Source organism: Nostoc sp. NMS7 (genome assembly GCF_017115085.1).
Classification (GTDB): Bacteria; Cyanobacteriota; Cyanobacteriia; order Cyanobacteriales; family Nostocaceae; genus Nostoc.
This window is the reverse complement of the sequence record NZ_JABXKJ010000231.1, coordinates 115,343-172,577: the sequence shown is the minus strand read 5'-3', so window position 1 is coordinate 172,577 and position 57,235 is coordinate 115,343. Positions and strand designations below refer to the sequence as shown.

Sequence of the window (57,235 nt, the reverse complement as noted above, 5' to 3'; positions counted from 1 at the left end):
TAGAAATGAGGAAGAAGCGTTTCGGGCTGCATTGCAAGTTTTGATGAATCGTTGTGACTCCGCTACACAACACCCTTATCCTTTCGATCTTGACAATCCTGAGAGCGAGGTAGAAGCTCTTTTAAAAGAAAAACTCAATCGAACTGAGTGATTGCCTATCGTCTATAGTTTAGATTGAGTCTTAGATGAATAGGCTAGGTGAAACATTGAAGTAATCACCAAGGATTTTGGCTTGTGCCTTGCTAATTGAACGTTTACCATTGACAACCTCAGACACCACACCACTCGATCCAATAACCCCTACCAAGTCAGCTTGACGAGTTCCACTTGCTTCCATGATGTGTTGAAGTATCTCATAAGGCGCAGATAGATCCATCGGGTAGTTTTGTGCCTCATATACTTCAATTAACTTCACCAGCAACTTGTGTAAAACTCGCTCCTCCTGAGTGCGATTCTTCGCAAAGGTTAAACGCTCTGCCACTACCAGCAGACGTTCGTACTCCTCTTCCGTCTCAATTACCTTGGGAGCAACTTCAGCTAGCAGATTGCTATAAGCAGTTTTGTCAAAAGTAAAAGTCATTTTTCCATTTGCCTTTATCGTATTCAGTATGTGTAAGAAAGTATTTGTAGTAAACTACCTGGTCTTCATAATCAATACCGACAATTAGGCGATAATTATTACCCTTGACATTGAAAATAGTGAAGTTACCAACCGCTTCAGCATCCCGGTAAATCTTACGAACGTCCTCCAAATTCTGCCATTCCGCCTTCTTCACAGTTGCATACCAGTCGTCGATCTGCTTCTTGACATCGAGATATTGAGCGGTATCAGTGTGAAGGTTGCGAATTGCAATTAGATGCATTTGTTTCTAGCTTTTTTGTCATATATTCTCAATGAAAAATCAATTATATTTAAATTCTCTCAAAATGAGAGTAAGCAGTCAAGAGTAGTTATTACTTGGAGTACAGGTTAGTTGAGCCTAATACAACATTGAAAAAGCTGGTGACAATAGTGGCTCACTGGTGTGAGATCCTAGAGATAGTCAATAAAAGCTGAAGAGAATGGAACAACATCAGAAGCCAACGGTTGTAATTACGGGTACATCGTCGGGGGTGGGTTTGTATGCTGCGAAAGCGCTTGCTGAAAGGGGATGGTATGTAGTGCTGGCCTGTCGGGACTTGGCGAAGGCGCAAAAAGCTGCCCAAGATGTGGAAATACCCTATAACAGTTATACCAGTATGCATATCGACCTTGGCTCCTTGGAAAGCGTTCGACAGTTTGTGAAGAACTTCCGATCAAGTGGAAAGTCCCTAGATGCTTTAGTGTGCAACGCCGCAATTTATATGCCCTTATTAAAAGAGCCGTTGCGAAGCCCAGAAGGTTACGAGTTAAGCGTTGCCACAAATCACCTGGGACATTTCCTATTGTGCAACCTGATGTTAGACGATCTCAAGAAATCATCATCTTCAGAGCCTAGGCTGGTAATTTTAGGAACTGTCACTCATAATCCAGACGAGCTGGGTGGGAAAATCCCACCGCGTCCTGACTTGGGCGATTTGCAGGGCTTCGCAGAAGGGTTTAAAGACCCAATTTCGATGATTGATGGTAAGAAATTTGAACCAGTCAAAGCTTACAAAGACAGCAAGGTTTGCAACGTGCTGACTATGAGGGAACTGCATCAGCGCTATCACGAGTCAACCGGTATCGTCTTCAATTCTCTCTATCCCGGATGTGTTGCAGAAACGCCGCTATTCCGAAACCACTATCCTTTGTTTCAGAAAATCTTCCCATTATTCCAGAAGTACATCACTGGAGGATATGTGTCTCAGGAGTTGGCGGGAGAACGGGTTGCTGCCGTGGTTGCCGATCCTGAGTACAATCAATCTGGTGCCTATTGGAGTTGGGGAAATCGCCAGAAGAAAGATGGCAAATCCTTTGTGCAAAAAGTCTCTCCTCAAGCCCGTGATGACGAAAAAGCCCAGCGGATGTGGGAATTAAGCGCAAAGTTGGTTGGACTTGCCTGATGGAACAAGATTTGGCGTTACTCTTGTGCATGATTCATCGCTCCAATTTTTTGAATGAATTGGCATTATGTGCAGGTAAACAATGTTTGAGGTGATTATTACGTCACCTCTGACTTTATTGATACCTTTATTTATGATATAAAAAATCAAATTATACTTTTTCGTAATCCGATGCAGCAAAAACTTAATTTATAGGTAAGCAAAAGGAGAAAAAATTTATGACGTACTGCATCAATCCAGATTGTTCGCAACGAGAAAATCCCGATAATTGTGCAGTATGTGAAAACTGTACAACACCACTTATACTGCAAAACCGTTACCGAATTAAGCATCCTTTGCAAATTAATAAATATAGCTGCAAAGTTGCCCAAAAGTTGGTGAAATATCCAGATTTACTAGCCGTTTTGGGTCATTACAGCAGCGAAGCGACCAAACAAGCCCTATCAATTTATACCAAAGCAGGGGTAGTTTTAGTTTCTGCAACCAGCACCTCAGATAATCTCAAAAGTCCTTTTTTCTTCCGTACCGTCCCCAGCGATCGCATGGCATCCCATAAACGATATTAACTCCTTGTTTGTACACCAAGCTCAAACCCTCTGGAAAATCGATCCAACTGATATTACCTGGCCAACCGCCACCAGCTACGACGCAGTATTGGTCTTAAGCAAAGCCTTGACGCTACATCACACCCGCATCGGCATTCAGAAAACACTTGCAATGCCTCAATTCTCCGTTACAGGGGCAACGGGAGTTATTCAATTTCAGGGGAGCGATCGCCACAATGGCAAAATGACAATAGTTACACTGCACCCCAATTGTCATTCTAAGGGTTTTATGCTTACAGTCAGCGATCGCCTTCTGGTCTGTTATTAAACTGATATAATCTGCTCTATGTTTGATAATGTCTGCAAGTTTCTCGCCGAGTCATTTTCCAGCGACTTTGCAACTTGGCTACTCGGTGAACCAATAACTCTCACCGAACTGAGTCCTTCTGAATTATCTCTCGAACCCATCCGCGCCGATGCACTAATTTTGTTGCAGTCGGATGAAATTATCCTCCATCTCGAATTCCAAACCGCACCTAAAGCCGATATTCCTTTTCGGATGAATGATTATCGCTTACGGGCATATCGAAAATTTCCCCATAAGCGAATGCGTCAGGTGGTAATTTATCTAAAACCAACTGATTCTGAGTTAGTTTATCAAACAGAATTTGTTCTAGAAAACAGCCTGCACAGATTTGAAGTCATCCGACTTTGGGAACAGCCAACCGAAGTATTTTTCAATTCTCCGGGTTTACTACCGTTTGCAGCTTTAAGTCAAACCAACGATCAAACGCGAACTTTAGAAGAAGTTGCTCAAGTTATTGAAGCACTCAACGACACCAGAATCCGTAGTAATATTGCGGCATCAACAGCAGTAAAAGCTTAGGGTTAGTATTAAATAAAGACGTGATTAAAAGAATATTGATAGATGTGGTTCAAATATATGAAAACTGCTGTAACAAAAGAATTTTAGATTTAAGATTGGAGACTACTAAATCACCAATCTTTAATCCAAAATCCCTTCTCCCAAGGGGAGACGCTGCGCGAACGGGTTCAGCAGCTGCTCATGGGGGAAATCCCCTGTTCCCGGGCTGCTTCACCAAAATCTAAAATCCAAAATTGCGATGATGCCTTACCTAGCCAAGATTTTATTGTATCCAGTTAAGTCACTGGATGGTGTTGAAGTTGAGAACGCTAGAGTTCTTGCCAGTGGCGCACTACAGCATGACCGCGAGTTTGCCATTATTGACGAACGAGGTAGATTTGTCAATGGCAAGCGTTATGCTAAAATTCATTTACTAAGGGCGCAATTTGCACTTTTAAATAGAACTATCTCGTTGCAAATCCCAGGCGACGACTTACAAAAAATTTTTCATTTGGATGAGGAACGGCAAGGATTAGAAGCAACTTTGAGTGATTATTTTGAGCTTGCTGTCACATTGGGACAAAACTCTCTGATGGGTTTTCCTGACGATACATTTTCACTTGGCCCAACAGTAATTAGTACGGCAACGTTGGCAGAAGTAGCTTCTTGGTTTCCGGGTTTAAGTGTAAATGAAATGCGCCGTCGAATGCGTGCTAACATCGAGATTGGTGGTGTACCAGCATTTTGGGAAGATCAACTATTTAGTGAACAAGGTGATTTAGTCTCCTTTCGAGTGGGAGATGTGCATTTGTTTGGGGTTAACTCATGTCAGCGTTGTATAGTGCCAACACGCGATTCTTACTTAGGGAAAGCTTACCCAAACTTTCAAAAAATATTTGCAACCCAGCGACAAGCAACTCTGCCAAATTGGGTTGCTTCATCGCCTTTTAATCACTTTTACAGATTGAGTGTCAATACTCAATTACCCCCTTCCTCAGCCGGAAAAGTTTTACAACTCGGCGATGAGGTTGACATACTTTTACATTAAAAATTCAAAATCAAAAATAAGTATTTTGGTGAAATTGATCAACAAATTTTGGGGGGATTTCAAAGAAACATTTACTATCCTCAATAATTATACGCTTATGCATCTGTTGAATAATGCTATTGATGCAATAGAAGAGGGAGTGGGGAATCAATCTTCTACTCCCCAAATTCGGATTCATGCAGAGGTGATAGACTTGAATATGGTTAACAATTGCGATCGCTGATAATGGTACTGGGATAGAAGAGTCGTTGCGATCGCATTTATTTGACCCATTTTTTACGACAAAATCTGTAGGCAAAGGTAGTGGGCTAGGATTATCCATCAGCCATCAGATTATCGTGCAAAAACACCGAGGAAATATTACCTACACCTCATCGGTTGGACAAGGAGCAGAGTTTGCGATCGAAATTCCCATAGAGCAATCTGAGCCTTAAGTAAGAACATCTCGTTCCCATAAGTAGGTAAGTCGGGAATATTCATAACTAAACCACGTCTATCTTGAAACCTGTAGTTCTTCGGTGATGAAAAAGATTTGCCCTCATCCCCCAACCCCGAATCCCAGATTTGGGATTCGGGGAGCCAGAATTTCAAAGTCCCTCTCCCAGATTTGGGAGAGGGATTTAGGGTGAGGGCGAAAACTACGCCTATAAACTTAGATGAAGTTTATATTAAGAAATATAAGGGACAAAACTCTCTTTGAGCAGTACGAGCGATCGCTTGTGTTAATTGTTCTTGAGTTTGAGGTCAAAATTGGATATTTTTTTACTTGGAAGTCCCTTAATTAGGAAATCAGGATTTTTTCTTGATTACACACTACTATTTTTAGTCGCATAAACGCATAATAGAAATGTGACTGATTTGTTCGCCCCTTTACAATCTCTCAAACAAGGTGACTGGTTCAAGCTGATCTGCGGAGCCAGCTTCCAGCATTTGCCGGCAGTCAGAAGTTTAACGTTAGCCTATACTTTGGCGGGCGCTGACTGCATAGATGTCGCAGCTGATCCAGCAGTGATTGCATCGGCGCAAGCAGCGCTGCAAGTAGCCAGAACTCTTGCTAAGGATGCCCAAAAGCGAGGCTTTGACTACAAAGGCAACTCACCCTTTTTGATGGTCAGCCTGAACGATGGAGAAGATCCTCATTTTCGGAAAGCAGAATTTAATCCTACTGAGTGTCCTACAGACTGCCCTAGACCCTGTGAACGGATTTGTCCGGCACAAGCAATCGTGTTTAACAGTATAAAAGAAGAATTTTCAGGAGTACTATCACAAAAGTGCTACGGCTGCGGTCGTTGTATACCAGTTTGTCCATCTGGTATAATTTATACAAGTTCATATATATCAACGCCGGGAGCGATCGCGCCATTGGTAATGTCAACGGGAGTTGATGCCGTAGAAATCCATACAAAAGTTGGGCGGTTGGCAGAATTTGAGCAATTATGGCAAGCAATTTCACCGTGGGCTGATCAACTAAAGTTACTAGCTATCAGCTGTCCCGATGGCGAGGGGATGACTGACTACCTGAGAGCAGTATATGACCTGATTGCCCCACTCAAGAGTGCTTTAATTTGGCAAACCGACGGTCGTCCCATGAGTGGGGATATCGGCGATGGGACCACAATAGCTGCGGTGAAATTAGGGCAAAAAGTTTTGGCAGCTAAGTTACCGGGATATGTGCAGTTAGCAGGCGGCACTAATAGCTATACCGTTGCTAAGTTAAAGGCGATGGGACTGCTGAAGGGAGGAGGACAAGGGGGACAAGGAGGACAAGGGGGAATTTCTCCCTTGTCTCCCCCCTCTCCCTTGTCCCCCCCCTCCTCCATCTCTGGTGTCGCCTACGGTAGCTACGCCCGTGTACTGCTGTCACCGATTCTCGAACAGTTAGAGAATAAGGAGGTAAGTAACACCAATATTAAAGCGACTGGTAGCCTAGAAGAAGATGATACATTACTTTGGCAAGCTGTAGAACTTGCCCATTCTCTCGTTTCCCAGATCAAATCACAGCAGGAGCGTTAATCGCTCGTTCTTTGAAAATTACCCAGGGCGGGTTCTCCTGCACGCAAATGTCCTCGCTATCTCTAAAAACGTCACCATAGAAAGCATGACGATTACAGACGATCTCCAAAAGTTATTAGACATTTTGCCCGAAGACCTGCAACAAGCACTAGAGAGTCATCCCAAACGAGATAGTTTAGTAGAAGTGGTTTTGGATTTAGGTCGTCGCCCAGAGGCTCGCTTTCCTAATCAAGCGGAGTATCTGAGCGAAGTACCTGTTACTCAAGAACAGATAGATGATTGCATTCAACGAGTCGGAATCTTTGGCGGAGATAATCGGGCAGGAATTGAGCAAACTTTGCATCGGATCAGCGCCATCCGCAACCGCACAGGTAAGATTATTGGCTTGACGTGTCGTGTTGGTCGGGCGGTATTCGGAACCATTGGGATGATCCGCGATTTGGTAGAAACTGGTAAATCGATTCTCATGCTGGGGCGTCCAGGTGTGGGTAAAACTACTGCTTTACGGGAAATAGCCCGTGTTTTGGCGGATGAACTGCATAAGCGAGTGGTGATTATTGACACCTCCAACGAAATCGCTGGGGATGGTGATGTTGCCCACCCCGCCATTGGTCGCGCTCGGCGGATGCAAGTGGCTCATCCAGAACAACAGCATCAGGTGATGATTGAGGCAGTGGAAAACCATATGCCAGAAGTGATCATTATTGATGAAATTGGCACGGAACTGGAAGCTTTAGCCGCTCGTACCATTGCGGAACGGGGTGTACAGTTGGTAGGTACTGCCCACGGGAATCAGATCGAAAATCTGATTAAAAACCCTACCCTGGCTGATTTAGTTGGGGGTATCCAAGCTGTGACTCTGGGAGACGATGAAGCTAGACGGCGAGGCTCTCAAAAGACTGTTTTGGAGCGTAAAGCCCCTCCTACCTTTGAAATTGCTGTGGAAATGTTGGAACGGCAGCGTTGGACAGTACACGAAAGTGTTGCTGACACAGTAGATAATTTGTTGCGAGGTCGTCAGCCTACCCCACAAACGAGAAGCGTTGATGATCACGGCAAAGTCGCTGTTACAAGGCAGTTAGCTGTTGTCAACGGTCGCGGTGGACAGCTAGCGACAGTGGAGGAATCTTTTCCACAGGCGCGACAGTCTAATGGCTCTAATGGCTGGCGTTCATCTGGACAAATGGTCGCACTACCGCAATTGCCTGTAGAGCGCGTGACTGGGCGGAGTGAGTTTGATCGCTTGCTGGATGAATCCTTCAATTATTCTGAGAGCATTGATTTGGATGCTGCTATCAGACAGCCAGGGCCAAATGGTGAAGATTTGCCACTGCACGTTTACCCTTATGGGGTTAGCCGCCACCAACTGGAACAGGTAATTAGTGTGCTAACTTTGCCCGTGGTATTGACAAAAGACATAGATAGTGCTGATGCAATTTTAGCACTGCGATCGCACGTCAAAAACCACGCCAAATTACGCCAAATGGCCAAAGCCCGTCATGTACCTATTCACATGATTAAGTCCAGCACCATTCCCCAAATTACACGAGGTTTGCGGCGGTTGCTGAACATCGACGATCCAGAGATGGCCGATGACTTAGAACTGCAACTGTTTTTGCACAATGGTAGCGATGATGAGATGGATGCCTTGGAAGAAGCTAGACTTGCAGTTGAGCAAATTGTGATTCCGAAAGGACAGCCAGTCGAGTTATTGCCGCGTTCTCCCCAAGTCCGTAAAATGCAACATGAGTTGGTAGAACATTATCGCCTCAAGTCGCATAGTTTTGGCGAAGAACCAAATAGAAGATTGCGGATTTATCCGGCGTAACCTCACCCCCAACCCCTCTCCAGATTGCGGAGAGGGGATTTAATGGAGATTCAATAAGTATTTGTTCGACTTGAGGAATTGTGTTCATGAGCCTTTTAGTAATGATGTCTGGGTCAGTTAATGATAATCTCAAGGTGACTAAGCTTGGTTGATTGTAGCCTCCCAAGGCTAGCAGCATAGAAAAATCTAAATCTTGAGTTATAACAACTCTATTTTCCTGGCGGGCAAATTCTAAGATTTCCAAATCGGATGTAGTTGCAGGCAAAACATCAGAGACTCGAATAATATCCCATCCTTTCCCTTGCAACGCAGCTACAGTCTGAGGTGAAATGTTCATGTCTGCTAGTAGCCTGATATCATTCACAGGTGTTCCTCAAGCTGTTAGGACTATCTGAATTTGATCGGAAACAACCCAAGCGGCGTATTTGAGTGCCTGTTGAATATCTTCAGCTTCTAGTTCTGGATAGGCTTGTAATACCTCTGCCACGGACTTACTATTTGCTAGCATCTTGAGGATGACACTAACAGTGATTCGCATACCCCGAATTGTCGGCTGCCCCAAGCAAATATTAGGATTAAGCGTGATGCGATCAAGTTTTTCCATGTTTCTCTGCGTGCAGCTGCCTTGCAGTTCAATGATAGTGCGTACACGCGCTAATTTATCTAGTTTAACCTGACCCCTTACCCCTGTTTGATGTGATGAAGAGGAGAATTATATCGCAATCCTAAATCACACGATCTGAGTCGAAAACCGCTACAAAATATCTGGCTGTTGTGCCTCACCTGTGCGATCGCACTTGCCGATCATTTAAATTAAGATCGCAATATCGGAAAATTCTGCGATTATTTGCTACTTTGAAACATGATGCAAATAATTGAAATTTCTCCATTCCAAGCATTTCGCCGCAGTGTGGCAACGGTGATACAGGTAGTTCCAAAAGAGCTACGCTATGTGAGAATCCTGGCATTAGTGGGTGGTGCTGGCCCAGCGATCACTATTTGGCTAAAAAGCCTGCAAAAGCAGGCTCAGATATATTTCACACAAACGCGATACACTACTCTGGTAATTTATATTGCCCAACAATACGCTTGGCAAACTCTGGAACGTGCGCTTCTAATTTCTCTGGATGATTCCGCTTCACATACAAATAATTCCGAGTAAAGTGAGAATCAATGGAAAACCGCGCATATTCTAAACCCTTGGGCCCGATTTTTTCGATCACCACACCCATCAATTTTGCTGCCCACATCGGGAGGGTAACGCCTTTATCGTAAGCGGGAATACTTTGCTGTACAGCTTCCTTCCGGTTGCCTTTAGACATTACTGGCTGAGTGTCTAACTGGCCTTTGACCAAATCCAGCATTTCCTTACCAGTGTCATTTCTAACTACAATCCATTGCCAGCCGAAGGGTGCGCCCATGTAGCCAACTACTAAATCGGCTAGGGAGTTGACGTAATCAAAGCAACTCATACAGGATGGGGCAAAGACATCTTTGAGTTGGTTTGTTTTCAAGCCAAAGAAAGGTACTGTTTCTGATGAGCCATCCTCATGTTTGAAGTGAACCCGGAAGTCTTGCATGAATTCGTAATGCACAACTGTATCAGGCGATCGGCTGGTGGTTTCTAAGAATTTTTGCAGTCCGGCGCGGTTAACATTATCTACGCAGGGCGTACCCAAAACATACAGCTTTTCTAAACCAAGTTGTTTTTCTACGGCTCGTAATGCCTGAATTTGGCAACCAACACCAATCACTAATAGCCGCTTCATCCCCGATTTTTCTATCTGTTCCAACACGGAAAGATTCGGCGAAAGTGTTGGTTTATTTACCCGCGCTGCTAGTATTTCTTCTGGAGTCCGGGCGATAATAGGCATGGGTTGAAAGCGGTCTTCTTTGGTGTTTTGTACGCAGACGACACCTTCAACCAAGCCGCGATTGAGCATTTCAATGGCAATGCTGCTAACAATACCCGTCCATTGTGCGCCTTCAATGGGCTGCTGTTTCCGCGCCGCTATCATGTCTTGGTGAACACCAAAGTAGAGTTCATCGGGATTGTCGAGATGGCGCGATCGCGTGTGCGTTTCTGCTTCAAGTTCGCCTATCTGCTGATTAATAAAAGCGCAGGCTTCCTTGACATAGTGAATATAGTATGTATCGCATAGTCCGCACTCGCTACAGAGTTCTTTCGCAGGGCGGCGGCTGGTAGGTTTGATAGCTCTGGCTTTTTTGTGCTTGCTAGAATCAACTGAGGTCATATAAATTTTTTGTTTTATTTCAGGAATCGCTTTTATTACAATACCTTCACTGGCTATGAACTTCACGATAGAAATTGAACAAGAAGAGGATGGACGCTTTTTAGCTGAAGTGATTGGTTTTTCTGGTGTACTGGCTTATGGACAGACACGAGAAGAAGCAGTTGCTAGAGTTCAAGCATTAGCTCTGCGTATATTGGCAGATAAGCAAAGAACATGGGGAAGTAATGCACACCAGCACCTAGCGCCAGTGCAGCCCAAAAATTTGATGTTTTTAAGCAAATGGGCATCTTTTATTTCGAGCAACCTTCATTTCTTCAAGTAGTGTTGATGTACTTAGATATACTTGTGGAAATCGGTCATATTCTCTGAGCCAAGCACTAACTTTTGGATTAATCCAATTGATAAAACAATAAATATCACTATGTATATTGTCAAGTTGCAGGTAATTCCAAATTGGTTCATGGTGAAAATTGCGGTTACGTAACCAATGTATACTTTTTATTTTTGGTCGTATTTGTTTAATATTTAGCTCAGAAGATTTAGCATATTTGAATATTTGTTTACAAAAAGGACGCCATATCGTAATTTCATAATATTTTTTATCTATTAAGCTTTTCCAAAATCCAAAACTCAGTTCTGGAATTAAGTGATTTAAGTTATGATTGCATTTTTTCAGAACAGCGTTAACAGTCTCATCGTCATAACTATCTAATTGAATTTTTCCGTTATATAACCAATCATTACCGTGCTTAACTGATAATACGTTGTCGATTGTATTGCGTAGGGCAATCTCTAAAGTATGTAGACTTGGATATAGTGCCTCGCAAAGTTGAGTATTGATCTGACATATTCTGATGGCGTTGCCGTGATTACTATTTGCAGCGTTAAGATATGGTTTCATACGTGCGGCTGAAAAATTCATCACAATATCTTTTAGCTCATCATCTGTTAGTTTAGGCTGAGGCATTGACAACTATTATAATATTCGCTATATTATATTACGTAGACACCAGAACGTCCTATGTCTCGTACAACCGAGTTATGATCCTGGTGTAAAGGAATTTAATTTTGATCGTGTTTTTTAAATAAACCCCCTAAACTTTATAGATTTAGGGGGTTTTGTTATATGACAAAATTATTAATGTTTAGTTACAGGAGTTACCTAAACAATAGCTGAAACCCTGATTTTTAGGTAGGGGCAATTCATGAATTGCCCCTACAGCGTATAGTTTTGCGTAAGTACTCAGTTATTTACTATAAAGTTAGTATACATAAAGTTTTGAGAATATCCAGTAAAATAACTTAAAAGGTTACTTTTCTCAAGCTTCTATATTTGTATCTCTAGTTTTAGCTAAAACGCGGTTTTTTGTAGCGAGTGAACAACAAACATTGCTGTAAAGATTTAAGTCTGTTCTCAAAATGAATTCATACACTGAAACAGAATTCTTTGTTGGTGCTATTCCGTACCAAATGTATGTTCAATATTACCGGCCGAGTCAAGACCAAAATTCAGTTCCTATTGTGTTTTTGCATGGCGCCTTTCATACAGGTACTTGCTTTGTCAAAACACCCGATAATCGCCAAGGTTGGGCAGCATATCTGGTAGAAAAAGGCTACCCAACCTATATTGTTGACTGGCCAGGGCATGGTCGGTCGGGCTTTGTTCCAGACTTCCCGCTGATGTCATATCAACGGGTAATCAATGCTACAGTGGCGCTACTCCAACAGATTGGCCCGGCTGTGATTCTTACCCACAGTATGTCTGGTGTCGTTGGTTGGCAGACGGCACAAACTCATCCCAAACTTGTTAAAGCTATTATAGGCATTGCACCAAGTCCACCAGCCAATCTATTACCAATTATCACAAAAAACTCTTCTTTGGCTTTTCCCGAAGATCGTCCACGTATCCAGTCGCGTGAAAATACTAAAAAGTATTTCACCAATTCAGATACTTTTCCGCAAGAGGCTTTTGAGAATTACTTTTGCAGTTTGGTTGCTGAGAGTGGGCGGATTAGCAACGAATGCAGAAATGTTGAAGGACGAGGGCTTTATATTTGCGACCCTCAGATACTATTTGATATTCCCATATGTGTGATTACAGGCGACCAAGACCCGCGCCATCCTCGTGAAACAGATGCAGAAACTGCAAAATACTTTCGGGGTGATTTTTTTTGGCTTCCTGATGTTGGACTCCCTGGCCACGGTCATCTGCAAATGCTTGAACACGGTAACTTAGCGATCGCTGACCTGTTTATCAATTGGCTAAAGAGCAAAGGTTTATAGTTGAAGGCATTTCACGGTATTTGGAAAACCTCTCTTCTTCATCTCTCTCCTTGAAGGAGAGAGACTTTGAATTTTCCCCCTTCCCGTGTCGGGAAGGGGGCTAGGGGGTTATGTCTTTCGTCGGCTTTTCCATATGATCTGAATTGTCAACCAATTAATCAAGCTTATAAAGAATTCCAGGAGCAGTTAAACGCTCACAAATATATTAACTTTGATAAATAAGTTACCAACTGAATTAAACTAATAGCATAATGTCTGATGACAAGCTACTCTCAGTAGGGTAAAATATATAACTCTTCAGAAGTATTGATATCTTAAATTTTTCAAGCAGTTATCTTGCATATTCTGATAAAAAGTTATAAATTATTAGATTATGGGGAATAATCTGACATCTTAGTGTCAAAAACTAATCCTGCTCAAGTAAATATACTGCAACCAGTTTTAACTTCACGCAAACTTTAAACAGTACTGAAGATATGTTTTTGTTTGGTAAAGCAAATATTCCAAACATGAAAGGGAATAATAAATAATTTAAAAATATATCTTGTGTGACTGTTTTGAAGAATCATATTACTGCTGGCGTTGAAGAACAACAAATTTAACCAAAAGAGTAATCGATTATAAACAAATTAACTAACAATAAAGCTGCATAATTGTCAGCATGTTTATTCATTGTTAGTTGATTAATGTTTCTCTCAATTATATTTGCTATTCAAAGAATCGTTTTTGCTATGCTGAGAGTAGCAAAAATAATAAATGAAGACACATCTACCGCAAATTCACAACCCTTATGGAGTTATTCTGGCGATGCACATAAACGAATTGGAAACTACTGAAAATTTAAAAGAAGTGGAAGAAGCTTGGCTAGCGCTAGAAAAGTCAATTCTCTACTATCAAGGACGCCCCGTTGGGACGGTAGCCGCTTATGATGCATCTGTAGAGGCGCTTAATTATGACCAGTGCTTTATCCGGGATTTTGTCTCTTCAGGTCTAATTTTTCTGATCAAAGGTAGAACAGATATTGTTCGCAATTTCTTAGAAGAAACCTTAAAGTTACAGCCTAAAGAAAGAGCATTAGATGCCTATAAGCCGGGACGAGGATTAATCCCAGCTAGCTTTAAAGTTGTATCAGAAAATGGGCAAGAATATTTAGAAGCAGATTTTGGTGAACATGCGATCGCTAGAGTTACACCTGTAGATTCTTGTCTCTGGTGGATTATTTTATTGCGTGCTTATGTAGTCGCTACAGATGATTTTTCTCTAGCCTATAAACCTGAATTCCAAAATGGGATCAGGTTAATCATGGAAATCTGCTTGGCGAATCGTTTTGATATGTACCCAACGCTGTTGGTTCCAGATGGTGCTTGTATGATTGACCGTCGTATGGGCATTTATGGGCATCCTCTAGAACTACAAGTTCTTTTTTACACGGCATTGCGGGCATCTCGTGAACTGCTAATTTGTCAAGGAAATTCTGATATTGTTGAAGCGATTGATAATCGGTTGCCTCTTTTATGCGCTCATATTCGCCAGCATTATTGGATAGATATTAATCGTTTGAATGCAATTTATCGCTTCAAAAGTGAAGAATATGGCAAGGGTGCTGTTAATCTGTTCAACATATATGTAGATTCTGTTCCCTATTATGAATTAGATAAGTGGCTGCCCAAAAAAGGTGGTTATCTAGCAGGTAATGTCGGTCCGTCGCAGTTAGATACTCGCTTCTTTTCACTCGGAAATTTAATGGCAATTATTTCAGACTTAGCCACCGAAGAACAATCACAAGCGATTATGACTCTGATTGAGGAACGATGGGATGACTTGGTGGGAGATATGCCAATGAAAATTTGTTTCCCAGCTTTGCAAAATGAAGAGTACAGAATTGTAACTGGATGTGACCCCAAAAATATACCCTGGTCGTATCATAATGCTGGTAGTTGGCCAGTTTTAATGTGGATGTTAGCGGCGGCGGCTGTGAAAACTAACAAAACAAGTCTGGCACAAAAGGCTATTGAAATTGCTCGACCACGCCTGATAGCAGATGAATGGCCAGAATATTACGATGGTAAGAAAGGGCGACTGATTGGGAAACAAGCTAGGAAATATCAAACTTGGACAATTACTGGGTTCTTATTAGCAAAAGAACTGATGGCAAACCACAGTTATTTACCATTAATCAGCTTTGGAAAATTACCAGCAGAACAAGTTTCTAGAGCATGTGAGTTTGAAATCGCCACTGTAGACCCGTATCTGACTCGATAGGAAGTTGGGAGAGACGCGATTAATCGCATCTGTACAGGAGTTAGAATACAAAAGCTTTCTGACTCCTGATTCTTGTTTCCATGACAAACGCCCGTCAACTAGCTTTTATCGCCTTGCGAGATGTTCATAAGGGGGCTTATGCTGATGTTGCCCTAGATAGAGTGCTGCAAAAAGTTAATTTGGCTGATTGCGATCGCCGCTTGCTGACAGAATTGATTTATGGGAGTGTCAGAAGGCAGCGCACTCTTGATACTCTCATTGATCAACTCGCTAAAAAGAAATCTGATCAACAACCACAAGACCTCCGCACTATCTTACATCTGGGCTTCTACCAACTGCGCTATCAAGAGCGTATTCCCGCTTCAGCTGCTGTTAATACCACCGTCCAACTCGCTAAAGAAAATGGTTTTTCTGGACTCACAGGTTTTGTTAACGGTTTATTACGCCAGTATATCCGCCTTGCAGAGAAGATAAAAACAGATCCGTTACAACTTCCAGAAAACCCAGTGGAACGCTTGGGCATTTTACACAGCTTTCCTGACTGGATGATTCAAGTTTGGTTAGAACAATTGGGTTTAGCCGAGACAGAACAACTGTGTGAATGGATGAACCAATCACCAACAATTGACTTACGAATCAACCCACTTTGCACTTCAATTGAAGAAGTTGAGGCGGCTTTACAATCTGCTGGTATTTTGGTGAGACGGATTCCTCATTTAACCCAAGCTTTACGATTGATTGGTAGTGCTGGATCAATTCAAAAACTACCGGGTTTCAAAGAGGGTTGGTGGACTGTACAAGATAGTAGCGCCCAATTGGTAGGTCATTTACTTGACCCCCAACCAGGTGAGGTGGTAATTGATGCTTGTGCTGCACCAGGGGGTAAAACAACCCATATCGCTGAGTTAATGGCAGATAAAGGGAAAATTTGGGCTTGCGATCGCACTGCTTCTCGTCTTCGCAAACTCCAAGAAAATTCTCAACGGCTGAATTTACAATCTATTCAAATTTGCACTGGCGACAGTCGTCATTTTAGCCAATTTCAAAACACCGCAGACCGCGTATTACTCGATGCTCCATGTTCTGGGTTAGGAACCATGCACCGTCATGCTGATGCACGTTGGCGACAGACACCAGAATCTGTTCGAGAACTTTCGGTGCTGCAAAAGGAATTGATAACACATACATCTACTTTTGTCAAGCTGGGTGGTGTACTACTTTATGCTACCTGTACATTGCATCCAGCAGAAAATGAACAAGTGATTTCGGCATTTTTAGCTGAGTCACCTGATTGGCAAATTGAGTCTGCCAAAGGTTTTGAGTTTGCTGATTCTGCCCATAGCACGCCTCAAGGTTGGTTTAAAGTTTGGCCCCATCGACAGGATATGGATGGCTTTTTTATGGTGCGCTTAAGAAAAACCAATAATTCCGCGTGAATACTGTTTGGGATTGTACGATTTTGTGGACGACTGAATCTACCAGAGGAGTCAGCAATGGTTTCCCCTTCCAATGTAAAAAACTTAGTTAAAATCCTGATTGGAGCAGCCTGGATTGATGGTAAAATCCAGCCAGAAGAACGGCAATATCTGCGCGAAATAGCTCAAGCAAAGGGTTTGGCTAACGATCCAGAAATTAAGCCTTGGCTGTACGAATTAGTTCCTGTAGAGCCAAAAGAGTGCTATGACTGGGTGCGGGAGTATTTAGGCGATCGCCCCAGCCTTGAAGATTGTGAAAATCTGATTGAAGCCATCAGTGGCTTAATTTATAGCGATGGTGAAGTTGCCGTCGAAGAAGCTAGACTCCTGACGAAATTGCAGGATATAGCGAAGCCGAATCACTCAGATCAATCAGATCACAATCAGCTTCTTAAACAAATTCAAAAGCTTTACCGCCGTTGGGTTGAAGTGCAAAACTAACACTGAGTTATGAGTTGACAAGACGCGAAGAATCGCGTCTTTAGATGATTTTTAAGTTTGGTTATTTAACTCAGCACGGGCTAAACCCTAGCTATCCGCTAACATCACTAATCACTACTTTGACTTCGGTTCACCTAGACCCGGAGTTTCTTCTTTATCAACTTTCGGCACAAAATCAGGACGCTCTTTGCTTTCCCAACCTGCGGGGCGTTTCGAGTTGTACCAAGCTATTGAACCAATGGTTACAGCAGCAATAAAACCAACGACATATACCAAGGTGAAAGCGAAGGGAAAATGAGGAGCAGCATCTATGGCTGGTGCTGCTACTTGCATCAATAAATCCATGAGTATATTCTCCAAGATTATGCAACAGTATTTAATACACTATATATAAGATGAGCGTATCACCTAACATCCCCCCGGAGTTTAGTTTAAACAAGTTGATATTGCATGGGAAGAAACAGGGGGATGAGGGAGATGAGGGAGATGAGGGAGATGAGGGAGTTATTGAACAAATTTTTCCCATGCCCAATGCTTAAATCCCCGTCTGAAAATGTCTTTAATTTTCAATGCTACGGGAACGCTTAGAGCGAGTTTGCGAGTCTCATTTTGAATTTTGAAATTGTTATTACTGAGGAGGTCTAAGTCTATCTCGCCAGGATGGTTGTGGTGATGAAGAACCGGAACTATTTGCCGGAGGTAACTCTCGCGGAGTTCTTCGAGGCGGGGGAGAATCAGATTCGACTCTTCTAGTTCGCCGCCTTGGAGTAGATGATTCTGAGGAAGATTTATTGGAACTTGATTCTTCGCTGCGATCGCGCCTTCTCCGTCTTGGGGTATAATCGCTAGATTGCTGTTCATCTTCAGAATAGCTTCTCCTGCTTCTACGTCTTTTGGATGAGCCGCTATCCTCAGAATTAGAATTTCTCGAACTTTCCCCTTCTGAGTCATCATCAGAGGTAATAGAACGATTCAGTACTTGTTTAGGCTTGATGGCCTGGGCTTTGATGGTGCCTTTACGACCTTCTAAGTTTGGTCGTTTGGGAAACTTTTCTACAGGCATCCCCTCTGCCGCTTTTTCCATAAATTCGTGCCAAGTGTAAGCTGCACTGCCACTACTGCCGTCTGTGGGGTGGTTATCATCGTTACCTAGCCAGACCCCTGTCACCATCTGGGGAATGTACCCAATAAACCATAAATCGCGGGCTTCGTCAGAGGTGCCGGTTTTGCCAGCAACAGGTCTATTACCTAATTGTGCAGCACCACCAGTCCCCTCTTCGACGACGTTGCGTAGCATCCAAGTCATGATGGCGGCACTGTCAGCGTCAAGGGCGCGTTGAGACTTGAAATTAGCTGACCAGATAACTTTGCCTTGACGGTTGATGATCCGGCTAATACCATGAGGCTCTGTATGCAATCCTTGAGTTGCAAAACTGCCATAGGCGCTGGTCAACTCTAGGAGATTGACTTCATTTGAGCCGAGTGCTAAAGAGTAGGTGGGCTTAAGTTCAGATTTTATCCCCATATCATGGGCAAGTTTTATCGTTGGCGTAAATCCCACATCAATCAACACCTTTACCGCAATAATATTAACAGAGCGGGTGAGGGCATCGCGGATGGTCATTGAACCGTGGAAGTTTTCACTATAATTTTTTGGTTCATAGCCGTCTACGACAAAGGGTGCATCCTCGTAACTATCGTAGGGGCTTTTACCGCTAGCGATCGCAGTCGCATAGACAAACCCTTTAAATGTCGATCCTGGCTGCCGTTGTGCCTGAGTAACGTGATTAAACTGGTTATTACCAAAGTCTTTCCCCCCAACCATTGCTTTAATTTCACCGTTCCGGGGGTCAATGGCCACCATTGCTGCTTGCTTAAAGTTTTCCCAGCGTCCTTGATTTCGCAGTGTTTTCGCTACTGCCTCGTCTGCGACCTTCTGCCAAGTTGGGTTTAGTGTGGTTTCCACTACTAAACCTCCGCTTTTTAGCACATCCGGGGAAACGTACTTCGGCAATTCTTTTTCGATGTAGCTGGTAAAGTAGGGTGATTCTGCTTGCATTCGCTTAGGTAAACTGCTTTTGAGGGTTAATGGTTCCTGAAGCGCTGCCTGCCTTTGTTCTGCTGTAATCACTCCATCTTCTTGCATCCGTTGCAATACTAAGTCGCGCCGCCGTTTTGCCGCTACTGGATTCTTGTCTGGGGCGTACAAACTGGGGGCGGGAGCTAATCCAGCAATCGTTGCCATTTCCCCTAAAGAAAGCTGATCGGGTGATTTACTGAAGTATACCCAGGCTGCATCTGCCACACCATAAGCTCCAGATCCCAAATAAACCAGATTTAGGTAACGCTCTAAAATCTGATCTTTGGTTAATACTTGTTCCATTTTTTGTGCAAGGCGGACTTCCTTGAGTTTGCGCCAGATTGTCTGTTCTTGTTTCAAAAACAGAATCCGCGTTAGCTGTTGAGTAATGGTGCTACCACCTTCGACCACACCTTGCGATCGCAAATTATTCAAACCCGCTCTGACAATCCCTTGCGGATCAACTCCGTTGTGTTGTTTAAATCTTCTATCTTCTGAGGCGATGAAAGCTTTTTTTAAATTATCTGGTATTTGTTCCAGCTTTAACTCTTCTCTGGTCGCTTCACCTTGTTGTTTTAATATGGTGCCATCAGCAGCTTTGATCGTCAGTGTTTGCTCTCTCAACACGGCATTCAACTCCGCCTGATCTGGCAAAGTCCGATCTATTAAACTGACGCCGTAGATCAAGGCAACTATCCCACCACCTACACCCAAACCTGCCCAAAACCATAAGCGACGATAGAGTGGTTTACCGCCAGTTGACTGATTGACCTTAATCCTAGATCGGAAAATTTTCATTTTGCTCGGTAACTGCCTCGCCTACGCCAGATGTGTTGGTGGTTAGCTGCTCTCATTCGTTCCTCCTTGTCCAGAGTCACACAAATTAGTTGGTCTTCGCTTGAACTAGGAGGTAAGCTTCCCCACGTCAGTTCCTCGCTCAAAGTAGTAAAAACTATCTAACGCACCATCAATCATTGGGGTTAGCGCACTACGATTCTGTTAGTATAATATCCTATAAATAATTAACTAAATTAACCATAAAATAATGTTTTTTAGATTTCGTGAATTTAATTTTGTCAAAATCCTGTAATTATGATAAATATTAGCAAGATAAAAACTATTGACATTTTCTGCAATAGGTACAGCAAAGTATCCGCAAATACAGCCCGAAAACAGCTTATTTAAGGAGAGTGCAATGCCTGCTGCTGGCTACTCCAAAGCAAAGCCCAGACGAAGCGCCCTTGCCCTTGGTAGTAATATGGGCGATTCACAGACAATTTTAGAAGCAGCTATCGAGACTATAGCCCAAACCCCAGGTATTCTCTTAGAAGCCAGATCAAATTGGTACCAAACTAAAGCCGTCGGTCCACCACAGCCAGATTACCTAAATGGCTGCGTCACATTGCAGGTAGAAATCACAGCCCAGCAGTTATTAGAAATTTTGTTAGGAATTGAGCAACAATTTGGGCGTGTGCGTCAGGAACGCTGGGGGCCACGAACCCTGGATTTAGATTTATTATTATATGATGACTTAATTATGGATACACCAAACCTCCAGATTCCCCACCCACGAATGTGCGATCGGGCTTTTGTGTTAATACCACTTGCAGAAATTGCTCCAGATTGGATGGAACCAGTTTCTGGGTGTGTTATTAAAGAACTGCTCAAACAGGTAGACTGTTCTGATGTACATTTATGGATGGGCAATTAAAAATACCATCCTTAAATCTAAAAGAAGGCTGATTTCACCTCAGTATTCACAGATAATCAGATTTTACTATGCCATTAGGTAGAGAATTACCACAACTGCTGAAACAACGCTTTTTTTATAAAGGACGCAAGTTTGATTTTGAAGTAAATCGCTTGCGTTTGCCGAATAAATCGGAAGGAGAATGGGAATGTATTCGTCATCCTGGTGGTGCTTTAGCTGTGCCAGTGACAGCAGAGGGTAAACTTGTACTCGTGCGCCAGTATCGTTTTGCAATTCAGGGACGGATATTAGAATTTCCGGCGGGAACTGTAGAACCAAATGAAGAACCTTTAGAGACAATACAGCGTGAAATCGCCGAAGAAACTGGCTATAGTGCCCAAAAATGGGACAAACTAGGCGAATTTTTTCTAGCTCCCGGCTATTCTGATGAGATTATCTATGCTTTTCTAGCACGAGATTTGTCAAAGCTGGAGACACCACCACCACAAGATAAAGACGAGGATATCGAAACTGTATTTTTAACTCCCGAAGAATTAGAGAAAGCTATTCTGGAAGGAGAGCCGATAGATGCTAAATCAATTTCTAGCTTTTTTCTGGCGCGTCCGTTTTTAGTTTAATATCAATATATTATTATAGAGTTAGCGATGCCTACGGTGCAGGTTTTGAATCTGCTGATGAAATAGATCGTTAACAGCGATTTGAGTCAATACGTTGAACATCTCCGTCATCGACTCATCCCTGGTAGTTTTAGCCTTTGAGAATCTTATATAAAGCGATAAATCGCTCACTACTAACAAAAGCTTTAGTATTGGAGTTCAAAAACAGGAAATTTCGGCTGAGGCATCTGAAGAGAAAAATGACAGATTTAACTCCAAATAGCACATTTTTAATAGCAGGAATTGTTTTTATAACGATTGCTGTCATTGGGCAATCTAAATTAGGTTTTATTGAAATTAATCCCGGTTGCTTTGGGAGATTTTTGGCTCTATTTATTGGTATTTCGAGCCTATTATATGCTTTGGGATTACTCAATTTTTCAGCCGAAACCCTTGACTTATTAAGAACTTCTCTGACAGAACAAATTAAACAGAGTATAAGTTCAATTAATGACCTTTTCCAAGGCTCGTAATTTATTTTTGAGTGTATTTCAATGCCTGGGAAAATATTACTAATAAATGAATCGGCTGTATTCTATGCAATTGAGAACCGCTATACATGAATACTCTCGTTAGCTATATTTAGTTGATTTTTTGCAGATTCTTAATTGTGAAGAAGATTTCATCATCAGCTATTCGACGATCATAATCAATGTTAATTTGAGTTGGATAGCCGATTATCGGATCATATTGTACAGTCAGATTTGCTGCTCTTTGAATCAGCGCATCTCTAATGATATTAAAGAGTTTAGGAATAGTATTGTATTTTTGGAATAATTGTGCATCTACTGGTTTACCAGTCTCTTTAGAAGTTATGGAAGTTGTGACACCATTCCGTACTTCAATAATCACTAGTTCTGTGGCTTTGGGGAAACAATAGCAACTTCTAGTGAATTCATAGCGATAGTTAGGGATTCTTTGCCGTCTCCATAATCGGTAATTAATCTTAAATTGTTCAAAGGTGAAATTAGTAGATGCTGGTGTTTGCGCTACCTGTATACGAGGTTGAGACATTACAGGTGCATTCAAACCCAAAGATGCCACTAAAATGGCACTAATTGCGATTGGCAAGCGCATATAAATCTATCCTTAACTCCAATTGCTCACTTTAACGCACTTCAATCTGATTGCGAAAACAGTGAAATTATTTGTGACACTCACTTTTTATAGTAGTACAGATTTTCCATTTGTTTCGCTACCACCCCGATTCATGGTTAGAGTCATGAATCTGATCTTGTGTCCAAAATCTGTATATGTAAATCTATCTTATTATGGACACGGCAACAAGCTTTCAGATCATTTATGATTAAAATCTTTTCGTCGTGTCTGTGCGTCAGCCTAAATAATAAGTTTTTAAGCGGATATAATATCACTCCTCAGTTATCAACTTTCTTTCTTCAGGGAGTAAAGTAGTTTCATCTTCAGGGCGTTCGTCAAAGACGTTGGCGAAGCGATCGCTATCTACAGATTTGGCTTGAGTTCCATAGGGCTTGATAATTAGACTGACGCCAATTGTCCAACCTAATGCAACCATCCAACCCGCGAGAATATCACTGGGAAAATGAACCCCCAGATAGAGACGACACCACGCAATAGCTATTACATATAAGCTGCCGAACATGAGAACCAACCAGCGCCAAGAGCTAGCCCAAGTTAAGAATAGCAAAATTGCTACCAAAGTTATACTCGTCATGGCATGAGCGCTGGGAAATGCAAAACTAGACTCAGGTGCAATGGACTGCCATAATTGTGGACGGACTCGATGCATTAATTCCTTTGCTGTGCGGTTGATGATAATGCTTCCGACTGAGGCGGTGAGTAAATAAGCTAGCGATCGCCAGCGTTTTTGAAGTAATAATATGAGTGCGATCGCACCTAAAATCGGTATCGCCGTCCAAGGCAATCCAATTGTAGCTAGCGTCACCGCTAAAACATCCAGCTGTGGGTTTAGTGTAGAATGAACTGCTAACAGAATAGGCACATCCCACGGTAAGCCAGCTTGATTCTGCCATATCTTCACTGTCAGGATTTCAAAGACCTGCAAAGGTAAATATACACCTATTAAGAGGAGTAAGAGCGATCGCCAACGCGCAATCAACAGGTTTTTGAGAAAAGAAACAGGTGATTGACTCTCTTTATAGGCTGTTTTCACTTTTTCCATATCTAACTTAAAAAGACTGATAAACGAATTCACTGATTACAATTTACTGGAATCTTGAGAAGTTCCACAATGTTTACAATACGACAAATGTTTATAAGTAAGATTATGACAGTTTTGGCATTCAATATATTGATTATAACCACAGTGCGGACAGTAAGTATCAATATCTCGAATTTTCTTGGCACAATTGACGCAGTGTGATTTTTGAACTCTGCTAGCTGCCTGGACTTTAGCATTAAAGACAAATTTTTGAAAAAACTGGATAATTCCAAAACCAATAATCGGAATCAGTAAGATATAAATATAACTGATCAGGAAAAGTAAACCACCAAAAATGGCGCTAATGATATCAAATAAAAATTTATAGGACTTACGCAAAAGTACACGCGGTAGGGGCAATTCATGAATTGCCCCTACCTGAAAATAAGGGTTTCGGCTATTGTTTGCGTAAGTCCTGAATTTAAATATTACACCTATTTGAAGAAATTCAAATATTTTAACGATTAGTGGGATAAAAAAGATAACTAGCAAATGCCAGCTAATTAGCGAGATGAGTCCATATCCTCTTCCTTGGGCAAATTTGTGAACTGATAAGGCAATGAGAATCAGTGGTATAAGAAAGAAGGACTGAAAAGCAAGCTGGATACTTGGATACCAAAATGATGCCTTTTTATAGCCTTTATCAACTTCCCGGAATTGATTGTCATCTTTAATAAAGGCTATAAAACTAATGCTTTCAGGTTTGGTAAGCAATTCATTTTTCAGAGTAGAATTTTCCTGTTTAAGGGTAGAAATTTGGCGATTATTTTGTTCTAATGCCTGTTTAGCTTTTTCAGCACTGACTTGATTAATTGATTGTTGACGATCCTGACCGGCAATTTTTTCTAAAAGCGTTGAGTCATATTGGGCTTTAATAGTGCGATCGTCTTGTTCAAGCCTACTGATTTTCGCTTGTTTCTGATCAATATTTTTGATGATTTGCTGCTTTTCAGAATTGTTAATCTTATCTTTATAATCGGCATATTGCAAGCACGTTTTAGAAACCTTACCCAGATGTCCTGCTTCGGCTTGTTGATAGTTTCGCTGAAAACTGAGTTGATTGTTCGTGTCAGATGGCAATGAAAGTCTAACAATTTCATAGTCTTTATCTTTAGTGGTTTTTGTCCGGTAATCTTGCCACTCTGAATAACATGGATAAGCCTTGTTCGGGCTGATATACCATCTGCTAATATCATCCAGTCCCGTAAAAACATTAATCAAGATAAAAATATCAATTAAAATAATCACAATCAAACTCACTTTATTCAGTGGTTCATTGTTGATTGTCCTTGATTTACTAAAAAATTGACTCAAAATTCGGCGGATTCTAGCAAACATATTTTCTTTTAAATAAATGGAAATTTAATCCGAATCAATTTTAGATGATCAGTACTTAGTAACTGGGCAAAAATACATTTCCTCATCTAAAGATTTGTTAACTGCTGACTTTTGAAAAAAAGATCCCCGACTTCTCAAAGAAGTCGGGGATCTGTGGCTAGGCTACGGTAAAAAATACCATGACTTTGGTAACAGTTGTGCGCTCCAACTAAAACCTACTTAGCTGCAAAGTAAGCTTCTAATGCCTCAGAACCACCAATTAATTTACCATCGATAAACACTTGGGGAACTGTTGCCGCACCTGTAACTGCTTTTAACGATCGCGTGGTGATATCCTTACCCAAGGTAATTTCTTCGTAGTTGATGCCATGTTCCTTGAGCATCGCCTTCGCACGCGCACAGAAGGGACAACCAACTTTCGCAAACAGAGAAACTACTTCCGGCTTCACTGCTTGGGGGTTGATGTATCTAAGCATTGTTTCGGCATCGGACACCTTAAAGGGATCTCCTGGCTCGTCTGGCTCAATAAACATCTGGTTAATTACACCATCTTTCACCAGCATAGAATAACGCCACGATCGCTTCCCAAACCCTAAGTCTGATTTATCTACCAGCATACCCATGCCTTCAGTAAATTCACCATTACCATCAGGAATTAGTGTGATATTTTCTGCTTCTTGATCCTTCGCCCATTCGTTCATCACAAAGGCATCATTCACAGAAATACAGATAATCTCATCAACACCATTTTCCTTGAAAACCTTAGCCAATTCGTTGTAGCCAGGGAGATGAGTTGATGAACAAGTTGGAGTATAAGCACCCGGTAAAGAGAAGACAACCACTGTCTTATCAGCAAACAATTCATCGGTTGTCACGTCCACCCAGTCGTTGTTATTGCGAGTATGGAAAGTGACATTCGGTACTCTTTGCCCTTTGCGATCGGTGAACATAATTTTGCTTGCCTTTAGTAATCAATTCCAGTCATAACCTATCATGGCAGAACTGGTTAAAACCCTACTTCGTCCCGCTACGCGCTTTCGTCCTTGGCGGTCACTGACTTGTGCTGAAGTGTACGCAAAACTAGTATTAAATATTCTTCCTGATTAAAACTCTATCCCTTTATGGGTAGAATATTCAGCAATTCTGACTCCTGAATTCTGACTCCTGGTTTATGACAAGCCCTTCATTACTGAGTTTAAGACAATCTCCGTTCCCGATGTCGGATCGCATGGGGAAGTTTGGACAATTGTCAAACGATTTGAGATTTGAGATTTGCGATCGCGCAGCATCTCGTAAAGAAGGCAGCTGGTTAAAAAAATTGACTTTGACAAAGAGTTAAGCCTTAACCCAAGCGTATTGGGCTTTAGCTGCTGTTTTTTCTTGACCTTGCAAAAGTTTACATTTATAACCCGTCAAAATCTGATAAGTATTTATTCTTATTTGTCCTGATAAATTCACATTCAATGAGTATATATTCCTGTTGGAAGCAAAAATTTAATCTTTTAAACTTCAATAAAGGTTACAAAAGTACAAATAGCTTCATATAATGTAACTAAAAGTGAGAGAGCAAATTGATTGTCAGAAGTGATGAATGCTATTGAATTTCCTTGGCTAACAGCCATAATCCTCTTACCCTTGGTGGCTGCCTTAGCCATCCCCCTAATCCCAGACAAGGAAGGTAGAACCATTCGGTGGTATGGTTTGGGAGTTGCGATCGCTGACTTTGCACTGATGATTTATGCCTTTTGGTATAAGTACGACTTCCAGAGTTCAAGACTCCAACTTGTAGAAAACTATCCTTGGGTACCACAGTTAGGTTTGCATTGGGCGGTGGGGGTTGATGGATTATCGATGCCCTTACTGCTTCTGACAGGTTTAATAAATACCCTCGCAATATTCGCGGCTTGGAAAGTTACCACCAAGCCGCGATTATTTTATGGTTTGATGTTAGCAATGTACAGCGCCCAGCTTGGCGTATTTGTCGCCCAGGATTTGCTGTTGTTCTTCCTGATGTGGGAAATCGAGTTAGTGCCGGTTTACCTGCTGATTTCCATCTGGGGAGGACAAAATCGCCGTTATGCGGCTACCAAATTCATTCTTTACACCGCCGCCGCATCAATATTTATCTTGATTGCCGGTTTTGCAATGGCATTCTCTGGAGATACCATCACCTTCGACATGGCAGCTCTGGGAATGAAAGAATACCCCAAAACCTTGGAATTGTTGGTTTATGCAGGTTTCTTGATAGCCTTCGGGGTGAAGTTACCGATTTTCCCTTTACACACTTGGCTACCTGATGCTCACGGTGAAGCATCAGCACCCGGTTCGATGATTTTGGCTGGTGTGTTGTTAAAAATGGGTGGTTATGCCGTCATCCGCTTCAATGTGGAAATGTTGCCCAATGCCCATGTGACTTTTGCGCCAGTGTTAGCGGTTTTGGGTGTAGTGAATATTGTCTACGGTGCTTGCTGTGCCTTTGCCCAAACCAATCTCAAACGCCGCTTGGCTTACTCTTCAATTGCCCACATGGGATTTGTGCTGATTGGGATTGCCTCCTACACAGAACTGGGTATTAGTGGTGCAGTGCTACAGATGGTTTCCCACGGCTTGATTGCTGCTAGCTTGTTCTTCCTGTCTGGCGTGACTTACGATCGCACCCACACCTTGATGATGGATAAAATGGGCGGTATGGCCAAAGTAATGCCCAAAACCTTTGCTCTGTTTACCATTGGTTCAATGGCTTCTCTCGCCTTACCCGGAATGAGTGGTTTTGTGGGTGAGTTGATGGTATTTCTCGGTATCGCCACCAGTGATGTTTACAGTTCCAGCTTCAAAGTTGTAGTCGTACTGCTGTCAGCCGTTGGCGTGATTTTGACACCAATTTATTTACTGTCGATGCTGCGTCAAGTGTTCTACGGTGAACAAAGTCAAGAGTTGCACTTGGATGCTGTAATATCTGATGTCAAACCCCGCGAAATATTTATTACCGCTTGTTTGCTGCTGCCAATCATCGGAATCGGGTTTTATCCCAAATTGGCAACGCAGACTTATGATGTAAAGGCAGTGGAATTAGCCGCCCATGCTCGTCAAGTTCTACCAGTTGTTGCTCATCAACAACCATCAAGTCTATACTCGCGTATCTTCTCTGCACCAACATTGGCTAATTCTCAATTTGAAAGTTCGATTAATATTTCTGAGTAAATTAACTTCCCATTCAGGGGGCTGTAACTAAATTCTAAATATTAGGGGAATAAAGGGGTGGTTACGAAACCACCCCTAAAATTTTGCCAAGATATATCCTGAAGACAGGTGAAGTCCCCAAAAATGAATATGAATACCAACTTACCTGTAGCCACAGAAATTATACCAATGGTCTTGCAATTGCAACCTGCGATGTCTACGACGGGCTACGCCTACGCACTAACCGAAGACCAGTTTTATGAATTTTGTCAGCTAAATCGCGACTTTCGCATCGAACGCAATGCTGTGGGAGAATTAGTGATTATGTCTCCAACAGATGCAGAAACTAGCCAACGTAACTTTGAAATTATTGGTCAGTTGGGTATTTGGACAAAGCAAGATGGTACAGGTGTAGGGTTTGGTTCCAGTGGTGGGTTTACTTTGCCGAATGGTGCGGTGCGATCTCCAGATGCGGCGTGGATAAAATGCGATCGCTGGGAAGCGATACCAGCAGAACTGCGAAAAAAGTTTGCACCGATTTGTCCTGAGTTTGTAATTGAATTGCGTTCTGAGAGCGATAACTTACGAATTTTGCAAGATAAGATGCAAGAGTATATTGATAATGGCACGCAACTTGGTTGGTTAATATAGCTGAGGATTGAAAGCAACCCAATCACTCTTAATTAATAGAGTTGAGTTAGAGTAATTTCAATCGCTAAACTTTTCGTAATTTAGGATATATCCAAAAGCTCAACAAACGGCTAACTCTAGGCATGACAATATAAGTCAACAGCAAAACCATTATAATGGTAATGATCAACGAAATAATCAAGGGTGGTAAACCACGAAGCAGAAGGACTAAGAACGTACTCAAAATATATGAACACAACATCCTCTAAAAGCGAAAGAGATGAAATGTTAAAGTGGTTGAATCGTAACCGCCAAATGTTATTAGATTTATATAAAAATCAATATATCGCTTACAACGCAAATGGAATAATTGCTCACAGCGAAAACTTACGCGAAGTTTTAGCATTAGGTAATGCTGCAAAACAGCCTTTTTTAATTTACCTAGTTCCCCGTCGCACTGCTTCTATAGAAATTTTACCAATTCGCTTCCGCACTGTCGCTCGACATGATTGGCAACCCAATTATAGTGTTATTTTAAAACACAAAGATATAGAATCTCACACAATAATGTTAGTAGATTCGGGTGCTGAATTAAGTTTAATTTCATTCAAAGTTGGTCAGGATTTAGGCTATGCTTTGGCTGATTCAGAATCAACTTTGTTGGCAGAAACTATAGGTGGCAGAGTTGAGTACGTTTTACGCAATGTCGAAATGACAATTGATGAACACAATTTTATTACTCCTGTAGCATGGTTACAAACCAACACAGGCGGAGAACAATTGCTTTTAGGGCGAGAAGTTGTATTTGATAAATTTAATATTGAATTTAGGCAAGCTGAGGAGCAAATTATTTTTACATGGCGTGAAGATTTGAAGTCATAAAAAAGTGGGCTAATCGCTAATTATACTATTGACTCAATAAAGTATATATTGGACTTTAAATTAAAATAACTAAATGATTATACCATAATCAAAAAATTCTAATTCTATCCATGCGCTGAGTCAGTCACTCAAAAAAACAGTAGACCTTAAGCTGTAGAAATAATTTGTAAGTTTATAGTGAGCTACTAACCTTGTTTCGTTAGTGGCTCAATTATTTTGCTAGATCAAATCAACACATAAAAGGTTTGGTATATGGATAAACTGGAAAATAGACATCAGACAAATCAATTTATTGCTGCAATAATATTAGAAGATAATTTGCACCATGCAGAACAACTAGCTGGGGAAGTCAGCAAACAAGATCAAGCCTTTTTTGCGGCTATTCAAGAAGTTGATAAAGTCCGTTATTTTTTAGCTACTCCTGAAAATATCTTGGGAAATACAAGCACAAAACACGGTGAAATAGCTGAACAAGTAGAAGTTGGTATTCGTAATGCTAAATCGCTCTTGAACTCTTCGACTCCTCGCGCCACATTTGACGGAGTTAGAAGAACAGCACCGGAAGATTATTTAATTAACGGGGTTCAGGTACAGTCTAAATTTATCAATGGTACTGGAAATACTCTGGATCATGTTCTCGACCACATGAAGAAATATGATAATTTTGGCAGAGATGGATCTTTTTATCATATCCCTAAAGACCAGTATGACACCATTCAAAAAATTTTGAATGGTGAAAATGTAGAAGGAATAACAACTCGTACTGCTCAAACAATAAAAGAAAAAGCTCATGAGATAGAACAGCTTTCTGTCCATCATTTTAATCAAACTATCCAACCTGCATCATCTAACTATTCAGATGTACAAATAGGTAAAGTCGATGATACGCTAGCTCGCCATGACAAAGAATTAAAGAGAGATAACGCAGAAATTAAAGACAGAATACGTACCGAATCTCAACCTAACATAACTGATTTTGGTCGGGTTGCCGTTAAAGGTACAGTTATAGGAGGTAGCATTAGATTTGCTACTAAAATTTATGGGAAATATAAGGAAGGAAAAAATGTTTTTAAAGGTGAGTTAACACTTGAAGATTGGAAAGAAATTGGTATAGATACAGCTACAGGTGCAACACTTAGTAGTATATCGGCGACGGCGATTTATGGTTTAACTAATTTTGCCCAAATGTCCGCTCCTTTAGCTGGTGCATTTGTCAGTGCTGGTATGGAAGTTGCCAGTTTAGTCAGAAGTTGGAATCGCGGAGAAATTTCTTCAGAAAAATTTGTAGAATTGAGTTTATTTGCTTGTGCAGATTCCGCAATGGTGGCAACTGGAGCAGCTATAGGACAAGCATTGATACCTATTCCTGTTGTTGGTGCGGTTATTGGTACAATTGCAGGTCGTATAGTTTCTGATTTCTGCAAAAATTTATTAGGAGAAAATGCAATCCTGTGCAAGCAAGTAGAACAATATTATCAAAACTTACTTGCTCAAATTGATCAGGATTACAAAACTACTATTGCTAATATTATCGCTACTTATGACAAATTGGGCGACCTAGCTAGAGCAGCTTTTGACCCTAAATTAAACCTAGAATTGAGATTGGAAGCTAGCATTAAACTAGCTGAGTCATATGGCGTTCCTGATTCAAATATTATTCACAATGTAGATGAGCTAGACTTATTTATATTTAGCTGAGTACGAGTAAAGAATAAAACATAAAAATCGGGACTGAGAAATAAAATCTCAGTCCCGATAAAAAAGCGGGTTAACCGCTATTTATATGGTTAACCCGTGCAGCTTTGGGAACGCGCAGAGAAATTGTTATTGCAATACCAACTTCACATTGGCGTTTTGCAGACCGCGTTGTTTTACTTCAGCCAAAGTTTTGTTAACTGCATACTTTTGGTTGATGGAGTTGATCAACTCGGTTTGGTTGTGCTTCTTAGCAACTCCCCACAAGTCAGCAATTAGGTCAAAGGAACCATCGCTGTTGCGAGACCAGCCGAGGTCATATTCGCCATCCAACATAGCAACGATGTCAGAACGGACACGCTGACCGTTATAACCACGGACATCAGCTTCAGTCTTTACGCTGATACCTAAGTCGCGCAAGGAAGCCTTGAGGATTTCGGCATCGGTGATCTTGGTACGCAGGGTGCTAAAGTGAGACATTTGGGTTTCCTCCAATGAGAAGATTGAGAAAAACGACAACGGTTTGTTTTCGGCGAAGCCGCGCTTATCAGGATGCGGCTTTTCTTATAACTGCTAGCATTGGGAGCTAGCCTTTCCCCCTGGGATGGCAGAGGAAAGCTTTTAAAACTCCATTCGCTGATATTCAGCTACGGAGGATGCTGCGGGGCGTGCGCGCTGTCTGGCCCAATCTCTCAGAGCCGTTACTTGTTCTTGCATCGTTCGAGACAGCGGCAATGTTGCCTTCAGTGCAGCAATAATATCTAGTTGGGTGAACTCCCGATCTTGGGCAAAAGCTTCATACATTGCCGCAACGATCGCTTGCTCAACTTCTGCCCCAGAAAAGCCGTCAGACATCTTAGCTAATTGCTCAAGATCAAATCGAGAGATGTCTTCACGGCGCTTGGTCAGATGAATATTGAAAATCTGCTGCCGTTCTTCCGGTGTTGGCAGATCGACAAAGAAAATCTCATCAAAGCGTCCTTTCCTCAAGAACTCCCCAGGTAAGCGTTCTACTCGGTTGGCAGTTGCCATCACGAACACTGGAGATTTCTTATCTTGCATCCATGTCAGGAAAGAACCGAAGATTCTACTGGAAGTCCCCCCATCAGAATCAGACGAACCTCCACTACCAGCAAAGGATTTATCCAATTCATCGATAAACAAAATCGCTGGGGAAATAGATTCTGCTGTTTTCAGGGCGTTTCGCAGATTTGCCTCACTTCGTCCCACCATTGAGCCGTCGTAGACTCGCCCCATATCTAACCGCAACAGTGGTAAACCCCACAGCCGGGAAGTAGTTTTGGCAATTAATGACTTACCGCAACCGGGAACTCCGAGAATTAACATCCCCTTTGGTTGAGGCAAACCATACTCTCTCGCTCTTTCTGTAAAGGCATTGGAGCGTTGCTTAAGCCATCTTTTTAACTCTTCTAAGCCACCTACAGCATCAATGGTTTCATCTTCTTCAATGTATTCTAAGATCCCATTGCGCCGAATTAGTTGCTTTTTCTCAGATAAAATGATATCTACTTCATCTTCCGTCAAACGCCCGGTAGTTACCTGTGCCTTCCGATAGACTTTCTCAGCTTCATCTTTAGTTAGACCCAAAGCGGCTCTGAGAAGCTTTTCTCTGGCTTCTGTTGTCACCCGCCGACCACGATTTTGCTCTATATGGAGAGTTAATACCTTATTTAACTCAGCCATATCTGGCAATGTAAAATCGAGAACGACAACTTCTTTTTCCAGTTCTATAGGTACTTGCTGCATCGGCGACATCAAAATGATATTCTTTTGCGTACCTTTAAAGCTGGCGATCGCATCACGCAACGATCTATTAGTTGCAGGCGCATCTATAAATGGATGTAAATCTTTAAGAATAAATATACTTGGTTCTTTCTGCCGAATTATCCACTCAATCGCCGCCTCTGGAGACACGGTATTATGTTGGGTGACATTCCGGGGTTGACCATACTCCACAATCCCGTGTGTTACTGTCCAAACAAATACTCGACGTAGGGGCTTTAACAACTGGGCGATCGTGGAAATTGCTTGCTCGGCCCGCTCTTCCTCGGAGGTAACAAGGTAGATTAAAGGGTATTGAGCTTGAATTAGGATATTGAGCTCTTCTTTCATACTTCGACCTACTTGAGACCTTATAGAGACAGTAGAGACATTGCTTCTGGTAAAAACAACCGAATCATCAATAATTCCGATCTATTTAGCAAGGAACTAACTCTTCCTCACCCTTGGGATTGGTTTCATCTTCATCCATCTCATCAATCGAAAGATGTTTTTGACCAATTACTCCTGGTTGATTGCCCAAAGCAATCAGTTCCCCATCACGTAAGACTAGTGAGCTATCACAAGTTGGACATGAATAAACTCTATGAGTCCGCCCATAAGAAGAATCTTCTACCTCCTCAACCAATTCTGAATTAGACAGGTAAAAAACAAGCGCCCGTTCGGCTAGTTCTGACATTGGTTCGGAATCGACTGCTGAACGAATCTTCAGTTTTCTGTGCAACTCTGGCGATAAATACAAAGTGACCTTTTGCTTAGTTTGCGTTTGCATATAACTCTTTAACGGTCTTACCCGGGTATGTATATCAAGTTATCCGTTCTTTTGTTGGTTGTCAAGACGGTAAAACGTTTTAACGCCAATTTTGTTACATTTGTTTACATTTGGAGCGGAAACGCTGTTTAATTGAGCGATAAATCGCTGACTACGAACCTCTGAAAATTAATCAGGACTTACGGATTCTAAGCCTGAAACCTTGATGGGAATTAGCGATCGCTAATTAACGATAAAGCAATGATTGCCTGACTTGGCTTATTTTTTCATTATTTGGAGCGTAAGCGGATTAAAGTTAAATACCTTTCCGGTTGTAAACAGCTGATATCCACAGGAGATGCCAGCGAATGACACTAGCATTGAAAAAAAAGTTAGCTCGTCGGCTGTCTGAGATGGACTGTAAATGAGTTGTGTGATAAAGCACTTATTCTCAGCTTCTTCTACCGGGAACTCAAAAGAGAATGGTAAATATGCTGAAAAGAATATTGAATTTTTAATGAGCGCTCTTTTGGTGCAGTTTCCCGATTCGGGAATAAATCGTAAATTGGGGAAGGTATTGATCTAAGTTTCTGGTATTTCTATAAAGTCAGTGACTTTGGCAAAATGTGTAATGTAAATGGCTACTGCTAAGAAAATTTGTAGTTTGGGGCGAAGAATTTATCGGTTTGCCGCCAGCGTTAGCGGAGCCATTGCCCTGTTTATAATTCTGTGGGGTTGTACTGCAAATGATTTTAACGCCGGGGCGATCGCCTGGAAAACTTATAGCAATTCCCGTTATGGCTTTGAATTTCTATATCCGAGTAACTGGACTTCTTTAGCAGCCCCAGCAAATGATGATGGAATCGCGTTTATTTCACTACAGGATAACTCAGTGCAAATTCAGGGGTGGGCAAGTCAGCAGCTACCAAATTCGATTGTTACAGACCAAGAGTCTATGAAAAAGATCAAACCTAACTTTCAGACTACCCAAGGAGTATCTGGGGTGCTGGTTGTAGAAGTTGATCAACGAGTAGGTTCGATGACACTAACGCTAACTCAGAGTCAAGTAAAATATTACTGGCAAGGACGAAGCAAGAGCCAAGAATTTCCAGATTACTATCGTTTGTTTTATTACATTGCCCAGCAGTATCGGATTTCTAAATCTTGAAATATGGGGCATTGGGCATGGGACATTGGGCATTGGTTATTCTCCTTATCTCCGCCATCTCCCTTATCTCTCCCATCTCCCCACTCCCCCAAAATTCATATCTCCTCCAGAATGATGAGTGAGATGGGACAGAAACCTGATAGATTTAGCTATCAGCGAGTAAAAACTGGTTAAGATGAAAGTCCTGGTTATTGGTGGCGATGGGTATTGCGGTTGGGCAACTGCTCTTTACCTTTCCAATCGAGGTTATGAAGTTGGAATTTTAGATAGTTTGGTGCGGCGGCACTGGGATAATGAACTAGGTGTCGAAACTCTCACGCCGATCGCACTAATTCAGCAACGTCTCCAGCGCTGGCAAGATTTGACTAGCAAATCTATCGACTTGTTCATCGGCGATATTACTAACTACGAATTTCTTCATAAAACGTTACATCAATTTCAGCCAAATGCCCTAGTGCATTTTGGTGAACAGCGTTCGGCTCCATTTTCGATGATTGACCGTGAACATGCAGTTCTTACCCAGGTCAATAATGTAGTTGGTACGTTGAACTTGTTGTACGCCATGCGGGAAGATTTCCCAGACTGTCATTTGGTGAAGTTGGGGACAATGGGTGAATACGGTACACCGAATATCGACATAGAAGAAGGGTATATCACCATTGAACACAATGGACGCAAGGATACCTTACCTTATCCCAAGCAGCCTGGTTCAATGTACCATTTAAGCAAAGTCCATGATAGTCATAACATCCACTTTGCTTGCCGGATTTGGGGATTGCGGGCAACTGATTTAAATCAGGGTGTAGTTTATGGCGTCTTAACCGAAGAAACGGGGATGGACGAATTATTGATTAATCGGCTGGATTACGATGGTGTGTTTGGTACGGCACTGAACCGCTTTTGTATTCAAGCAGCGATCGCACACCCCCTAACAGTCTATGGTAAAGGTGGGCAAACTCGTGGATTTTTGGATATTCGGGATACAGTCCGATGTGTGGAATTAGCGATCGCTAACCCTGCCGAGGCTGGTGAATTCCGCGTATTTAACCAATTTACCGAACAATTCAGCGTCGGCGAATTGGCATTGATGGTGAAAAAAGCTGGTAACGCTATGGGATTGAATGTAGAAATCAATCACCTAGATAATCCCAGAGTCGAGAAAGAAGAACATTACTTCAACGCTAAAAACACTAAATTGCTCGATTTAGGGTTACAGCCACACTTGCTCTCTGATTCTTTACTCGATTCTCTGTTAAACTTTGCCATCAAGTATCAGAAACGAGTTGATCACAAACAAATTATGCCGAAAGTCTCTTGGCACAGAAATTAGGGTAAACCCCAGTAAATCGTGGGTCTAAAAATGGTCGTCCTATTTTAGCACAATATGACGACCAATTAGTTATTATTTATCGAAACAGAATAAAGGCGTCAGTCGTCAGAATTCAGAATCAATTTTGACCGAAAAAGCGGACTTCGGTGTGAGCGCTACTTCTCTACGAGAGGCTGCACTTCGGCAAGGCTCAGTGACCACGCCAACGACAACGCTCAGTACAAGTCAGTCGAACCCTGAATAGACTCTTTTTAGACCCCTACCAAATCCTAGATTTGGTGGTCACCGAGCAACGCCGAAGTGTGGTCTTCAATCAGTGATGGGTCGGAATTCCCGACTGATAGCGTTCGCGCTTGCGTCTGGTAGAGAAGCGGTAGTTTAAACCCACGGAGGTGGGTTTTGCCTGTGTAGCCGCGACTTCCAGTCGCCTGGTGCAAGATATAAGCGACGGGAAGGGGTAAAATTCAAAGTCTCTCTCCTAAAAGGAGAGAGATGAAGAAGAGAGGTTTTCCAGATACCGTGAAAAGTCAGAATTGATTACAGCACGCGAGACAGTTTACTGTGTGTTTAATAGCAAAATGCACTCTGAAGCTGAGATTATCTGCCTGTACTGAATAGTTTTATATGAGAATTGCTCTATTTACGGAAACCTTTTTACCCAAGGTTGATGGCATTGTAACGCGCCTACGCCATACTGTTGATCATTTACAGCGCAGTGGTAATCAAGTGCTGGTGATTGCCCCTGATGGAGGCATCACAGAATACAAAGGCGCTAAAGTTTACGGCGTTACTGGCTTTCCTCTGCCATTGTATCCAGAATTGCAAATGGCATTACCCCGCCCAGCCATTGGTTATGTTTTAGAAGAGTTTAAGCCAGATGTTATTCATGTCGTAAATCCAGCAGTTTTGGGTTTAGCTGGCATATTCTATAGCAAAATCCTCAAAATACCCTTAGTGGCATCTTACCATACGCATTTACCCCAATATCTCCAACATTACGGCTTGGGGATGCTAGAAGGGCTTCTTTGGGAATTGCTGAAAGGCGCTCATAATCAAGCAGATTTGAATCTGTGTACCTCCACAGCTATGGTAGAGGAACTGACAGCACACGGTATTGAACGTGTAGATTTGTGGCAGCGTGGGGTGGATACAGAATTATTTCACCCCGATTTAGCTAGTGTAGAGATGCGATCGCGCTTATCGCAAAATCATCCAGAAAGTCCATTGCTACTTTACGTTGGGCGGCTTTCTGCTGAAAAAGAAATTGAGCGTATCAAACCAATTTTAGAGGCAATTCCCCAAGCGCGGTTGGCATTGGTTGGGGATGGTCCACACCGTCAAGCATTGCAAAAACACTTTGCTGACACAAACACTTATTTTGTTGGCTATCTTATGGGGCAAGAATTAGGTTCTGCCTTTGCAAGTGCTGATGCCTTTATGTTTCCTTCCCGTACAGAAACATTAGGCTTAGTACTACTAGAAGCGATGGCTGCTGGCTGTCCTGTAGTAGCAGCCCGTTCAGGGGGAATTCCCGATATTGTCACAGATGGAGTAAATGGATATCTTTTTGAGCCAACAGCAGATGTTCAAGGCGCGTTAGCTGCTACTGTTCGCCTCTTAGAACAAAAACAACAACGAGACATCATCCGTCAAAATGCTCGCCAGGAAGCAGAAAGTTGGGGTTGGACAGCTGCCACTAAGCAGCTACAAGATTACTATCAGAAGGTGATATTTTCTGAACAGTTGACAAAATAGGGGAGTGGGGACTGGGCAGGATTATTTCGTTTTCCCCTAAATGCCAAAATCCAAGAGTTTTTGTTTTACTATCATACTGGAGACTCGGCTTATTTATCGCGCAACTTCAAAACAAGCGATCGCCTGTTTTGAAGCCGCCAAATGCATTCAACCCCAAGACCAAGCTGTTGATATCCACCCAGAACGGGCGCATAATTATCAACAAAGGCCGCCCCAGAGTCTTGGGATGGTGTTTGGACAATGTTTACTAAGTAGTCATTGGGCATTGGGCATTGGGCATTGGTGATTCTCCCTCATCCCCCTCATCCTTGACCCTCCCCCTGGTCATCCTGAAACGGGTCTTCGCCAATTCTTAGCTCTTTTTTTGAGCGTTTCAACTGTTTCCATAAATCCTTTATTTGTTCATAAGCTTGACCTGGAGGCAGTTTTCCACCTGTTTCTAAGTTGCAAATGTAGCTTACTCGTTGGGCAAATTCCTGTAGATTTGCATTAAAAACCAAGTTTTCTGGCTTTACCTGACCGTAGTAGCGACCACGAGGAAACAGAAAATCATCCTTATTCACCATTTTGTTCTCCAATTTATTCAACTCCCCTTCTGTTTAAATCTCTAAAGCTGAATTACTAGCTAACCTAATCTTTAACTTCTCAGGATTTACGCAAACAATAGCCGAAAACAATGATTTTCTTCTTAGGGGCAATTCATGAATTGCCCCTACAGAGTGTAGTTTTGCGTAAGTCCTACTTGTGTCAGACTGGGAGAAATCAAATCATCCAACTCCTTTTCCAATCGGTGATGTAGGAATTGGTTAATTCAGATTTTGAGATTAGAAGATCATGCTTGTAATATTTATGTGATAAATATTACAAAAATTCCTGGTAAAGTAACTAGAGACAATATTTGATTTTCCTCCCGGTTGTCAATTTATCTCATCTTAATTTATGAAGTTCGGATTGTAATTAACTTCAGTGTAAAGCCTGAGTGACAAAATATACAAAACATTATCCTATTTTCTATAAAACTTTTAGTAAAAATGATTACTAACTTCTAACTCAAACTATTTAGGTAGACTTACTATAAACCAAAGCCAATTGTCCTCTGTTAAAAGTTAGAGATTCAGTTCGGAATCTTTGGCAACAGGTTGCCAAACCGCGTCTATCTTGAAACCTGTAGTTCTTCGGTGATCAAAAGGATTTGCCCTCATCCCCCAACCCCGAATCCCAGATTTGGGATTCGGGGAGCCAGAATTTCAAAGTCCCTCTCCCAGATTTGGGAGAGGGATTTAGGGTGAGGGCAAAAACTACGGTTATCAACATAGATCAGGTTTAAATTCTGTTACCAAGAAGAGGGCATTGGGTAAAACAGTTTTGAGTTCCAGTTGTGAGTAAAGAAGTAAGATTCCCCACTCAGCCCTTGGACGCGTGTGGCCAATTATCGGCAACCCGATGTCCTCTTAAATAATCACCAATGGCTAATAGTTAATAACTAAAGATAAAATGGTGAAGCCTCAAAGGACAACCTTTGGTTCATCGCCTAGAACTTTACCTGCCACCATGTCTGTTAATTCCAAGTTATACGAAGGCAAAGCGAAAATTCTCTATACAACGGACGATCCGGAAGTCTTGTTGGCTGATTTTAAAGACGATGCCACGGCGTTTAACGCCCAAAAGCGTGGCAGCATCCAAGGGAAAGGAAAAATTAATTGTAGCATTTCCAGCCAGCTTTTTAAACAGTTGGAGGCTTATGGTATAAAGACTCACTTTATCGACAGCCCTGCCCCGAATCAGATGCGGGTGAAGGCAGTAAAGATTTTACCCTTAGAAGTAGTGATTAGAAATATTGCTGCTGGCAGTCTGTGTCAACAAACAGGGTTAGCAGTGGGTACAATTCTGAAACAGCCTTTGGTTGAGTTTTATTACAAAAATGATCAGTTAGGAGATCCTTTGTTGACACGCGATCGCCTATACCTGCTAGAACTAGCTACTGCGGAACAAGTAGACGCAATTACCCATCTAGCATTGCAAATAAACGAATTTCTCCGTAACTTTTGGCAACGGTGCGGCATTATCCTAGTAGACTTCAAACTAGAGTTTGGTTTGGACTCACAACAGCAGTTGCTCTTGGCAGACGAAATTAGCCCCGACACCTGCCGGTTGTGGGATACCGCAGAAGAAGACTCAAACCGCCGGGTAATGGACAAAGACCGCTTTCGCCGAGACTTAGGAAATGTAGAGGATGCTTACCAAGAAGTTTTACAAAGAGTGCTAAAAGCAGTAGAGAGTAATAGTTAAGTGGGTAAAAATCAATTAAACTCGTGTGGATTGTCATTTGTCATTTGTCCTTTGTAAATAATGCCCAATGCCCAATGCCCAATGCCCAATGCCCAATGACTAATGACTAATTTGTAATGGTGTGTGTGGTCGTGAATAGGAATCATAAGTAAAATGCGTTTATCTCCCGTATTGCTGGCAGCAGTAGCAATTACAGTCCCTTTGGGCGGCTCACTGAGTGCAAATGCAGAAACCGCCAACAGTTCAAAACAGACAACAGAAGTTTTGACACTAGGAACAAATCAGCAGCCAGAAAAAGACACTGGTCAGCGTTACACTAGTGAGAGTTTAAAATCTCCACCTAATCCCACAGGGGTTACAGAGGCGAAATATCTACAATCCCCCTTTGTCACAGCTTACCCTGCCAATCGAGCCGCGATGGCTGCGGTGGTCACTGAGCCAAGTCGAAGTGCGGGCTACGCTGGAGCGACACCAAAGGTAATAGTACCAACCTCCACAACGCCAACAACTGCACAAACCCCTCAAATAATAAATCCCAACCCGACTCAACAGCCATCTCCCGCTCCAGTCATTCCACCCCCAGCTAGTCAACAACTAACACCTTCGCCAATTGATACTACTCCAGTTCCAGAAAATCTCAATCCACCGACAACGCAACCTTTATTACCCACAACTCCCGAACCATCAGCCGCTCCAGACATTCCACTCCCAGGTAGTCAACAACTAACACCTTTCCAAACTCCTGAGACTACTCCAGTCCCAGAAAATGTCAATCCACCGACAACGCAACCTTTATTACCCACAAGTCCCGAACCATCAAGCGCTCCAAACATTTCACCCCCAGCTACTCAACAACGAACACCTACCCCAAACCCAGGCGCGACTCCAAATCCGCAGAATGTTAACCCGCCGACAACTCCGGGAAATACTCAACCCAACCCAGCCCCAGAAGCCAATGACCCCCGCGTACTGGTGTCGGAAGTAGTAGTTAAATCCCAGACTGGGCAACTATCACCAGAACTAGAAGACCAAGTTTACAAAGTAATTCGCACCCAACCAGGAAGAACGACAACCCGCAGCCAACTGCAAGAAGATATTAACGCCATCTTTGGTACTGGCTTCTTCTCCAACGTCCAAGCAGCGCCAGAAGATACCCCCTTGGGAGTGCGAGTCAGCTTTGTTGTACAGCCTAACCCCGTCCTCACCAAGGTACAAGTAGAAGCCAATCCTGGCACTGGTGTTGCTTCCGTACTACCACTTAATACTGTAGATGAAGTTTTTCGCCAGCAGTATGGCAAAATCCTCAACTTGCGTGACTTGCAGGAAGGCATCAAGCAGTTAAACAAGCGGTATCAAGACCAAGGTTACGTGCTAGCCAATGTGATTGGATCGCCCCAAGTCTCTGAAAACGGAATTGTCACCTTGCAAATAGCAGAAGGGGTAGTAGAAAACATTAGAGTCCGGTTCCGCAATAAAGATGGTCAGGATACAGACGAGAAGGGACAACCGATTCGCGGACGAACGCAAAATTACATCATTACACGAGAATTGGAATTAAAGCCAGGACAAGTATTCAACCGCAATACAGTGCAAAAAGACCTACAGCGCGTGTATGGACTGGGACTGTTTGAAGATGTGAATGTCTCCCTTGACCCTGGTAGTGACCCTAGCAAGGTGGATGTAGTAGTGAATGTAGCTGAACGCGGTAGTGGTTCTATTGCGGCTGGGGCAGGGATTAGTTCTGCTAGTGGACTATTTGGCACAGTTAGCTATCAACAGCAAAACCTGAACGGTAGAAACCAAAAACTGGGTGCAGAAGTACAGGTGGGAGAGCGGGAACTGCTGTTTGACCTGCGGTATACAGACCCCTGGATCGCCGGAGATCCCCACCGGACTTCCTACACGGTCGATCTTTTTCGCCGCAGTTCCATTTCGTTGATTTTTGATGGCAAAGATCGGAATATTAGAACATTTGACCCAAATAATCCCACTAATACAGATTCTCAGGATACCCCTCGCATTCTCCGTCTCGGTGGTGGTGTCACCTTTACCCGTCCCCTGTCCTCCAACCCCTACAAAACTTCCGTATGGACAGCCTCAGCTGGTTTACAATATCAACGAGTTTCCGCCCGTGATGCCAATGGCAATCTCGTAAGAACAGGAGGGCTATTTAACAGTAATGGAAATCCTATCGACCAGAATGGAAATATTGTCACACAACCAACCACCACTCAATTAACCGAGTCTCCAGGAGGTCAAGACGATTTGTTGCTGTTTCAACTCGGCGTACAGCGCGATCTCCGTAATAACCCCTTGCAACCTACCAGTGGTTCTTATCTCCGCTTGGGAATCGATCAGTCAGTCCCTCTGGGACTAGGCAACATTTTACTCACCAGATTACGGGGTAGCTACAGCCAATATTTCCCCATCAAATTGATTAGCTTCTTCAAAAAAGGGGCACAAACTCTAGCATTTAACTTCCAAGCAGGAACAGTTCTCGGTGACTTGCCTCCCTACGAAGCTTTTACCCTTGGGGGTAGCAACTCCGTCCGGGGTTATGAAGAAGGAGGATTAAGTAGTGGACGCAGTTATGTGCAAGCATCAGTTGAATATCGGTTCCCAGTTTTTTCAGTAGTCAGCGGCGCACTATTTTTTGATGTTGGCAGTGACCTGGGTACTAGTACCCAGGCAGCTGAAATACTCAATAAGAACGGAAGTGGCTATGGCTATGGTCTTGGCGTTCGCGTCCAGTCTCCACTAGGGCCAATTCGGATTGACTACGGTATCAACGATAACGGTGATAGCAGGATTAATTTTGGTATTGGCGAAAGGTTTTAACCAGTTAGGAGTTAGAAGTTAGGAGTTATGAGTTTTAATTCCTCATTCTTAACTCATAACTTTTTTGGATTAGCTTGCTAATTTTTACATTTACCTCAATACTGTTCCGATAAAGGGATTAATAAGATTTTTAGGGGAATATCAGGGATTTTACCAAAACAGACGATGAACAATACTAAAGGAAATATATTGAGTTTTCGGTTATGCAACAACACACTCTAGCAGCCCAAATCACTCAAACTGGGGTGGGATTGCATAGCGGTGTGAGTACCCAGGTGCGGATATTACCTGCTGATGCCGGAAGTGGACGCTACTTTGTGCGGGTGGATTTACCGGATTTGCCGATCATTCCAGCCCAAGTTGCCGCAGTTAGTCACACTGTTCTCTCAACTCAGTTGGGCAAGGGTGAGGTATATGTTCGCACGGTAGAGCATTTGTTGGCAGCGCTTTCGGGTATGGGCGTGGATAATGCCCGGATTGAAATTGATGGGCCAGAAGTTCCACTTTTGGATGGTTCAGCAAGTGTGTGGACAGCCAACATTACCCAAGTTGGTCTAGTATCACAACCTGTTAACAACCAAATTCCTTTGGCTATTACAGAACCAATATGGGTCTATCAAGGGGATGCCTTTGTATGTGCCCTCCCAGCACCAGAAACCCGCTTTAGTTACGGTATTGATTTTGACCTGCCCGCCATTGGTAATCAATGGCATAGTTGGTCACTAACTGCTGAACTAGAAAAAGCTTCTGCTAGCTTTGCTGCGGAAATTGCTCCTGCCCGGACTTTTGGGTTACTGGATCAAATTGAACACTTACAAAAAACAGGTTTAATTAAAGGTGGCAGTTTGGATAATGCACTCGTTTGTGGATCAGAAGGCTGGCTAAATCCACCATTGAGATTTGCAAATGAGCCAGTCCGTCATAAAATCTTGGATTTAGTCGGAGATTTAAGTTTACTAGGAACTTTTCCTACTGCTCATTTCTTAGCGTATAAAGCCAGTCATAATTTACACATTCAACTGGCTCAAAGAATTTTAGATTTGGGACTTTCCTGCGGAACGCTACGCGAACGCCTTCTCTCCGAGACGCTACGCGAACGCTCAGTCGAACGATTTTAGATTTTGGATTGGATCTAAAGCCTAAAATCCGGGATTATTAAGGCTTTGGATATACACCTGCCTACTCAACTTTCAGACGAAAAATCAACTACACGACCAATGTCAATTATCACTGAAGTAAATATCATCGATCCGACTACACCTACATCTATCGAACCACGGGCTATAAATGAGACTAAAATCAGTTCTGAGATTAAAACAACTTTCACATCTGAAGAAATTCAGAAATTACTACCCCACCGCTATCCATTTTTACTTGTAGACAAAATAATTGACTACGTTCCAGAAAAACGAGCTGTTGGCGTTAAAAATGTCACTATCAACGAACCCCATTTCCCAGGACATTTCCCTGGACGTCCACTGATGCCAGGGGTGCTAATTGTCGAAGCAATGGCACAAGTTGGGGGCATTGTTCTAACTCAAATGTCTCCCGGAGAAGGCGGGCTGTTTGTCTTCGCTGGTATCGATAAAGTCCGCTTTCGCCGCCAAGTCGTACCGGGAGATCAACTAGTAATGACGGTGGAACTGTTATGGGTAAAACAACGTCGTTTCGGTAAGATGCAAGGTCGTGCCGAAGTTGACGGTCAACTTGCTTGTGAAGGGGAATTAATGTTTTCTCTAGTTAGCTAAAAGTTTGCTTTTGTGGTCTGGGCATAGCCGTGAAATGCCCCTACTGAATCCTGAAAAAGGATCACAGTAAAAAAAAATCCACTATAGCATCTGATAATTTCTTGATTTTCGACGCCCTCTCTACGAGACGCACTCACAAACATATTTAACTTGCTTTGCCCGACACTTTCGTTCACTGAAATACTTCACGCTCAACAACGCCAGTTGCCTTGATGGGACAGCAGTCGGTATAACTCTCTTAACCAGGGTAACACGCTGCCTCATAAACCCCGTCCGGCGCTGGATTATCAAGACAGTTCTGGAGATTCACCCTTGAAAACGCTAATTCATCCAACTGCTGTAATTCATCCAAAATCGGAACTCCACCATACAGTGCAAGTCGGTGCCTATGCTGTGATTGGAGCGCATGTCAAAGTGGGACCTGAAACAATAATCGGCGCTCATGCAGTGCTAGAGGGACCTTGTGAAATTGGGGCGCAAAATCAGATTTTTACAGGTGCAGCCATCGGCATGGAACCCCAGGATCTGAAGTTTGTGGGAGAACCAACTTGGGTCAAAATTGGTGATAACAATTTGATTCGGGAGTACGTTACGATTAACCGCGCTACCGGTGCCGGTGAAGCGACGGTAATTGGTGATGGGAACTTGCTGATGGCTTATGTCCATGTGGCTCATAACTGCGTGATTGAAGACCAAGTAGTGATTGCTAACTCTGTGGCGTTGGCAGGTCATGTCCATATAGAGTCACGCGCTCGGCTGAGTGGGGTTTTAGGTGTCCATCAATTTGTGCATATTGGTAGACAGGCAATGGTGGGAGGCATGGCACGTATTGACCGAGATGTAGCCCCATATATGTTAGTGGAGGGAAATCCGGCGCGGGTACGAACCCTCAACCTTGTGGGACTTAAACGGTCTGGTATGGACTCAGCAGATTTGCTTATGCTGAAAAAAGCCTTCCGCATTCTCTACCGTTCTAATTTGTCTTTTAAGGATGCCTTGGAAGAACTGGAATTGTTAGGGGATAGCGAAAAATTGCAGCATCTGCGACGCTTCCTGTTACTTTCTCAGATGTCAGGAAGGCGTGGCTTGATTCCTGGTAAGGGGAAAAAAGGCGCGAGTGATGAATCGTGAGATGTTAGATATATCATGTCTGTCGAATTAACCATAATCAAAGCACCCCACCCCCAACCCCTCCCCGCAAGCGAGGAGGGGAGTAAGAGCGTAGCTGGCGGTCGACCCCCTCGATCAAATGAATCAATATTTACACCCGCAAGCGAGGAGGGGAGTAAGAGCGTAGCTGGCGGGGAGGGGTTCCGAGGAATTGTGGTTAATTGCTTAGACATCATAAATTATGAGTTATGAGTTGATGAATTAAATTTTTAACTCCTAACTCCTAACTCCTAACTCCTAATTTTTACTAATTACTAATTATCAAATGCGGATATTTATCAGCACTGGCGAAGTATCTGGCGATTTACAAGGATCGCTGCTAATTACGGCACTGAAGCGTCAAGCTGGGGCGATTGGGTTGGAATTAGAGATTGTGGCGCTGGGTGGCGAAAAAATGGTAGAGGCTGGGGCAACTCTGCTGGGCAATACCAGCAGTATTGGCTCAATGGGTATTCTAGAAGGGTTGCCTTATATTTTACCGACTCTCCAGGTGCAACGTCAGGCGATCGCTTCCCTAAAGCAAAATCCACCGGATTTGGTGGTGTTGATCGATTATATGACTCCCAATGTGGAAATCGGAACTTATATGAAACGGCACTTACCAGATGTGCCTGTGGTATATTACATCGCTCCCCAAGAGTGGGCTTGGTCAGTCAATTTGCGTAGAACTAACCGGATTGTCGGCTTTACAGACAAGCTGTTGGCAATCTTTCCCCAAGAAGCGCGTTACTTTCGGGAGAAAGGGGCAAAAGTTAGTTGGGTAGGACATCCTTTGGTTGACAGAATGCAAGACGCTCCTAGTCGGGAAGCAGCCCGTGCAACATTGGGGATTACACCAGAACAAATTGCGATCGCACTCCTCCCCGTCTCTCGCCACCAAGAACTAAAATATCTTTTACCAGTTATTTTTCAAGCTGCCCAGACTATTCAAGCTAAATTACCTGAAGTTCATTTTTGGATTCCCCTATCTCTGGAAGTCTATAGACAGCCAATTGAGGAAGCTGTTGAGCGTTACGGTTTGCGGGCTACAGTTCTATCAGGTCAACAAAAGGAAGTTTTTGCTGCTGCTGATTTAGGCATTAGCAAATCTGGTACTGTGAACCTGGAACTTGCCTTGTTCAATGTGCCGCAAGTTGTAGTTTACCGCCTAAGTTCTCTGACTGCTTGGATAGCTCGTAAAATCCTCAAAGGTTCTATAACCTTTGCATCGCCACCCAATTTAGTAGTGATGAAGCCGATTGTGCCAGAATTTTTACAAGAGCAAGCCACACCAGAGAATATTATCCAAGCGGCGATGGAACTGCTACTCAATCCGAGTCGCAGAGAGCAAACTTTGCTAGATTATCAGGAAATGCGGCAGTGTTTAGGAGAAATTGGGGTGTGCGATCGCGCTGCTCAAGAAATTTTGCAAATGCTACCGGGGAGTGGGCTTGCCGTGAGCGTAGCCGAATGGGAGTAGGCTTGCCGTGAGCGTAGCCGAATGGGAGTGGGGACTGGGAAAATTTTGTATATTTAATACGCGATATCCAATCCCAATCGCTTTAGAGGTGTCATGGCTGATGAGATGAGAAAACAACGAGCGATCGCAGTTGACTTATTTGCCGGCGCGGGTGGTATGACTCTTGGCTTTGAGCAAGCTGGTTTTGATGTGCTGGCTTCTGTGGAAATCGACCCGATCCACTGTGGAACACATGAGTTTAACTTTCCTTATTGCTCAGTGTTATGCAAAAGTGTTGTGGATACAACCGGGGAAGAAATTAGAAATCGGTCTAAGATTGGCGAGCGGGAAATTGATGTGGTAATTTGTGGCTCACCATGTCAAGGATTTTCCCTAATTGGTAAACGAATTGTTGATGATCCGCGAAACTCTTTGGTGTTTCACTTTCATCGGCTGGTTTTTGAGCTAAAACCGAAGTTCTTTGTGATGGAAAATGTTCGGGGGATCACAGTTGGCGAACATAAACAAATCCTCCAATCCTTAATTAGCGAGTTTAAAATTTACGGCTATCAAGTAGAAGAAAATTACCAAGTTCTCAACGCTGCAAATTACGGAGTACCACAGTCTCGTGAGAGATTATTTCTCATCGGCGCAAGGGAGGATGTAGAGTTACCAAAATACCCTCAGCCGATTACTAAACAAGCATTACCAAATAATTTAACTTCTAAAAAAATATCTGACATTCCATTGAGTCCTACAGTATGGGATGCAATTGGAGATTTACCGGAAATAGAAAAATATCCTGAGTTAATAACAAGAAATTGGGTTGTGGCAGAATACGGAAAACCTAGTAAATATGCTCTTGTTCTTCGCGGGCTAAAATGCCTAGACGATGATTATTCTTACAACCGTGAATATAATTTGCGAATACTTTCTTCAAGTTTAAGAACAAAACATTCTGCGGAAACTATTAAACGTTTTCAGGAGACTCAACAAGGCGAAAGAGAAAAAATTAGTCGTTTTTATAAGCTACATCCTGCTGGTGTCTGCAATACTTTAAGAGCCGGAACGGACAAGTTTAGGGGTTCTTTTACATCTCCTAGACCAATTCATCCAATTACGCCGCGCTGTATCACAGTTAGAGAAGCGGCAAGATTGCATTCTTACCCCGATTGGTTTAGATTTCATGTAACCAAATGGCACGGATTTCGGCAAGTTGGTAACTCTGTACCACCGCTACTAGCAAAGGCTGTGGCGGCGGAAATTATTCGCAGTTTAAATATTTCGCCTTTGAAGCCGAATTTGGGATACAAGTTGCCAGAGGAGAAGCTATTACAATTTAATATGTCGCAAGCGGCACAATATTATCAGCGTGACTTGTAAGTTGTAATATCTGCAAGATTTCACTATCTGAACCCTTGGTAAAACCTTTCAACTAATTAGACAGCCTCTCCACCACTACCTAGTGGTCTGTCAAATTCATTTTGACGGTTAGAGAGACGCGATTTATCGCCGTCTCTACAGAAAATTTATTCGTCAATTAGTTCTTGACAGACTACTAGTTTTTTCTTGAGTATCTCTTCCATTTCCCTCAAATCCTCGTTAGTTTGAGGGAATGGATATGTCGGACTATTAGGACTTCTCCGTTTGATTAATGCCTCAATCGCTTCATCATCTTCACGATGAGCTAAAATATATGCTCTCAGTTCTTGACGAGACATTTTGCTAAAGTCGGGCTTCGTCATCGTTAAACTCCCATTGACCATCCGAAAAAATTGATAGTTTGCGCTTGATTTGGGCATTTTTTATGGCGAACTGTACTAAGTCCAAGCGCGGAAGAATGTACTATCTTCCCAGATATTAGCAGTCCGCGCTGCGATCGCTGTCAATTCTTCCTTCTTAAGAGGCACAAAAGCCCGCGCTATCTTGACATTTTTTTCTAATTGTGCAATAGTCTGTGCAGCAATCACGCAACAGTGAACTCCAGGCTGAGACATTGTGTAACCTAAAGCTTGCTCCATACCTGTCAACCCACCTGATTTAAACAGCCGACCATAAGCCGGGACTTTCATCGCAATCACACCGACATTTTTTTCTTGAGCAACTGGTAGAACTACGGGGATAAATGGACGTGGGTGGTGTTTGTCGGCAGCATTCACCGGAATCAGTGTAGTGTGGAAAGGATAGCGGCGTAACCCTTCAGCAATCACTTGAGGGTCGTGATGTCCGGTAATACCTGCGAACCGCACCAATTTTTGTTGTATGGCTTCTTCCAAAGCTTTAATTGCGCCAGATGGACTAAAGATGGTGTCGAGTTCTTCGGAAAAAGAAACGTGATGCAACTGCCACAAATCGAGATAATCTGTATTGAGACGTTTAAGCGATCGCTCCAATTCTCGCCATGCAGCATCCCGATCTCTTTTATCAGTCTTGCTTGCTAGAAACAGCTTTGAGCGATGGGGTGGTAACACTTTGCCTAAATAATCTTCACTCGAACCATAAGTAGCGGCTGTATCAAAGTAGCGAATGCCAAGTTCTAGCGCTCTTTGAATAATTGCCGTAGCATCATCCTCTTTTCCTTCCCAGGATAGCGGCGTTTGTCCTGCTCCTCCTAACCCAAAGATCGGGAGTTTTACTTTTGTGCGTCCCAGCAGTCGTTCTGGCATACTTGCTGGCGGTGTTGCGATGTTGGTAGTATTTTCCTGAAAAGCATTAGTTGCCACAATACCTCCAGTCACAGCAATGCTGGTAATTAGGAAATTACGCCGTGTCTTTCCTTCTGTCATGGTTGGCTTCGGGGGCGAAATTACTTTTATTATAAATTCTAGCTAGCGAGAATTAATTTGATAAAGCAAAATTACTGATAGATCAGGAACACTCCCAAAGCGCTGATCATTAGTTAGAAAAGTAGAGCATTGAGTCAATAGTGCTATTGCTGCATGGATAGCATCTGGTAATTTGATGTTAATACGATCAATACTCCTTTTTCTAGTTTAGCTTTAAGGAGCGAGCGCTTTCCTTATTACCGACAGAATTTTTCTCAGCGTAGGTTAGATTTCTCTGATATTCTTTTATTTTTTGTTGAGCTACTACATAATTGGGGCTAGAAGATGGTACGTTTTTCATAAGTGCGATTGCAGATTTCCACTTACTCGTAACTATCTTCCAATCATCTGGAGATTTTGCTGATTGGGTTAGTTTGGCAGCACTGATTGCTTGATTAACAGCCTCTCGGAATCTATCAGTTTGAGGTGTGAGTGGTGTTGCAAATGGAGTTGGCGACATAACTTTAGAAGCTATAGACGTTAGTGCCTTTTCTTTCATTTTTGGAATTTTTGCTAATAAATATACTCCGATGGCAACCAAGGAAATTAGCATAATTATCAGCAGTTTTTTCTTTAAATTTTTAGGAGTTTGATAATGATATTCGGCTAGTGATTTTATGGGCAAATGCTGCGTTTTGCCTTTTCTCATTTGGCTTAGACCCGTATCACCACGCAATCTGTCAATTTCTAAATCTGTGTGATCAATACTGTAGCTCTTAGGTCTAGTTTGAAAGCTTTGGAGTATAACTTTCAGCTTTGGAATGAAGCGTTTTATTACTAAGTGTTCTAACTGGTATAGATATGCGGCAGTGAACATCCAAATCATGAACCAACGTTGACTTAAAAAATCATTATGTTCAATGCTGTAAAAAATTCCGTTTGTTGCACGTCCTGTTAAATGCCCAGCACAGCTATCTAAGTATTCCGGTATTTCATAGTAAAAGTTGCAACTAGAAAAAGCTAATTCCGAAAACATAGTTAGGATTAGCATAAAAGATAATCCCATTACGATTGTGCCATAGAAACCTGCCCATAAGCTATTCAAAGTAGGTATCCATTTAGGTAATTTATTAGCTGATTTAGGCTTTTGCCAAATAAACCAGAAAATATGGTAGATAAAGGCTAAGACAATTGTTGGTATTAATAAGCCGAATAAAACAGAAAATATTAATAATATAGGGCTGTTACCGAGAGCTGATATAAATACTCCAACCAGTCCAAATACTATTAAACGTGTGCCAGGAAATGCTATGGGAACTAGAATAATCGCCCTGAGAAAATCTTGGTTTTTTAATCCGCGTGCAGTATCGCCACTTAAGTTAATACAAATAGTTAGAGTTTGAGAATTACTAGAAGACTGTTCATTATCTAATGCTTCTTATTCAGCTTCTGCTATGGCTAAATCAAACTCTTGACTCCAAGCTGGAAACTCGCTATCCGTTTGTTGTCCATAAACTTTCACTATTTCAACAGATGCAGCCCCTAAAGCCCTTAACCCTTTGCGGACAAATGCAACTAAAATTTGCTGATTTGGTACTTCGGCAGATTCTAGCATTACCTCTAAGTAACCATCTTTGAAGGCAACTTTTGCAGTCATAGCTTTGGGATGTAAGTGGCGGTTCATCAAAGATGCGATCGCCTCGGTATCTCCCTATTTTGCAAGTTCCAGAATATTCGGCTGTGTCATAACGAGTAAAAGAGAAAATCTGGGAAAATAAACTTATATTCTCAGGATTCCCTCTTCACAGCCTTAAATAACATTCTGATGCAAGATATCAACTAACTAGGGTTAAAATATCTAGTATAAAGATAGTCTTTCATCGACTTTTGCAAAAAATATATTTTTCCGGCATCAATATCAAAAATTAGTGTTTATTTTCTTTGCTTGCCAAATTACCAGGATTTAGATCAATCAATTTTATTCCCAATTAAAACATGAAGATTTATCGAGATCATGCTTGGCCTTCGACGCTGGAGGAAGCCATAGTTATCCAAGAAAAGCTGGGAGATCAAGTAATTACTGAGGATCAATTTCAAGAACCTATCCAGTATGTTGCTGGTGTGGATATGGGTTTTGAAGCTGATGGAACAATTAGCCGTGCAGCTGTCGCAGTACTAAGTTTTCCTGATTTGCAAGTAGTTGAGACAAGCCTAGCACACCGTCCTACGACCTTTCCCTATATTCCTGGTTTCCTCTCATTTCGGGAAATTCCAGCTGTCCTCGATGCGCTGGAAAAGATTAAAACAATACCAGATATCATCCTGTGTGATGGTCAAGGAATTGCCCATCCCCGCAGATTAGGTATAGCTACCCATCTAGGATTACTTATAGATATGCCGACAATTGGTGTAGCCAAATCGTTGTTAGTAGGTAAGCATGGGGAATTGCCAGAAACAAAAGGCAGTCAGCAACCATTGATATATAAAGGCGAAACGATTGGGGCTGTTTTGCGATCGCGCACAGGAGTAAAACCTCTCTACATCTCCAGTGGTCATCGTATTAGTTTACCGACAGCGATTGACTATGTATTACGCTGCACGACAAAATATCGCCTGCCAGAAACTACACGCATTGCGGATAAATTAGCGTCGGCGAAATAAAGCGAAACCTCACCCCCAACGCCTCTCCGTGAGTTCGGAGAGGGGAGATAAAGCTTGTTGAAGTTTTTTCTAAATACTTGCTTGCAGCGACTCAATCGTATTAGGAATCGCACATAAACAAGTTGAAGTAGCTAACTAAATAGGCTCAAGTAGCGATCGCAGAATTTTTGGTCTCTGATATTGTGAGTTAAATCGGCGTTGAGAAACCGTATCTACACGGTGTAAGTCATCCTACTGCTAGGACTTTTTTGGTAAATTACCTGACTCTCTAAGCAGTATTTTTACGTTGATGACTTAAGGATAATCGTGGCGTTCAAGCTTTCAAATCCGTTATTAGACTTCTTGCATAAATCAAAAAAGAACCCCACCCCGCCTTTGACTTACGGCAAATTCTCCCCTAAGAGCCTGCTCTTAGGGACTTTTGCAAGAGGTCTATTATATACCAATAAGACAGCCAGGAGGTTTTGTCAGAAATCTTGTTAAAAGTAGGCAAACTTCTGCCACAGTCTACTAGTGTAGAATTCAAAAGTGTAAGTTAATTTTATAGATACAATGCTCAAAAACACCAGGAAATGTCCAATTGAGTACATAGTTACTGATGATGATGCCAGCCAATATCTCCGTCATTGTGCTGTGGCTGCTCTAATCCTAGTGGCGGCTTATGGTTTATTTGTAGCTGAATTTATCTCTAGTTGGATCTTATTTGCGATTGTAGCTGTTACACTGCCTCGTTGGGTTATTAGCGTACATGAACTTATTCATGTTAAAAACGACAAACAGATAAATAGGATAATTAGCTGTTTGGCTATTAGTCCTATTCCACTTTCTATTTTGACGCTAAGTTATCCACAAATTTGTGAGATTCATCTGGCTCATCATCGGAGTCCAGCAACAGAATTAGACCCAGATGCTTACCATATTCGAGGGAATTTTTTTGTTGTTATTCTCAACGCCTTGAGTGCGCCAGAACAAAGTTTTATTCGCTCACTACAAGTGAATGGATTTAATCTTCAACTAGGACTAGATTTGCTCATTAAGCTATTGATTTTAGGAATATTAGTTTTCTTAGGGGGAGAAAAATTCTTTTGGTTTTGGTTATTTATGCGAATTGTGTATGGGCTAGGGGATATAGTATTCTTTCGTCTTGTACATCACCAAAAAGGCAAATATGGGACATTTGAGATAAAATTTTCCAGTACTATTGAAACATGGGGAGAGCGAATTTTTGGGAAAACGGTGATTCAAGCAGCAATTAATCACGATGTACATCATCAAAATCCTGGTATTGCCGTACATCATCTAGCAACAGCGAGACCATACATTATGAATTTTCCTAGTAATGAATCCTAGAGTACCAATTAATCTGCAAACAACACCAATTAGACAGTCAGGGGGTAAACAGAATAAGCTTTTTAAGAGAAGCATATCACTAACGAATGCCTCCGACACGCTACACATCGCACCCTTTCTCCCAAAATCACACCAAATTCATCCAACATAACAGTTGTAGTTTAAATTTTAGCAGCGATCGCCTTTACACACCCAAATAATACTGCTCCGGCGTAGCCAGTCGTAGACATTGCGTAGCTGTTTTGAGTTCCAAACGCCAAATTTGAGGTTCAAAGGTGCAACTTTGAGGCTCAAAGGCTCAACTTCGAGGCTCAAAAGCTCAACTTCGAGCTTCCGAGGCTCAACTTCGAGGCTCAAAAGCTCAACTTTGAGGTTCAGAGGCTCAACTTTGAGGCTCAAAGGCTCAACTTTGAGGTTCAGAGGCTCAACTTTGAGGCTCAAAGGCTCAACTTTGAGGTTCAGAGGCTCAACTTTGAGGCTCAAAGGCTCAACTTTGAGGTTCAGAGGCTCAACTTTGAGGCTCAAAGGCTCAACTTTGAGGTTCAGAGGCTCAACTTCGAGGTTCAAAGGCAACCACTGCTTGTAAATGTTTCTATGCAAATGGTATTTCTACCCCAAAGAGAGGTGCTTTTCAAATAGAGACAAAGTAGAATTAAAAATAAACTTTACAAGCTGTTTATGCAATGGGCTAATTTTCTAGCCAAAGAAGCTGCTACTCATAGCTTATCTCTAAAGCAAACGGCAGCTTTTATAAAATATTTTAAGACTGAAAACTTAGGTAAAAGTGAAGCTAAACTTGCCAGCGAATTAAACGTTGATGTTGCTACTTTTAGAAACTCGATGGGTGAAGTATATGAAAAGTTCGCCCAGAATTATCCTGAGTTAGCTATTTCCAATAGTCGGGGCAAATTAGAAAAGTTACAAGCTTACCTGAAGGCGAAACATAATAGTGAATTAGATGTCCTCAAACCCTTGGCGGCGATGAAATTATTAAAATCGCTGGTGGTTCGGGAACGACTGCAACAAGAAGCTTGGGTTGCGAGAAGAATTTGTAAATTTTTGGGATATTTGCCTTTAGCATTAGAGTTAGTCGGGCGATATCTGGATAAAATGCCAGATTTGTCTCTGGAAACACTGCTGAAGCGGCTAGAGAAAAAGCGACTGGAACATGAAACAGTAGTCAATGCTAACTCATTGATAGATTATGAATCCGGTCTAGCTGAAGCTTTTGAATTGAGTTGGGAACAGTTGGATGAGAATGCACAAAGCTTTGGCTGTTTGCTAAGTTTGTGTGCCTTAGCTGACATTCCCTTATCTGTTAAGACGATAGAAGATGACAAACAACAACTTTGGGAAAAAGCCGTAGCCGATTTACTCGAATTGCATTTGCTACAACGGATAAGTAAAGAAATTTATCGTCTAAATCCACTGATTCGGCAACTTTTCCAAATGAAGTTGGATAAATCAAGTGAGGCGGATGAAGCAAAAACTAAATTTGCAGTGATGATGTTACAAGTAGCAAAGCTAATTCCGCAACAGCCTAACTCTGAAGATATTCTTAACCTCACTCCACATATCCCGCACATTACAGAAGTTGCAACCCACCTACCCCAGTATTTAGGTGATAAAAATTTAATCACTCTGTTTACTAAATTAACTTGGTTTTATCAAAGTCAAGGACTTTATCAGCAAGCAGAACTTTGGTTACAACAGTGTGTAGAACTGACTCAAAATCGTCTTGGTTTAGAACATTCCGATGTTGTTGCTAATCTGAACAATTTAGCAGGACTCTACGAATCTACAGGACGCTACAGCGAAGCTGAACCTTTATATCAGCAAGCTTTAGAACTGAGAAAACGTTTGCTGGGAGACAACCATCTTGATGTCGCCACTAGCCTGAACAATTTAGCATTGCTCTACGAATTTACAGGACATTACAGCAAAGCCGAACCCTTGCTTGAGCAAGCTTTAGAACTAAGAAAACGCCTACTGGGAGAAGAACATCCCGATGTCGCTACTAACGTCAGCTATTTAGCATTAATCTACGAATCTACAGGACGCTACAGCGAAGCCGAACCTTTGTATCAGCAAGCTTTAGAACTGTGGAAACGCCTAGTGGGAGATGAACATCCACATGTCGCCACTAGCCTGAACAATTTAGCAGCATTCTACTGTTATACAGGACGTTACAGCGAAGCCGAACCCTTGCTTGAGCAAGCTTTAGAACTGAGAAAACGCCTGTTGGGAAAAGAACATATCGATGTTGGCACTAGCCTGAACAATTTAGCCCAACTCTACGAATCTACAGGACGTTACAACAAAGCCGAACCCTTGTATCAGCAAGCTTTAGAACTGAGTAAACACCTGCTGGGACATAACCATCCCGATGTTGCTATTAGTCTGAACAATCTCGCAGCACTCTACCGTAATACAAGACGCTACAAGAAAGCCAAACCCCTGTTTGAGCAAGCTTTGAGAATTTGTGAACGGACTTTAGGTGTAAGTCATCCTACTACTATGACGGTTCGGGCAAATTATGCCAGCTTTTTAAGAGAAGCATATCACTAGCGATCGCCTCCAGCACGCTAGGCGATCGCACTCCCTCTCCCCCGTGGCGCTACGGTGTACACACAAGTCGAAGTAAACTAGCTCAATCAAAAGACCTCTCCCTGGTTTGACTACGCAAAACCGTCCCTCTCCGACGGGCGAGAGGGACAGACTTGAACTTGAGTTCAAGGCAGGGAGAGGTTTATTACCTGC

General features: G+C 42.3%; 58 protein-coding genes and 4 pseudogenes (2 of these 62 cut by a window edge). 37 read left to right on the top strand and 25 right to left on the bottom strand.

The features are described from left to right. Positions 1–151, top strand: the 3' portion of a protein-coding gene (locus tag HWQ38_RS29850; protein ID WP_292801083.1) for a hypothetical protein. 59 nt of this gene lie to the left of the window's left edge; 151 of the gene's 210 nt are visible here — the last part of the coding sequence; its start codon lies beyond the left edge, outside the window; its stop codon occupies positions 149–151. Between the two features lie 30 nt (positions 152–181). On the opposite strand, the gene HWQ38_RS29845 is transcribed toward HWQ38_RS29850, so the two are convergent. Beyond that, a complete protein-coding gene (locus HWQ38_RS29845; protein WP_292801081.1) occupies positions 182–580 on the bottom strand; it encodes a transcriptional regulator in 399 nt (132 codons plus the stop codon). Further along, the gene (locus HWQ38_RS29840; protein WP_292801079.1) at positions 564–863 is read right to left on the bottom strand and encodes a type II toxin-antitoxin system HigB family toxin; all 300 of its coding nucleotides are present in this window, start codon (positions 861–863) and stop codon (positions 564–566) included. Before HWQ38_RS29840 ends, HWQ38_RS29845 begins: the two co-directional genes overlap by 17 nt. Positions 864–1,062: 199 nt before the next feature. Between HWQ38_RS29840 and HWQ38_RS29835 the strand changes: the two genes are divergently transcribed. From HWQ38_RS29835 to HWQ38_RS29800, 9 genes and pseudogenes are all read left to right on the top strand, one after another. Further along, the gene (locus HWQ38_RS29835; RefSeq protein WP_292801077.1) at positions 1,063–2,025 is read left to right on the top strand and encodes a protochlorophyllide reductase; all 963 of its coding nucleotides are present in this window, start codon (positions 1,063–1,065) and stop codon (positions 2,023–2,025) included. A 218-nt stretch (positions 2,026–2,243) separates the two neighbouring features. After that, positions 2,244–2,591: an ABC transporter substrate-binding protein gene (locus HWQ38_RS29830; RefSeq protein ID WP_292801075.1), complete on the top strand. Its 348-nt coding sequence runs from the start codon at positions 2,244–2,246 to the stop codon at positions 2,589–2,591. Positions 2,592–2,595: 4 nt separating this feature from the next. Beyond that, entirely contained in the window at positions 2,596–2,898 is a 303-nt protein-coding gene (locus HWQ38_RS29825) for a hypothetical protein (RefSeq protein WP_292801073.1), read from the top strand. Between the two features lie 18 nt (positions 2,899–2,916). Next, positions 2,917–3,521: pseudogene (locus HWQ38_RS29820) on the top strand (Rpn family recombination-promoting nuclease/putative transposase); the annotation flags it as partial. Positions 3,522–3,697: 176 nt separating this feature from the next. Further along, positions 3,698–4,483, top strand: a complete 786-nt coding sequence (locus HWQ38_RS29815) for an MOSC N-terminal beta barrel domain-containing protein (protein ID WP_292801146.1) — start codon at positions 3,698–3,700, stop codon at positions 4,481–4,483. Positions 4,484–4,580: 97 nt separating this feature from the next. Then, positions 4,581–4,706 (top strand): hypothetical protein, encoded by a 126-nt coding sequence (locus HWQ38_RS40635; protein ID WP_366933357.1) that lies wholly within the window; start codon positions 4,581–4,583, stop codon positions 4,704–4,706. Between the two features lie 25 nt (positions 4,707–4,731). Next, positions 4,732–4,917 (top strand): HAMP domain-containing sensor histidine kinase, encoded by a 186-nt coding sequence (locus tag HWQ38_RS40630; RefSeq protein WP_366933356.1) that lies wholly within the window; start codon positions 4,732–4,734, stop codon positions 4,915–4,917. Positions 4,918–5,332: 415 nt separating this feature from the next. After that, complete coding sequence (ldpA, locus tag HWQ38_RS29805) at positions 5,333–6,496, top strand: circadian clock protein LdpA (RefSeq protein WP_292801071.1); 1,164 nt, start codon at positions 5,333–5,335, stop codon at positions 6,494–6,496. Between the two features lie 85 nt (positions 6,497–6,581). Next, positions 6,582–8,324 (top strand): R3H domain-containing nucleic acid-binding protein, encoded by a 1,743-nt coding sequence (locus tag HWQ38_RS29800; RefSeq protein ID WP_292801069.1) that lies wholly within the window; start codon positions 6,582–6,584, stop codon positions 8,322–8,324. Here the strand turns inward: HWQ38_RS29800 and HWQ38_RS29795 are convergent. From HWQ38_RS29795 to HWQ38_RS29785, 3 genes are all read right to left on the bottom strand, one after another. Continuing rightward, positions 8,266–8,688: a DUF5615 family PIN-like protein gene (locus HWQ38_RS29795; protein WP_292801067.1), complete on the bottom strand. Its 423-nt coding sequence runs from the start codon at positions 8,686–8,688 to the stop codon at positions 8,266–8,268. The genes HWQ38_RS29800 and HWQ38_RS29795 overlap by 59 nt on opposite strands. A gap of 9 nt (positions 8,689–8,697) precedes the next feature. Further along, a complete protein-coding gene (locus tag HWQ38_RS29790; protein ID WP_292801065.1) occupies positions 8,698–8,928 on the bottom strand; it encodes a DUF433 domain-containing protein in 231 nt (76 codons plus the stop codon). Between the two features lie 451 nt (positions 8,929–9,379). Further along, positions 9,380–10,579, bottom strand: coding sequence for a Coenzyme F420 hydrogenase/dehydrogenase, beta subunit C-terminal domain (locus tag HWQ38_RS29785; RefSeq protein WP_292801063.1), 1,200 nt, complete (start codon positions 10,577–10,579; stop codon positions 9,380–9,382). A 55-nt stretch (positions 10,580–10,634) separates the two neighbouring features. On the opposite strand from HWQ38_RS29785, the gene HWQ38_RS29780 reads away from it, so the two are divergent. Next, a complete protein-coding gene (locus HWQ38_RS29780) occupies positions 10,635–10,901 on the top strand; it encodes a type II toxin-antitoxin system HicB family antitoxin (protein ID WP_292801061.1) in 267 nt (88 codons plus the stop codon). On the opposite strand, the gene HWQ38_RS29775 is transcribed toward HWQ38_RS29780, so the two are convergent. After that, entirely contained in the window at positions 10,851–11,546 is a 696-nt protein-coding gene (locus tag HWQ38_RS29775; protein ID WP_292801059.1) for a hypothetical protein, read from the bottom strand. The two genes, HWQ38_RS29780 and HWQ38_RS29775, sit on opposite strands and share 51 nt — an antisense overlap. Before the next feature lie 452 nt (positions 11,547–11,998). Here HWQ38_RS29775 and HWQ38_RS29770 point away from each other — a divergent pair, with 452 nt between their 5' ends. From HWQ38_RS29770 to HWQ38_RS29755, 4 genes are all read left to right on the top strand, one after another. After that, positions 11,999–12,862, top strand: coding sequence for an alpha/beta fold hydrolase (locus HWQ38_RS29770; RefSeq protein WP_292801057.1), 864 nt, complete (start codon positions 11,999–12,001; stop codon positions 12,860–12,862). Positions 12,863–13,669: 807 nt separating this feature from the next. Further along, positions 13,670–15,124: a glycoside hydrolase 100 family protein gene (locus tag HWQ38_RS29765; RefSeq protein WP_292801144.1), complete on the top strand. Its 1,455-nt coding sequence runs from the start codon at positions 13,670–13,672 to the stop codon at positions 15,122–15,124. 80 nt (positions 15,125–15,204) lie between these two features. Beyond that, entirely contained in the window at positions 15,205–16,560 is a 1,356-nt protein-coding gene (locus HWQ38_RS29760; RefSeq protein WP_292801056.1) for a 16S rRNA (cytosine(967)-C(5))-methyltransferase, read from the top strand. A 57-nt stretch (positions 16,561–16,617) separates the two neighbouring features. Then, a complete protein-coding gene (locus tag HWQ38_RS29755) occupies positions 16,618–17,040 on the top strand; it encodes a TerB family tellurite resistance protein (RefSeq protein ID WP_292801054.1) in 423 nt (140 codons plus the stop codon). Between the two features lie 114 nt (positions 17,041–17,154). Here HWQ38_RS29755 and HWQ38_RS29750 read toward each other — a convergent pair whose 3' ends face one another. Next, on the bottom strand, positions 17,155–17,385 hold the full coding sequence (locus HWQ38_RS29750) for a hypothetical protein (RefSeq protein ID WP_292801052.1): 231 nt from the start codon (positions 17,383–17,385) through the stop codon (positions 17,155–17,157). Positions 17,386–17,435: 50 nt separating this feature from the next. On the opposite strand from HWQ38_RS29750, the gene HWQ38_RS29745 reads away from it, so the two are divergent. After that, positions 17,436–17,579, top strand: a complete 144-nt coding sequence (locus HWQ38_RS29745) for a hypothetical protein (protein WP_292801050.1) — start codon at positions 17,436–17,438, stop codon at positions 17,577–17,579. Between the two features lie 89 nt (positions 17,580–17,668). Here HWQ38_RS29745 and HWQ38_RS29740 read toward each other — a convergent pair whose 3' ends face one another. After that, positions 17,669–19,918, bottom strand: coding sequence for a transglycosylase domain-containing protein (locus HWQ38_RS29740; RefSeq protein ID WP_292801048.1), 2,250 nt, complete (start codon positions 19,916–19,918; stop codon positions 17,669–17,671). 397 nt (positions 19,919–20,315) lie between these two features. On the opposite strand from HWQ38_RS29740, the gene folK reads away from it, so the two are divergent. The 3 genes from folK (at position 20,316) to HWQ38_RS29725 (ending at position 21,960) form a co-directional block, all read left to right on the top strand. Further along, positions 20,316–20,831: a 2-amino-4-hydroxy-6-hydroxymethyldihydropteridine diphosphokinase gene (gene folK / locus HWQ38_RS29735; protein ID WP_292801142.1), complete on the top strand. Its 516-nt coding sequence runs from the start codon at positions 20,316–20,318 to the stop codon at positions 20,829–20,831. A gap of 68 nt (positions 20,832–20,899) precedes the next feature. Beyond that, the gene (locus HWQ38_RS29730) at positions 20,900–21,448 is read left to right on the top strand and encodes an NUDIX hydrolase (RefSeq protein WP_292801046.1); all 549 of its coding nucleotides are present in this window, start codon (positions 20,900–20,902) and stop codon (positions 21,446–21,448) included. A 239-nt stretch (positions 21,449–21,687) separates the two neighbouring features. Continuing rightward, on the top strand, positions 21,688–21,960 hold the full coding sequence (locus tag HWQ38_RS29725; RefSeq protein WP_292801044.1) for a hypothetical protein: 273 nt from the start codon (positions 21,688–21,690) through the stop codon (positions 21,958–21,960). Positions 21,961–22,069: 109 nt separating this feature from the next. Here HWQ38_RS29725 and HWQ38_RS29720 read toward each other — a convergent pair whose 3' ends face one another. The 5 genes from HWQ38_RS29720 to HWQ38_RS29700 form a co-directional block, all read right to left on the bottom strand. Beyond that, positions 22,070–22,564 (bottom strand): DUF6174 domain-containing protein, encoded by a 495-nt coding sequence (locus HWQ38_RS29720; RefSeq protein ID WP_292801042.1) that lies wholly within the window; start codon positions 22,562–22,564, stop codon positions 22,070–22,072. A gap of 292 nt (positions 22,565–22,856) precedes the next feature. Continuing rightward, a complete protein-coding gene (locus HWQ38_RS29715) occupies positions 22,857–23,648 on the bottom strand; it encodes a phosphatase PAP2 family protein (protein ID WP_292801140.1) in 792 nt (263 codons plus the stop codon). A gap of 36 nt (positions 23,649–23,684) precedes the next feature. Next, a complete protein-coding gene (locus HWQ38_RS29710; protein ID WP_292801040.1) occupies positions 23,685–25,025 on the bottom strand; it encodes a hypothetical protein in 1,341 nt (446 codons plus the stop codon). A 215-nt stretch (positions 25,026–25,240) separates the two neighbouring features. Next, positions 25,241–25,975: a glutathione peroxidase gene (locus tag HWQ38_RS29705; RefSeq protein WP_292801038.1), complete on the bottom strand. Its 735-nt coding sequence runs from the start codon at positions 25,973–25,975 to the stop codon at positions 25,241–25,243. Positions 25,976–26,194: 219 nt separating this feature from the next. After that, on the bottom strand, positions 26,195–26,356 hold the full coding sequence (locus HWQ38_RS29700; RefSeq protein ID WP_292801036.1) for a hypothetical protein: 162 nt from the start codon (positions 26,354–26,356) through the stop codon (positions 26,195–26,197). A gap of 256 nt (positions 26,357–26,612) precedes the next feature. On the opposite strand from HWQ38_RS29700, the gene HWQ38_RS29695 reads away from it, so the two are divergent. Together HWQ38_RS29695 and HWQ38_RS29690 are read left to right on the top strand one after the other, a co-directional pair. Then, positions 26,613–28,226: an NAD(P)H-quinone oxidoreductase subunit 4 gene (locus HWQ38_RS29695; RefSeq protein ID WP_292801034.1), complete on the top strand. Its 1,614-nt coding sequence runs from the start codon at positions 26,613–26,615 to the stop codon at positions 28,224–28,226. Positions 28,227–28,355: 129 nt separating this feature from the next. Further along, a pseudogene (locus tag HWQ38_RS29690) lies at positions 28,356–28,853 on the top strand (Uma2 family endonuclease); the annotation flags it as partial. Between the two features lie 67 nt (positions 28,854–28,920). On the opposite strand, the pseudogene HWQ38_RS29685 reads toward HWQ38_RS29690, so the two are convergent. After that, a pseudogene (locus tag HWQ38_RS29685) lies at positions 28,921–29,082 on the bottom strand (antibiotic biosynthesis monooxygenase); the annotation flags it as partial. A gap of 2 nt (positions 29,083–29,084) precedes the next feature. Between HWQ38_RS29685 and HWQ38_RS29680 the strand changes: the two are divergent. Both HWQ38_RS29680 and HWQ38_RS29675 read left to right on the top strand, forming a co-directional pair. Beyond that, the gene (locus HWQ38_RS29680) at positions 29,085–29,717 is read left to right on the top strand and encodes a retropepsin-like domain-containing protein (RefSeq protein ID WP_292801032.1); all 633 of its coding nucleotides are present in this window, start codon (positions 29,085–29,087) and stop codon (positions 29,715–29,717) included. Between the two features lie 252 nt (positions 29,718–29,969). Beyond that, complete coding sequence (locus HWQ38_RS29675) at positions 29,970–31,415, top strand: hypothetical protein (protein WP_292801030.1); 1,446 nt, start codon at positions 29,970–29,972, stop codon at positions 31,413–31,415. Positions 31,416–31,541: 126 nt separating this feature from the next. Here the strand turns inward: HWQ38_RS29675 and HWQ38_RS29670 are convergent, their stop codons facing one another. From HWQ38_RS29670 to HWQ38_RS29660, 3 genes are all read right to left on the bottom strand, one after another. Then, positions 31,542–31,892 (bottom strand): DUF1257 domain-containing protein, encoded by a 351-nt coding sequence (locus HWQ38_RS29670; protein ID WP_012407317.1) that lies wholly within the window; start codon positions 31,890–31,892, stop codon positions 31,542–31,544. 141 nt (positions 31,893–32,033) lie between these two features. After that, positions 32,034–33,545, bottom strand: coding sequence for an AAA family ATPase (locus HWQ38_RS29665; RefSeq protein WP_292801028.1), 1,512 nt, complete (start codon positions 33,543–33,545; stop codon positions 32,034–32,036). Positions 33,546–33,630: 85 nt separating this feature from the next. Then, entirely contained in the window at positions 33,631–33,984 is a 354-nt protein-coding gene (locus HWQ38_RS29660) for a hypothetical protein (RefSeq protein ID WP_292801026.1), read from the bottom strand. A 616-nt stretch (positions 33,985–34,600) separates the two neighbouring features. Here HWQ38_RS29660 and HWQ38_RS29655 point away from each other — a divergent pair. The 4 genes and pseudogenes from HWQ38_RS29655 to HWQ38_RS29640 form a co-directional block, all read left to right on the top strand. Beyond that, positions 34,601–35,131 carry a hypothetical protein gene (locus tag HWQ38_RS29655; RefSeq protein ID WP_292801024.1) on the top strand — a complete coding sequence of 177 codons (531 nt, stop codon included), beginning with the start codon at positions 34,601–34,603 and terminating at the stop codon, positions 35,129–35,131. 175 nt (positions 35,132–35,306) lie between these two features. Then, entirely contained in the window at positions 35,307–36,461 is a 1,155-nt protein-coding gene (locus tag HWQ38_RS29650) for an NAD-dependent epimerase/dehydratase family protein (protein ID WP_292801022.1), read from the top strand. 624 nt (positions 36,462–37,085) lie between these two features. Then, a complete protein-coding gene (locus HWQ38_RS29645) occupies positions 37,086–38,216 on the top strand; it encodes a glycosyltransferase family 1 protein (protein ID WP_292801020.1) in 1,131 nt (376 codons plus the stop codon). Between the two features lie 33 nt (positions 38,217–38,249). After that, a pseudogene (locus HWQ38_RS29640) lies at positions 38,250–38,471 on the top strand (hypothetical protein); the annotation flags it as partial. Positions 38,472–38,518: 47 nt separating this feature from the next. On the opposite strand, the gene HWQ38_RS29635 reads toward HWQ38_RS29640, so the two are convergent. Further along, complete coding sequence (locus HWQ38_RS29635; protein WP_292801018.1) at positions 38,519–38,782, bottom strand: hypothetical protein; 264 nt, start codon at positions 38,780–38,782, stop codon at positions 38,519–38,521. A 985-nt stretch (positions 38,783–39,767) separates the two neighbouring features. Between HWQ38_RS29635 and purC the strand changes: the two genes are divergently transcribed. From purC to HWQ38_RS29600, 7 genes are all read left to right on the top strand, one after another. Beyond that, a complete protein-coding gene (gene purC, locus HWQ38_RS29630) occupies positions 39,768–40,505 on the top strand; it encodes a phosphoribosylaminoimidazolesuccinocarboxamide synthase (protein WP_292801138.1) in 738 nt (245 codons plus the stop codon). Between the two features lie 153 nt (positions 40,506–40,658). Continuing rightward, positions 40,659–43,343, top strand: a complete 2,685-nt coding sequence (locus HWQ38_RS29625) for a BamA/TamA family outer membrane protein (protein WP_292801016.1) — start codon at positions 40,659–40,661, stop codon at positions 43,341–43,343. A 203-nt stretch (positions 43,344–43,546) separates the two neighbouring features. Then, entirely contained in the window at positions 43,547–44,461 is a 915-nt protein-coding gene (gene lpxC / locus HWQ38_RS29620; RefSeq protein WP_292801014.1) for a UDP-3-O-acyl-N-acetylglucosamine deacetylase, read from the top strand. Between the two features lie 99 nt (positions 44,462–44,560). Continuing rightward, the gene (fabZ, locus tag HWQ38_RS29615; RefSeq protein WP_292801012.1) at positions 44,561–45,091 is read left to right on the top strand and encodes a 3-hydroxyacyl-ACP dehydratase FabZ; all 531 of its coding nucleotides are present in this window, start codon (positions 44,561–44,563) and stop codon (positions 45,089–45,091) included. 312 nt (positions 45,092–45,403) lie between these two features. After that, positions 45,404–46,222: an acyl-ACP--UDP-N-acetylglucosamine O-acyltransferase gene (lpxA, locus tag HWQ38_RS29610; RefSeq protein WP_292801010.1), complete on the top strand. Its 819-nt coding sequence runs from the start codon at positions 45,404–45,406 to the stop codon at positions 46,220–46,222. A gap of 304 nt (positions 46,223–46,526) precedes the next feature. Next, positions 46,527–47,720: a lipid-A-disaccharide synthase gene (gene lpxB, locus HWQ38_RS29605; protein WP_292801008.1), complete on the top strand. Its 1,194-nt coding sequence runs from the start codon at positions 46,527–46,529 to the stop codon at positions 47,718–47,720. A 93-nt stretch (positions 47,721–47,813) separates the two neighbouring features. Then, the gene (locus tag HWQ38_RS29600) at positions 47,814–49,082 is read left to right on the top strand and encodes a DNA cytosine methyltransferase (protein WP_292801006.1); all 1,269 of its coding nucleotides are present in this window, start codon (positions 47,814–47,816) and stop codon (positions 49,080–49,082) included. A gap of 146 nt (positions 49,083–49,228) precedes the next feature. On the opposite strand, the gene HWQ38_RS29595 is transcribed toward HWQ38_RS29600, so the two are convergent. The 5 genes from HWQ38_RS29595 to HWQ38_RS29580 form a co-directional block, all read right to left on the bottom strand. Beyond that, positions 49,229–49,444, bottom strand: a complete 216-nt coding sequence (locus HWQ38_RS29595; RefSeq protein ID WP_292801004.1) for a hypothetical protein — start codon at positions 49,442–49,444, stop codon at positions 49,229–49,231. Between the two features lie 75 nt (positions 49,445–49,519). Continuing rightward, positions 49,520–50,485, bottom strand: coding sequence for an aldo/keto reductase (locus tag HWQ38_RS29590; protein WP_292801002.1), 966 nt, complete (start codon positions 50,483–50,485; stop codon positions 49,520–49,522). Between the two features lie 42 nt (positions 50,486–50,527). Beyond that, a complete protein-coding gene (locus HWQ38_RS40625; RefSeq protein WP_366933360.1) occupies positions 50,528–50,662 on the bottom strand; it encodes a hypothetical protein in 135 nt (44 codons plus the stop codon). A 25-nt stretch (positions 50,663–50,687) separates the two neighbouring features. Then, positions 50,688–51,530: a hypothetical protein gene (locus tag HWQ38_RS29585; protein WP_292801000.1), complete on the bottom strand. Its 843-nt coding sequence runs from the start codon at positions 51,528–51,530 to the stop codon at positions 50,688–50,690. 372 nt (positions 51,531–51,902) lie between these two features. Further along, positions 51,903–52,121 (bottom strand): hypothetical protein, encoded by a 219-nt coding sequence (locus HWQ38_RS29580; protein WP_292800998.1) that lies wholly within the window; start codon positions 52,119–52,121, stop codon positions 51,903–51,905. 338 nt (positions 52,122–52,459) lie between these two features. Between HWQ38_RS29580 and nfi the strand changes: the two genes are divergently transcribed. Together nfi and HWQ38_RS29570 are read left to right on the top strand one after the other, a co-directional pair. Further along, positions 52,460–53,125: a deoxyribonuclease V gene (nfi, locus tag HWQ38_RS29575; protein ID WP_292800996.1), complete on the top strand. Its 666-nt coding sequence runs from the start codon at positions 52,460–52,462 to the stop codon at positions 53,123–53,125. Positions 53,126–53,677: 552 nt separating this feature from the next. Beyond that, a complete protein-coding gene (locus tag HWQ38_RS29570) occupies positions 53,678–54,475 on the top strand; it encodes a fatty acid desaturase (protein ID WP_292800994.1) in 798 nt (265 codons plus the stop codon). Between the two features lie 168 nt (positions 54,476–54,643). Here HWQ38_RS29570 and HWQ38_RS29565 read toward each other — a convergent pair whose 3' ends face one another. Continuing rightward, positions 54,644–55,075: a hypothetical protein gene (locus HWQ38_RS29565; RefSeq protein ID WP_292800992.1), complete on the bottom strand. Its 432-nt coding sequence runs from the start codon at positions 55,073–55,075 to the stop codon at positions 54,644–54,646. Between the two features lie 78 nt (positions 55,076–55,153). On the opposite strand from HWQ38_RS29565, the gene HWQ38_RS29560 reads away from it, so the two are divergent. Further along, positions 55,154–57,043: a tetratricopeptide repeat protein gene (locus HWQ38_RS29560; RefSeq protein ID WP_292800990.1), complete on the top strand. Its 1,890-nt coding sequence runs from the start codon at positions 55,154–55,156 to the stop codon at positions 57,041–57,043. A 184-nt stretch (positions 57,044–57,227) separates the two neighbouring features. On the opposite strand, the gene HWQ38_RS29555 is transcribed toward HWQ38_RS29560, so the two are convergent. Next, positions 57,228–57,235, bottom strand: partial view of a hypothetical protein gene (locus tag HWQ38_RS29555; protein WP_366933359.1) — the 3' end only. The gene runs 1,690 nt beyond the window's last position; the window shows 8 of its 1,698 coding nt (coding positions 1,691–1,698); its start codon lies off the right edge, out of view; its stop codon occupies positions 57,228–57,230.

What these genes read in the sequence shown, in the direction of transcription:
- HWQ38_RS29585 (WP_292801000.1), bottom strand. Translation starts at nt 51,530, where the DNA reads ATGGGATTATCTTTTATGCTAATCCTAACTATGTTTTCGGAATTAGCT.
- HWQ38_RS29725 (WP_292801044.1), top strand. Translation starts at nt 21,688, where the DNA reads ATGACAGATTTAACTCCAAATAGCACATTTTTAATAGCAGGAATTGTT.
- nfi (WP_292800996.1), top strand. Translation starts at nt 52,460, where the DNA reads ATGAAGATTTATCGAGATCATGCTTGGCCTTCGACGCTGGAGGAAGCC.
- HWQ38_RS29745 (WP_292801050.1), top strand. Translation starts at nt 17,436, where the DNA reads ATGAGCGTATCACCTAACATCCCCCCGGAGTTTAGTTTAAACAAGTTG.
- HWQ38_RS29740 (WP_292801048.1), bottom strand. Translation starts at nt 19,918, where the DNA reads ATGAAAATTTTCCGATCTAGGATTAAGGTCAATCAGTCAACTGGCGGT.
- HWQ38_RS29765 (WP_292801144.1), top strand. Translation starts at nt 13,670, where the DNA reads ATGCACATAAACGAATTGGAAACTACTGAAAATTTAAAAGAAGTGGAA.
- HWQ38_RS29665 (WP_292801028.1), bottom strand. Translation starts at nt 33,545, where the DNA reads ATGAAAGAAGAGCTCAATATCCTAATTCAAGCTCAATACCCTTTAATC.
- HWQ38_RS29705 (WP_292801038.1), bottom strand. Translation starts at nt 25,975, where the DNA reads ATGTTCACCGATCGCAAAGGGCAAAGAGTACCGAATGTCACTTTCCAT.
- purC (WP_292801138.1), top strand. Translation starts at nt 39,768, where the DNA reads ATGTCTGTTAATTCCAAGTTATACGAAGGCAAAGCGAAAATTCTCTAT.
- HWQ38_RS29790 (WP_292801065.1), bottom strand. Translation starts at nt 8,928, where the DNA reads ATGGAAAAACTTGATCGCATCACGCTTAATCCTAATATTTGCTTGGGG.
- HWQ38_RS29815 (WP_292801146.1), top strand. Translation starts at nt 3,698, where the DNA reads ATGCCTTACCTAGCCAAGATTTTATTGTATCCAGTTAAGTCACTGGAT.
- HWQ38_RS29715 (WP_292801140.1), bottom strand. Translation starts at nt 23,648, where the DNA reads ATGGAAAAAGTGAAAACAGCCTATAAAGAGAGTCAATCACCTGTTTCT.
- HWQ38_RS29675 (WP_292801030.1), top strand. Translation starts at nt 29,970, where the DNA reads ATGGATAAACTGGAAAATAGACATCAGACAAATCAATTTATTGCTGCA.
- folK (WP_292801142.1), top strand. Translation starts at nt 20,316, where the DNA reads ATGCCTGCTGCTGGCTACTCCAAAGCAAAGCCCAGACGAAGCGCCCTT.
- HWQ38_RS29845 (WP_292801081.1), bottom strand. Translation starts at nt 580, where the DNA reads ATGACTTTTACTTTTGACAAAACTGCTTATAGCAATCTGCTAGCTGAA.
- HWQ38_RS29830 (WP_292801075.1), top strand. Translation starts at nt 2,244, where the DNA reads ATGACGTACTGCATCAATCCAGATTGTTCGCAACGAGAAAATCCCGAT.
- HWQ38_RS29590 (WP_292801002.1), bottom strand. Translation starts at nt 50,485, where the DNA reads ATGACAGAAGGAAAGACACGGCGTAATTTCCTAATTACCAGCATTGCT.
- HWQ38_RS29625 (WP_292801016.1), top strand. Translation starts at nt 40,659, where the DNA reads ATGCGTTTATCTCCCGTATTGCTGGCAGCAGTAGCAATTACAGTCCCT.
- HWQ38_RS29785 (WP_292801063.1), bottom strand. Translation starts at nt 10,579, where the DNA reads ATGACCTCAGTTGATTCTAGCAAGCACAAAAAAGCCAGAGCTATCAAA.
- lpxB (WP_292801008.1), top strand. Translation starts at nt 46,527, where the DNA reads ATGCGGATATTTATCAGCACTGGCGAAGTATCTGGCGATTTACAAGGA.
- HWQ38_RS29600 (WP_292801006.1), top strand. Translation starts at nt 47,814, where the DNA reads ATGGCTGATGAGATGAGAAAACAACGAGCGATCGCAGTTGACTTATTT.
- HWQ38_RS29635 (WP_292801018.1), bottom strand. Translation starts at nt 38,782, where the DNA reads ATGGTGAATAAGGATGATTTTCTGTTTCCTCGTGGTCGCTACTACGGT.
- HWQ38_RS29755 (WP_292801054.1), top strand. Translation starts at nt 16,618, where the DNA reads ATGGTTTCCCCTTCCAATGTAAAAAACTTAGTTAAAATCCTGATTGGA.
- HWQ38_RS29800 (WP_292801069.1), top strand. Translation starts at nt 6,582, where the DNA reads ATGACGATTACAGACGATCTCCAAAAGTTATTAGACATTTTGCCCGAA.
- HWQ38_RS29670 (WP_012407317.1), bottom strand. Translation starts at nt 31,892, where the DNA reads ATGTCTCACTTTAGCACCCTGCGTACCAAGATCACCGATGCCGAAATC.
- HWQ38_RS29710 (WP_292801040.1), bottom strand. Translation starts at nt 25,025, where the DNA reads ATGTTTGCTAGAATCCGCCGAATTTTGAGTCAATTTTTTAGTAAATCA.
- HWQ38_RS29760 (WP_292801056.1), top strand. Translation starts at nt 15,205, where the DNA reads ATGACAAACGCCCGTCAACTAGCTTTTATCGCCTTGCGAGATGTTCAT.
- HWQ38_RS29695 (WP_292801034.1), top strand. Translation starts at nt 26,613, where the DNA reads ATGAATGCTATTGAATTTCCTTGGCTAACAGCCATAATCCTCTTACCC.
- HWQ38_RS29720 (WP_292801042.1), bottom strand. Translation starts at nt 22,564, where the DNA reads ATGCGCTTGCCAATCGCAATTAGTGCCATTTTAGTGGCATCTTTGGGT.
- HWQ38_RS29835 (WP_292801077.1), top strand. Translation starts at nt 1,063, where the DNA reads ATGGAACAACATCAGAAGCCAACGGTTGTAATTACGGGTACATCGTCG.
- HWQ38_RS29840 (WP_292801079.1), bottom strand. Translation starts at nt 863, where the DNA reads ATGCATCTAATTGCAATTCGCAACCTTCACACTGATACCGCTCAATAT.
- HWQ38_RS29775 (WP_292801059.1), bottom strand. Translation starts at nt 11,546, where the DNA reads ATGCCTCAGCCTAAACTAACAGATGATGAGCTAAAAGATATTGTGATG.
- HWQ38_RS29595 (WP_292801004.1), bottom strand. Translation starts at nt 49,444, where the DNA reads ATGACGAAGCCCGACTTTAGCAAAATGTCTCGTCAAGAACTGAGAGCA.
- HWQ38_RS29770 (WP_292801057.1), top strand. Translation starts at nt 11,999, where the DNA reads ATGAATTCATACACTGAAACAGAATTCTTTGTTGGTGCTATTCCGTAC.
- HWQ38_RS29680 (WP_292801032.1), top strand. Translation starts at nt 29,085, where the DNA reads ATGAACACAACATCCTCTAAAAGCGAAAGAGATGAAATGTTAAAGTGG.
- fabZ (WP_292801012.1), top strand. Translation starts at nt 44,561, where the DNA reads ATGTCAATTATCACTGAAGTAAATATCATCGATCCGACTACACCTACA.
- HWQ38_RS29780 (WP_292801061.1), top strand. Translation starts at nt 10,635, where the DNA reads ATGAACTTCACGATAGAAATTGAACAAGAAGAGGATGGACGCTTTTTA.
- HWQ38_RS29730 (WP_292801046.1), top strand. Translation starts at nt 20,900, where the DNA reads ATGCCATTAGGTAGAGAATTACCACAACTGCTGAAACAACGCTTTTTT.
- HWQ38_RS29645 (WP_292801020.1), top strand. Translation starts at nt 37,086, where the DNA reads ATGAGAATTGCTCTATTTACGGAAACCTTTTTACCCAAGGTTGATGGC.
- lpxC (WP_292801014.1), top strand. Translation starts at nt 43,547, where the DNA reads ATGCAACAACACACTCTAGCAGCCCAAATCACTCAAACTGGGGTGGGA.
- HWQ38_RS29660 (WP_292801026.1), bottom strand. Translation starts at nt 33,984, where the DNA reads ATGCAAACGCAAACTAAGCAAAAGGTCACTTTGTATTTATCGCCAGAG.
- HWQ38_RS29580 (WP_292800998.1), bottom strand. Translation starts at nt 52,121, where the DNA reads ATGACTGCAAAAGTTGCCTTCAAAGATGGTTACTTAGAGGTAATGCTA.
- HWQ38_RS29570 (WP_292800994.1), top strand. Translation starts at nt 53,678, where the DNA reads ATGCTCAAAAACACCAGGAAATGTCCAATTGAGTACATAGTTACTGAT.
- HWQ38_RS29650 (WP_292801022.1), top strand. Translation starts at nt 35,307, where the DNA reads ATGAAAGTCCTGGTTATTGGTGGCGATGGGTATTGCGGTTGGGCAACT.
- HWQ38_RS29750 (WP_292801052.1), bottom strand. Translation starts at nt 17,385, where the DNA reads ATGGATTTATTGATGCAAGTAGCAGCACCAGCCATAGATGCTGCTCCT.
- HWQ38_RS40635 (WP_366933357.1), top strand. Translation starts at nt 4,581, where the DNA reads ATGCATCTGTTGAATAATGCTATTGATGCAATAGAAGAGGGAGTGGGG.
- HWQ38_RS29560 (WP_292800990.1), top strand. Translation starts at nt 55,154, where the DNA reads ATGCAATGGGCTAATTTTCTAGCCAAAGAAGCTGCTACTCATAGCTTA.
- HWQ38_RS29655 (WP_292801024.1), top strand. Translation starts at nt 34,601, where the DNA reads ATGGCTACTGCTAAGAAAATTTGTAGTTTGGGGCGAAGAATTTATCGG.